This is a genomic window from Streptomyces sp. NPDC029292, from assembly GCF_055569295.1.
On the sequence record NZ_JBVHXR010000009.1, the window covers coordinates 277114 to 332306 of the forward strand.

53 protein-coding genes and 6 pseudogenes (2 of these 59 only partly in view) are annotated in these 55193 nt (G+C 71.3%); 23 read left to right on the forward strand and 36 right to left on the reverse strand.

All coding sequences use genetic code 11. The features are described from left to right. From ACZ4WS_RS21690 to ACZ4WS_RS21720, 7 genes are all read right to left on the reverse strand, one after another. On the reverse strand, positions 1 to 1340 hold the 5' portion of the coding sequence (locus ACZ4WS_RS21690; protein ID WP_467982636.1) for an MbnB/TglH/ChrH family RiPP precursor modification enzyme. The gene continues 58 nt to the left of window position 1, outside the view; the window shows 1340 of its 1398 coding nt (coding positions 1-1340); the start codon lies at positions 1338 to 1340; the stop codon falls past the left edge of the window. A 126-nt stretch (positions 1341 to 1466) separates the two neighbouring features. Beyond that, positions 1467 to 2261 (reverse strand): DUF4142 domain-containing protein, encoded by a 795-nt coding sequence (locus ACZ4WS_RS21695; protein WP_467982637.1) that lies wholly within the window; start codon positions 2259 to 2261, stop codon positions 1467 to 1469. A gap of 134 nt (positions 2262 to 2395) precedes the next feature. Continuing rightward, positions 2396 to 3004 carry a TIGR03086 family metal-binding protein gene (locus ACZ4WS_RS21700; RefSeq protein ID WP_467982639.1) on the reverse strand — a complete coding sequence of 203 codons (609 nt, stop codon included), beginning with the start codon at positions 3002 to 3004 and terminating at the stop codon, positions 2396 to 2398. Positions 3005 to 3026: 22 nt separating this feature from the next. Next, positions 3027 to 3440 carry a hypothetical protein gene (locus ACZ4WS_RS21705; RefSeq protein ID WP_467982640.1) on the reverse strand — a complete coding sequence of 138 codons (414 nt, stop codon included), beginning with the start codon at positions 3438 to 3440 and terminating at the stop codon, positions 3027 to 3029. 78 nt (positions 3441 to 3518) lie between these two features. Continuing rightward, positions 3519 to 4163 (reverse strand): TetR/AcrR family transcriptional regulator, encoded by a 645-nt coding sequence (locus ACZ4WS_RS21710; protein ID WP_467982642.1) that lies wholly within the window; start codon positions 4161 to 4163, stop codon positions 3519 to 3521. Between the two features lie 60 nt (positions 4164 to 4223). Continuing rightward, complete coding sequence (locus tag ACZ4WS_RS21715) at positions 4224 to 4715, reverse strand: cupin domain-containing protein (RefSeq protein ID WP_467982644.1); 492 nt, start codon at positions 4713 to 4715, stop codon at positions 4224 to 4226. A 37-nt stretch (positions 4716 to 4752) separates the two neighbouring features. Further along, entirely contained in the window at positions 4753 to 5124 is a 372-nt protein-coding gene (locus tag ACZ4WS_RS21720; protein WP_467982646.1) for a DUF4267 domain-containing protein, read from the reverse strand. Positions 5125 to 5211: 87 nt separating this feature from the next. Here ACZ4WS_RS21720 and ACZ4WS_RS21725 point away from each other — a divergent pair, with 87 nt between their 5' ends. Further along, positions 5212 to 5790, forward strand: coding sequence for a TetR/AcrR family transcriptional regulator (locus tag ACZ4WS_RS21725; RefSeq protein WP_467982648.1), 579 nt, complete (start codon positions 5212 to 5214; stop codon positions 5788 to 5790). A gap of 111 nt (positions 5791 to 5901) precedes the next feature. Here ACZ4WS_RS21725 and ACZ4WS_RS21730 read toward each other — a convergent pair whose 3' ends face one another. Then, positions 5902 to 6621: an aminoacyl-tRNA hydrolase gene (locus ACZ4WS_RS21730; protein WP_467982649.1), complete on the reverse strand. Its 720-nt coding sequence runs from the start codon at positions 6619 to 6621 to the stop codon at positions 5902 to 5904. A 71-nt stretch (positions 6622 to 6692) separates the two neighbouring features. Between ACZ4WS_RS21730 and ACZ4WS_RS21735 the strand changes: the two are divergent. Continuing rightward, positions 6693 to 6794, forward strand: a pseudogene (locus ACZ4WS_RS21735) (ABC transporter ATP-binding protein); the annotation flags it as partial. Positions 6795 to 6818: 24 nt separating this feature from the next. Here ACZ4WS_RS21735 and ACZ4WS_RS21740 read toward each other — a convergent pair. The 7 genes and pseudogenes from ACZ4WS_RS21740 to ACZ4WS_RS21770 all read right to left on the reverse strand — a co-directional run bounded on the left by ACZ4WS_RS21740 (position 6819) and on the right by ACZ4WS_RS21770 (position 12277). Next, entirely contained in the window at positions 6819 to 6995 is a 177-nt protein-coding gene (locus ACZ4WS_RS21740; RefSeq protein WP_467982650.1) for a hypothetical protein, read from the reverse strand. Positions 6996 to 7037: 42 nt separating this feature from the next. Further along, positions 7038 to 7886, reverse strand: a complete 849-nt coding sequence (locus ACZ4WS_RS21745) for a polysaccharide deacetylase family protein (RefSeq protein WP_467982652.1) — start codon at positions 7884 to 7886, stop codon at positions 7038 to 7040. Positions 7887 to 8009: 123 nt separating this feature from the next. Continuing rightward, the gene (locus tag ACZ4WS_RS21750; protein ID WP_467982653.1) at positions 8010 to 8834 is read right to left on the reverse strand and encodes a transglutaminase domain-containing protein; all 825 of its coding nucleotides are present in this window, start codon (positions 8832 to 8834) and stop codon (positions 8010 to 8012) included. Beyond that, positions 8831 to 9028 carry a DUF397 domain-containing protein gene (locus ACZ4WS_RS21755; protein ID WP_467982655.1) on the reverse strand — a complete coding sequence of 66 codons (198 nt, stop codon included), beginning with the start codon at positions 9026 to 9028 and terminating at the stop codon, positions 8831 to 8833. Before ACZ4WS_RS21755 ends, ACZ4WS_RS21750 begins: the two co-directional genes overlap by 4 nt. Further along, positions 9025 to 9487, reverse strand: a pseudogene (locus tag ACZ4WS_RS21760) (helix-turn-helix domain-containing protein). The gene ACZ4WS_RS21755 and the pseudogene ACZ4WS_RS21760 overlap by 4 nt, the downstream one beginning before the upstream one ends. Before the next feature lie 46 nt (positions 9488 to 9533). Next, positions 9534 to 10190 carry a response regulator gene (locus ACZ4WS_RS21765; RefSeq protein ID WP_467982657.1) on the reverse strand — a complete coding sequence of 219 codons (657 nt, stop codon included), beginning with the start codon at positions 10188 to 10190 and terminating at the stop codon, positions 9534 to 9536. Continuing rightward, entirely contained in the window at positions 10187 to 12277 is a 2091-nt protein-coding gene (locus tag ACZ4WS_RS21770; protein WP_467982659.1) for a sensor histidine kinase, read from the reverse strand. Before ACZ4WS_RS21770 ends, ACZ4WS_RS21765 begins: the two co-directional genes overlap by 4 nt. Positions 12278 to 12451: 174 nt before the next feature. Between ACZ4WS_RS21770 and ACZ4WS_RS21775 the strand changes: the two genes are divergently transcribed. Next, the gene (locus ACZ4WS_RS21775; RefSeq protein ID WP_467982661.1) at positions 12452 to 13144 is read left to right on the forward strand and encodes a hypothetical protein; all 693 of its coding nucleotides are present in this window, start codon (positions 12452 to 12454) and stop codon (positions 13142 to 13144) included. A 62-nt stretch (positions 13145 to 13206) separates the two neighbouring features. Here the strand turns inward: ACZ4WS_RS21775 and ACZ4WS_RS21780 are convergent. From ACZ4WS_RS21780 to zapE, 7 genes and pseudogenes are all read right to left on the reverse strand, one after another. Continuing rightward, positions 13207 to 13722: pseudogene (locus ACZ4WS_RS21780) on the reverse strand (His/Gly/Thr/Pro-type tRNA ligase C-terminal domain-containing protein); the annotation flags it as partial. 62 nt (positions 13723 to 13784) lie between these two features. After that, positions 13785 to 15167: a PhoX family protein gene (locus ACZ4WS_RS21785; RefSeq protein ID WP_467982662.1), complete on the reverse strand. Its 1383-nt coding sequence runs from the start codon at positions 15165 to 15167 to the stop codon at positions 13785 to 13787. A gap of 89 nt (positions 15168 to 15256) precedes the next feature. After that, complete coding sequence (locus ACZ4WS_RS21790; protein WP_467982664.1) at positions 15257 to 16237, reverse strand: slipin family protein; 981 nt, start codon at positions 16235 to 16237, stop codon at positions 15257 to 15259. A gap of 160 nt (positions 16238 to 16397) precedes the next feature. Further along, positions 16398 to 17852: a SulP family inorganic anion transporter gene (locus ACZ4WS_RS21795; RefSeq protein ID WP_467982665.1), complete on the reverse strand. Its 1455-nt coding sequence runs from the start codon at positions 17850 to 17852 to the stop codon at positions 16398 to 16400. Positions 17853 to 17860: 8 nt separating this feature from the next. Continuing rightward, positions 17861 to 18439 carry a carbonic anhydrase gene (locus tag ACZ4WS_RS21800; protein ID WP_467982667.1) on the reverse strand — a complete coding sequence of 193 codons (579 nt, stop codon included), beginning with the start codon at positions 18437 to 18439 and terminating at the stop codon, positions 17861 to 17863. Between the two features lie 73 nt (positions 18440 to 18512). Further along, positions 18513 to 18851, reverse strand: coding sequence for a hypothetical protein (locus ACZ4WS_RS21805; protein WP_467982669.1), 339 nt, complete (start codon positions 18849 to 18851; stop codon positions 18513 to 18515). Between the two features lie 153 nt (positions 18852 to 19004). Continuing rightward, the gene (gene zapE, locus ACZ4WS_RS21810; RefSeq protein WP_467982671.1) at positions 19005 to 20144 is read right to left on the reverse strand and encodes a cell division protein ZapE; all 1140 of its coding nucleotides are present in this window, start codon (positions 20142 to 20144) and stop codon (positions 19005 to 19007) included. Here zapE and ACZ4WS_RS21815 point away from each other — a divergent pair. From ACZ4WS_RS21815 to msrB, 4 genes are all read left to right on the forward strand, one after another. Beyond that, the gene (locus tag ACZ4WS_RS21815; protein ID WP_467982673.1) at positions 20143 to 20967 is read left to right on the forward strand and encodes a pyrimidine reductase family protein; all 825 of its coding nucleotides are present in this window, start codon (positions 20143 to 20145) and stop codon (positions 20965 to 20967) included. The two genes, zapE and ACZ4WS_RS21815, sit on opposite strands and share 2 nt — an antisense overlap. Positions 20968 to 21101: 134 nt before the next feature. Further along, complete coding sequence (locus ACZ4WS_RS21820) at positions 21102 to 21575, forward strand: indole-3-glycerol phosphate synthase (protein ID WP_467982674.1); 474 nt, start codon at positions 21102 to 21104, stop codon at positions 21573 to 21575. Positions 21576 to 21824: 249 nt separating this feature from the next. After that, positions 21825 to 23210: a UDP-N-acetylmuramate--L-alanine ligase gene (gene murC / locus ACZ4WS_RS21825; protein WP_467982676.1), complete on the forward strand. Its 1386-nt coding sequence runs from the start codon at positions 21825 to 21827 to the stop codon at positions 23208 to 23210. Positions 23211 to 23238: 28 nt separating this feature from the next. Next, entirely contained in the window at positions 23239 to 23646 is a 408-nt protein-coding gene (gene msrB / locus ACZ4WS_RS21830) for a peptide-methionine (R)-S-oxide reductase MsrB (RefSeq protein WP_467982678.1), read from the forward strand. A 35-nt stretch (positions 23647 to 23681) separates the two neighbouring features. On the opposite strand, the gene ACZ4WS_RS21835 is transcribed toward msrB, so the two are convergent. Next, positions 23682 to 24680: a lysylphosphatidylglycerol synthase transmembrane domain-containing protein gene (locus ACZ4WS_RS21835; protein ID WP_467982680.1), complete on the reverse strand. Its 999-nt coding sequence runs from the start codon at positions 24678 to 24680 to the stop codon at positions 23682 to 23684. Positions 24681 to 24821: 141 nt separating this feature from the next. On the opposite strand from ACZ4WS_RS21835, the pseudogene ACZ4WS_RS21840 reads away from it, so the two are divergent. Together ACZ4WS_RS21840 and ACZ4WS_RS21845 are read left to right on the forward strand one after the other, a co-directional pair. After that, positions 24822 to 25124: pseudogene (locus ACZ4WS_RS21840) on the forward strand (MarR family winged helix-turn-helix transcriptional regulator); the annotation flags it as partial. A gap of 180 nt (positions 25125 to 25304) precedes the next feature. Beyond that, positions 25305 to 26900, forward strand: a complete 1596-nt coding sequence (locus ACZ4WS_RS21845) for an MFS transporter (RefSeq protein WP_467982683.1) — start codon at positions 25305 to 25307, stop codon at positions 26898 to 26900. 100 nt (positions 26901 to 27000) lie between these two features. Here ACZ4WS_RS21845 and ACZ4WS_RS21850 read toward each other — a convergent pair whose 3' ends face one another. Next, complete coding sequence (locus ACZ4WS_RS21850; RefSeq protein WP_467982685.1) at positions 27001 to 27240, reverse strand: Lrp/AsnC ligand binding domain-containing protein; 240 nt, start codon at positions 27238 to 27240, stop codon at positions 27001 to 27003. 17 nt (positions 27241 to 27257) lie between these two features. Continuing rightward, the gene (locus ACZ4WS_RS21855; protein ID WP_467982687.1) at positions 27258 to 27638 is read right to left on the reverse strand and encodes an AsnC family protein; all 381 of its coding nucleotides are present in this window, start codon (positions 27636 to 27638) and stop codon (positions 27258 to 27260) included. Between the two features lie 675 nt (positions 27639 to 28313). Between ACZ4WS_RS21855 and ACZ4WS_RS21860 the strand changes: the two genes are divergently transcribed. After that, positions 28314 to 29453, forward strand: a complete 1140-nt coding sequence (locus ACZ4WS_RS21860; RefSeq protein ID WP_467982689.1) for an FAD-dependent monooxygenase — start codon at positions 28314 to 28316, stop codon at positions 29451 to 29453. A 156-nt stretch (positions 29454 to 29609) separates the two neighbouring features. After that, positions 29610 to 30566, forward strand: a complete 957-nt coding sequence (locus ACZ4WS_RS21865) for a sugar ABC transporter substrate-binding protein (protein ID WP_467982691.1) — start codon at positions 29610 to 29612, stop codon at positions 30564 to 30566. A gap of 75 nt (positions 30567 to 30641) precedes the next feature. On the opposite strand, the gene ACZ4WS_RS21870 is transcribed toward ACZ4WS_RS21865, so the two are convergent. Together ACZ4WS_RS21870 and ACZ4WS_RS21875 are read right to left on the reverse strand one after the other, a co-directional pair. Beyond that, positions 30642 to 30812, reverse strand: coding sequence for a hypothetical protein (locus ACZ4WS_RS21870; protein WP_467982785.1), 171 nt, complete (start codon positions 30810 to 30812; stop codon positions 30642 to 30644). Between the two features lie 220 nt (positions 30813 to 31032). Next, the gene (locus tag ACZ4WS_RS21875) at positions 31033 to 31809 is read right to left on the reverse strand and encodes an IclR family transcriptional regulator (RefSeq protein ID WP_467982774.1); all 777 of its coding nucleotides are present in this window, start codon (positions 31807 to 31809) and stop codon (positions 31033 to 31035) included. Positions 31810 to 31909: 100 nt separating this feature from the next. Between ACZ4WS_RS21875 and ACZ4WS_RS21880 the strand changes: the two genes are divergently transcribed. The 6 genes from ACZ4WS_RS21880 to ACZ4WS_RS21905 all read left to right on the forward strand — a co-directional run bounded on the left by ACZ4WS_RS21880 (position 31910) and on the right by ACZ4WS_RS21905 (position 39053). Further along, a complete protein-coding gene (locus tag ACZ4WS_RS21880) occupies positions 31910 to 33073 on the forward strand; it encodes a cupin domain-containing protein (RefSeq protein ID WP_467982776.1) in 1164 nt (387 codons plus the stop codon). Then, positions 33070 to 33918, forward strand: coding sequence for a fumarylacetoacetate hydrolase family protein (locus ACZ4WS_RS21885; RefSeq protein WP_467982693.1), 849 nt, complete (start codon positions 33070 to 33072; stop codon positions 33916 to 33918). The genes ACZ4WS_RS21880 and ACZ4WS_RS21885 overlap by 4 nt, the downstream gene beginning before the upstream one ends. Next, the gene (locus ACZ4WS_RS21890; RefSeq protein WP_467982695.1) at positions 33918 to 34643 is read left to right on the forward strand and encodes a maleylpyruvate isomerase family mycothiol-dependent enzyme; all 726 of its coding nucleotides are present in this window, start codon (positions 33918 to 33920) and stop codon (positions 34641 to 34643) included. Before ACZ4WS_RS21885 ends, ACZ4WS_RS21890 begins: the two co-directional genes overlap by 1 nt. A gap of 24 nt (positions 34644 to 34667) precedes the next feature. Beyond that, positions 34668 to 35981, forward strand: a complete 1314-nt coding sequence (locus tag ACZ4WS_RS21895) for an FAD-dependent oxidoreductase (protein WP_467982696.1) — start codon at positions 34668 to 34670, stop codon at positions 35979 to 35981. After that, positions 35978 to 36766, forward strand: a complete 789-nt coding sequence (locus ACZ4WS_RS21900; RefSeq protein WP_467982778.1) for a thiolase family protein — start codon at positions 35978 to 35980, stop codon at positions 36764 to 36766. The genes ACZ4WS_RS21895 and ACZ4WS_RS21900 overlap by 4 nt, the downstream gene beginning before the upstream one ends. Before the next feature lie 124 nt (positions 36767 to 36890). Further along, entirely contained in the window at positions 36891 to 39053 is a 2163-nt protein-coding gene (locus ACZ4WS_RS21905; protein WP_467982698.1) for an MMPL family transporter, read from the forward strand. 149 nt (positions 39054 to 39202) lie between these two features. Here the strand turns inward: ACZ4WS_RS21905 and ACZ4WS_RS21910 are convergent, their stop codons facing one another. From ACZ4WS_RS21910 to ACZ4WS_RS21920, 3 genes are all read right to left on the reverse strand, one after another. Next, complete coding sequence (locus ACZ4WS_RS21910; RefSeq protein WP_467982700.1) at positions 39203 to 39961, reverse strand: dienelactone hydrolase family protein; 759 nt, start codon at positions 39959 to 39961, stop codon at positions 39203 to 39205. Positions 39962 to 40044: 83 nt separating this feature from the next. Further along, positions 40045 to 40200, reverse strand: a complete 156-nt coding sequence (locus ACZ4WS_RS21915) for a hypothetical protein (RefSeq protein WP_467982702.1) — start codon at positions 40198 to 40200, stop codon at positions 40045 to 40047. A gap of 65 nt (positions 40201 to 40265) precedes the next feature. Then, positions 40266 to 40487: an NAD(P)-binding domain-containing protein gene (locus ACZ4WS_RS21920; RefSeq protein ID WP_467982703.1), complete on the reverse strand. Its 222-nt coding sequence runs from the start codon at positions 40485 to 40487 to the stop codon at positions 40266 to 40268. 101 nt (positions 40488 to 40588) lie between these two features. Here ACZ4WS_RS21920 and ACZ4WS_RS21925 point away from each other — a divergent pair, with 101 nt between their 5' ends. Then, complete coding sequence (locus ACZ4WS_RS21925) at positions 40589 to 41182, forward strand: TetR/AcrR family transcriptional regulator (RefSeq protein WP_467982705.1); 594 nt, start codon at positions 40589 to 40591, stop codon at positions 41180 to 41182. 152 nt (positions 41183 to 41334) lie between these two features. Then, positions 41335 to 41544, forward strand: a pseudogene (locus tag ACZ4WS_RS21930) (LysR family transcriptional regulator); the annotation flags it as partial. On the opposite strand, the gene ACZ4WS_RS21935 reads toward ACZ4WS_RS21930, so the two are convergent. The 4 genes from ACZ4WS_RS21935 to ACZ4WS_RS21950 all read right to left on the reverse strand — a co-directional run bounded on the left by ACZ4WS_RS21935 (position 41537) and on the right by ACZ4WS_RS21950 (position 47224). Then, on the reverse strand, positions 41537 to 43726 hold the full coding sequence (locus ACZ4WS_RS21935; RefSeq protein WP_467982707.1) for an ArnT family glycosyltransferase: 2190 nt from the start codon (positions 43724 to 43726) through the stop codon (positions 41537 to 41539). The pseudogene ACZ4WS_RS21930 and the gene ACZ4WS_RS21935 sit on opposite strands and share 8 nt — an antisense overlap. A 118-nt stretch (positions 43727 to 43844) precedes the next feature. Continuing rightward, complete coding sequence (locus tag ACZ4WS_RS21940) at positions 43845 to 44702, reverse strand: dolichyl-phosphate beta-glucosyltransferase (protein WP_467982709.1); 858 nt, start codon at positions 44700 to 44702, stop codon at positions 43845 to 43847. 252 nt (positions 44703 to 44954) lie between these two features. After that, positions 44955 to 46424: an aldehyde dehydrogenase family protein gene (locus ACZ4WS_RS21945; RefSeq protein WP_467982710.1), complete on the reverse strand. Its 1470-nt coding sequence runs from the start codon at positions 46422 to 46424 to the stop codon at positions 44955 to 44957. A 59-nt stretch (positions 46425 to 46483) separates the two neighbouring features. Continuing rightward, complete coding sequence (locus ACZ4WS_RS21950) at positions 46484 to 47224, reverse strand: aquaporin (protein ID WP_467982711.1); 741 nt, start codon at positions 47222 to 47224, stop codon at positions 46484 to 46486. Between the two features lie 234 nt (positions 47225 to 47458). Here ACZ4WS_RS21950 and ACZ4WS_RS21955 point away from each other — a divergent pair, with 234 nt between their 5' ends. Next, positions 47459 to 49315: an IclR family transcriptional regulator domain-containing protein gene (locus tag ACZ4WS_RS21955; RefSeq protein WP_467982713.1), complete on the forward strand. Its 1857-nt coding sequence runs from the start codon at positions 47459 to 47461 to the stop codon at positions 49313 to 49315. Between the two features lie 22 nt (positions 49316 to 49337). Here the strand turns inward: ACZ4WS_RS21955 and ACZ4WS_RS21960 are convergent. Both ACZ4WS_RS21960 and ACZ4WS_RS21965 read right to left on the reverse strand, forming a co-directional pair. Then, positions 49338 to 51724 (reverse strand): annotated as a pseudogene (locus ACZ4WS_RS21960) (SpoIIE family protein phosphatase). 192 nt (positions 51725 to 51916) lie between these two features. Continuing rightward, positions 51917 to 52621 carry a TetR/AcrR family transcriptional regulator C-terminal domain-containing protein gene (locus tag ACZ4WS_RS21965; RefSeq protein WP_467982715.1) on the reverse strand — a complete coding sequence of 235 codons (705 nt, stop codon included), beginning with the start codon at positions 52619 to 52621 and terminating at the stop codon, positions 51917 to 51919. A gap of 186 nt (positions 52622 to 52807) precedes the next feature. On the opposite strand from ACZ4WS_RS21965, the gene ACZ4WS_RS21970 reads away from it, so the two are divergent. From ACZ4WS_RS21970 to ACZ4WS_RS21980, 3 genes are all read left to right on the forward strand, one after another. Then, the gene (locus ACZ4WS_RS21970) at positions 52808 to 53035 is read left to right on the forward strand and encodes an alcohol dehydrogenase catalytic domain-containing protein (protein WP_467982716.1); all 228 of its coding nucleotides are present in this window, start codon (positions 52808 to 52810) and stop codon (positions 53033 to 53035) included. 357 nt (positions 53036 to 53392) lie between these two features. Next, positions 53393 to 54679: a YhgE/Pip domain-containing protein gene (locus ACZ4WS_RS21975; RefSeq protein WP_467982718.1), complete on the forward strand. Its 1287-nt coding sequence runs from the start codon at positions 53393 to 53395 to the stop codon at positions 54677 to 54679. 55 nt (positions 54680 to 54734) lie between these two features. Further along, on the forward strand, positions 54735 to 55193 hold the 5' portion of the coding sequence (locus ACZ4WS_RS21980; protein ID WP_467982720.1) for an NAD(P)-dependent oxidoreductase. The gene runs 84 nt beyond the window's last position; only the first 459 of its 543 coding nucleotides appear in the window; the start codon lies at positions 54735 to 54737; the stop codon falls past the right edge of the window.

A 55193-nucleotide genomic window follows, 5' to 3' on the forward strand; every position in this document is an offset into this window, starting at 1 on the left:
GACAGCGGGGCCGGGCCCGAGCGCGCCAGCCACCAGTCGCGCAGCCGCCGCCGCGTCTCCGCGTCCTCGGGGTGCCCCGCCAGGAGCAGATGCGCGGCGAAGTCAAGGGCGTCGCGCCGGTACCCGCCGGTCATCGGGTGGCCCTGCGCGTAGGCGAGAAACGCCGGCCGGTACGCCTCCGCCAGGATCTCCGGCAGCTCCGCCGCCACCTTCGCGACGACATCCGCCCGCTTGGCCGCGAGCGCCCGCGCCTGCACCCCGAGCCGCACCCGGTCGAACCCTTCGGGCACGGGGGTTCCCGCGACGAGCGCGGAGAGCAGCGCGGCCTGCGCGAGAGCGAGGCGCTGCCGGGCGGCGTCGATGGTGGCTCCGGCGTCGGGGGCGGATCCGGGTTCGGGGGCGGCTCCTGTCTCGGTGGTGGCTCCGGTATCGGTGGCGCATCCGGCGTCGGTGGTGGCTCCGGCTTCGCCGGACGACGCGGGCGCCGCACCCGCGCCCGCTACGGCGGCGCCGCCCCGCGCCTTGTCCAGCGTGCTCCGAATCGCCTCCAGCTCCCGCTCCAGCTCCCCCGGCTCGGGGAAGTTCTCGTCCCGCTCCAGGAGGACCCCCGGAGGGGTCACGCGGGAGGCGAGGTCCGCCAGGATGTCCAGGACCGGCTGCGGGACGGGGTGGGCGTGGCTGTCGTGCCAGACGCCGTCCCGTTCGAAGCCGCCGGCGACGTGGACGTAGGCGATGGCTTCGACGGGGAGTTCGCCGAGGGCCTTGGCGGGGTCCTCGCCGCGGTTGACGTGGTTCGTGTGGAGGTTGGCGACGTCGATGAGGAGGCGTACGCCGGTGCGGTCGACCAGGTCGTACAGGAACTGCCCCTCGGTCATCTCCTCGCCGGGCCAGGAGATCAGCGCGGCGATGTTCTCCACCGCGAGGGGGACGGGGAGGGCGTCCTGCGTGATACGGATGTTCGCGCACAGGACGTCGAGCGCGTCCCGGGTGCGGGGGACCGGCAGCAGGTGCCCGGCCTCCAGCAGGGGCGACGCGGTGAGGGGCCCGCCAGCTCGTACGAACGCGATGTGCTCGGTGACGAGCGGCGAGCCCAGCGCCTCGGCGCGCTCGGCGAGTGCGCCGAGCCGGTCCGCGTCGGGCCGGTCCGCGCCGCCGAGGCCGAGCGACACCCCGTGCGGCACCACCGTGACACCGCGCTCGCGCAGCCGCAGCAGCGACTCGGGGAGATGGCCGGGGCACAGGTTCTCCGCCACGGCCTCGACCCAGTCGATGCCGGGCATGCGCTCCACGGCCTCGGCGATCTCCGGCCGCCACCCGATTCCCGTACCCAGCTGCCTCATGTCCCCTCCTTCGTGCTGTGTTCCGGCGTGACGGAGTCATGGCCCCGGAACCCGGGGCCGAACCCGGCGGAGGGGACGTTCAGAGCAACATTTGAGGTTCGGACCCCCATGGCCCGTCCGTCTCGGTCACCCCACTTGACCACCGGCGTCGTCGCCCGTCGGGTCGGGTCGGCTGGTGTTGACCTCCCCGGGCGGCAGCGGCGACGGACTCGACGTGACGTTGACGTCACCGCTCGCCTGTGCGGGCGGAGCCGACGCGGGCGGCACGCCTGGGGCCGGCGCCGCGGGCCCGGTCGGACTGGCCGTCGTCGTGGCCGCCGCGGCGTTCGCGATGGCGTCGAAGTCCACGTCACCGGTGGCTTCGAGCATCGTGATGTGGTCGAGGACCGTCTGGTTGGCGTCGGTGGCGAGCTGCCGTACCAGCGAGTTGCGCGTGCTGTTCCGGATCGAACCGAGCACCGCGAAGATCTTGCCGTGCGCGGAGCGCAGCAGATTCGCGAACTTGATGTCGTAGTCCTTGCCCTGCGCCGCGGACAGCTCCTGCAACCAGCCCTGCTGCTGCGCGTTCGGCTGGTTCGGCAGCTCGATGCCGAGGTCGGCCGCGACGACGCGCACCCGCTTGTCGAGGTCGGTGTGCCCGACGATCAGATGGTCACCCGCCTCCTTGATCGCCTTCGTGGGCGCGCGCTCGATCGCCTGCTGTCCGGCGGGGATCTCCCACAGTCCGGCGAGCCGCACCCGGACGACGAAGTCACGGTCGGCGGCGGACAGCGGCCCCCAGCGTGTGTTCACCGTCCCGGCCGCCAGATTCGCCGCGCCCGTGCCCGAACGGTCGGCATACGACCACACAGGGAACGCGAGCGCGCCGACGGTGGCGACGAGTGCCGCGATGACAAGGGCCGTACCGTTGATACGCCGCAAAAGAGCCTCCCGGGGGAAACCAACTGGTCGTTGGAAACCTGTACTTGGCCAGTGCCACCAGGTACGTAGGGGACAGCAGTGATGTTCAACCCCGTCCGCGATCAGTCACGCGACTCCGGCTCGTCCGGTGCGGGTCAGCTCGACAGCGGCCACTTCTCCGGTGCGCGCCCCAGCAGCCGCAGGGCCTCGTCCAAGGGGTCCGACCCGGCCGGTACGTCGAGCGTCGGCGCGAACGCGAACCCTGGCCCGCGCCCGGCCGGATCCGTCGGCACGCGGCGGGCGACGGCCAGCGCCGCCTCGCGGACATGGTCCGGCAGGTCGAGCCCGACGCCGAGCGCGGCGGCCACGTCCCACGCGTGCACCACGTAGTCGATGAAGTGGAAAGCGACGGCCTGCCGTCCGGGGAACCCGCCCCCGAGCTCCGGCAGCACGAACTCCCGCTCCATGACGCCGGGTTCGGCGAAGGCGGCCAGCACCGTCGTCGCCGCTCCCCGATACGTCCGCCCCGGCTCGCTCATGTCCTCCGGCTCCCGCCAGTACGCCGCCGCGCTCCCCGCCCCGCGCGCGGCCGCCGCGAACCCATGGTGCTGCGCGGCCATGTGGGCCACCAGCCGCCGCACCGTCCACCCCGCGCAGGGCGTGTCCCGCTCCCAGTCCGTCTCCTCCGTCAGCCCCACGACCCTGAGCGACTCGTGCACGGCGATCCGGTCGAGCTCGACGATGTCCGGTCCGGTCGTTGTCATGTGCGGTGTCCTCCTGGCTTGATCAGACACTGTTGTCGACGGTGGCGTTCTTGATCAGACGACGCGCGTACGCCCATGTCTCCGCCGCGTCGAACCGCTCGGTCTCCCACCCCGCCGACCGCAGCACTCCCCGGCCGCGGTACGCGCGCACGATCCGTACGTGATCGGGGCGGCCGACGAACTCCCTGAGCCCCGCCGCGTCGGTCCAGACCGAGACCGAGCGCCGCCTCAGCGGATCGGCCCACAACCACATGCCGATCGCGCCGGGAGTGTCGGGCCAGGTGCCGCGCAGCCGCAGCCCCGCGAGGGCGACGGACCACGACTGCCGGAAGGTGTCGACGGTGAAGTCGGTGAGGCTCACCATTACCGGCCCGGTTCCGGAGCCCTCGTGGGGGCCGGGCTGCCAGCGGGAGCGAAGGATCGTTGGGCGGCTCATAACCCCGAGCTTAAAACTAAGCGAACGGTCGTGCTATTTGTTTGGCGAAACCGGGGAAAGGTGCAATTACCGTATGGATCAAGGGACTTCAGGCACCCGGGACGGATCCGTCGCCGCCGCCCGCAGCCGGGAGGCGATGGCGACGCGAGCCCTGCGGTAGGCGACCGTCTCGTCGTGCAGGACGGAGACGGCGTTGGCCGTCTCCATCAACGCGATGAGTTCGAAGGCGAGTTGGGGGACGTCCATGTCGGGACGGAGGTCGCCGAGGTCGCGGGCCTCCGCGATCGTGCGCTCCACATGGTCCGCCCAGTCCCGCTGCGCGCGTACGACCGCGTCGTGCACGGGGCCGGACCGGGCGTCGAACTCGGCGATGACCTCGTAGAAGAAGCAGCCCCCGGGGAAGACGCGGCCCTGGGAGTAGTCCAGCCAGAGTTCGCACAGCTGTCGGACCCGGGTGAGCCCGGCCGGGGTCTGGGCCGCGGGCCGGATCACCTGCTCGAGGTAGATGCGCGCCGCCTCCCGCACGGTCGCCAGCTGCAGCTCCTGCTTGGAGCCGAAGAGCGCGAAGACCCCGCTCTTGCTGAGCCGGAGCTCGGTGGCGAGGCGCCCGACGGACAGCGCCTCGAGTCCTTCGACCGAGGCGATGTCGACGGTGCGGCGGAGCACCAGCTGCCGCGTACGGTTACCGCGCTCGACCCTGCCGTCCAGCCGGGTCCCGGCCATCCCGACCCTCCCCACACATCGTGAACGTGCCGCAAGCCTAGCCGCGACGGCCCGCGGCGCTCAGTGCCGTTCGTCCCACACCGGGCTCTGCCGGAAGTAGGTGTCGTACAGCTCCTGCACCTCCAGCAGGCTCTCCGGGGGCACCTTGCCGTAGGCGATGCGCTCCAAGTGGCGGAAGTACTCGAAGCGTTCGACGCCGGGTGTGATGACGATGAGGATGTCGGCGTCGTGCCCCGGCGCGGCCGCGAAGGCGTGGGGGAGGCCGGGGGGTACGACGACCAGGTCGCCGCGCTCGAGGGTGACGACCTGCTCGCCGGAGAGGACCTGGGCGGTGCCGCCGAGCATGTAGAACAGCTCGGCGGAGCCCGCGTGATGGTGCGGCCTGGCGCCGTCGGCACCGGCTTTGAGCGTGGCCCGCACCGTGGACAGCGCGCCGCCGGCCGCGCTGCTGTCGGCCAGCAGCTGGATGGTGGTAGGGGCCTGGCCGATCACTTCGGCGTCCGCGGAGCGGACGATCACGGACTCGTCGAAGTCCGGCACGATGAGCGACATCTCATGACTCCTGTCGGTGCGGTCGGTGCATTCGGCGTCAGGCTGCGCAGAGTAGACCGGCGCTGATGAGCACAACTACGGCGGTGGCGAAGTGAATTCCGAAGGCGACGGCCTTGGTGCCGCCATGGCGCAGCACGATCAACGTGTCGCCGAGCGGGGCGAGGGCCACGATCAGCATGAACCACGCCTCGGCGGTGGCGCCGCTGAAGGCGAGCAGGACCAGGCCCATGACGCCGAAGGTGGCGTCGCGCAGGCCCTTGATGGCGAGGTAGGCGGCGTCGCCGTGCGGCCGGGCGGGAACGCCGTAACCGGTCGCGGCGGGTATCGGCTGGAACAGGAAGCGCACCCCGATGAACAGGACGAGGAGGTCGAGCACGATGGCAAGGCCGTAAGCGGTGGGAGTAAGCACGTCGGATCTCCTTGCTAGCGCTGCTAGGTCTGAGAGCGAAGCTAGCATAGCGACGGCAACAGTTCTAGCAGTGCTAGGATTATGGTCATGTCGATCCAGACGCGCCGAGAGCGCGAACGAGCGGAGCGCGAGCGGCTGATCGTCACGGCCGCCCGGGAGCTGGCCGAGACCGAGGGCTGGGATGCGGTGACCACACGCAGACTGGCCGCCGAGATCGAGTACAGCCAGCCCGTGCTCTACAGCCACTTCAAGGGCAAGGACGCCATCATGGCCGCCGTCGCCGTGCAGGGCTTCGCCGAGCTCGCGGACGAACTACGCGCGGCCCGTACGTCGGCGTCCGACCCGCGCGCGGCCCTCGCCGCCGTCGGCTCGGCCTACGCGGAGTTCGGTGAGCGGCGTCCCGCGCTGTACGACGTGATGTTCACGAAGGCCGTGGACCTGCCGTTCGCGACCCTCGAAGTGCCGGCCGCCCTGAGGGACGCCTTCGGTGAGCTGCACCGGGTCATCCAGCCGCTCGCCGGGGACGACGACCCGGACATCCTCACGGAAACCTTCTGGGCAGGCCTGCACGGCCTCGTCACCCTCATGCGCAGCGGCCGCCTGCTCCCCGAGGCCCACGACCGTCGCCTGGCCCTCCTGATCGGCCACTTCGTCCCGGCGGATTGAGGAGCGGATCGGGGGAGCGTCGGCTGCTTGAGGAGCGGGCTCAGGGGGTGTCGGCTGCTTGAGGAGCGGGCTCAGAGAGTGTCGGCTGCTTGAGGAGCGGCTCAGGCAGCGTCAGCGGTGCAGTGCGGGGTGGTCCGCGACCACCGTGCACGACCCCGGGGCGATCTCTGTGAAGCCCGCGTCGCGGACCAACGGGAGCCCGGAGGTGGTGAGTTCGGGCCAGTGCGCCGGGTTCGCGGTCCGGACGGCGAGCGGGAAGCCCGCGTCGCGCCAGGCCGCGCGCTCCTCGTCGGACAGCTCCCACCAGGCCAGTTGGGCGCCGTGGCCCGCCTGCGCCATCGTCTTGCCCGCCGACATGTCGAGGTCGGGGTTGAGCCACAGCACGGGTGCCGTCGGGTCGGCGTCCACCGGCGGCTCCGGGTCGTCGAGGTCCGTGCCGGAGACCTGGAGCTTGGCCAGATCCTTGGGCCAGCCGTCCAGCGGGACCGGCGGGAAGACGCGCACCTCTGCGGACTTCCCGGTCACCGTGATGCCGGGCAGCGCCTCGGCCCGCCGCCACTCGGCGCCGCGAGCCCGCCGTACGACCTTGCGGATCCGGGCGTCCTGCCAGTCCCGCATCGCCTGCGCCCATTCCCCGTCCCCGAGTGACCGCTCGTCGCCGAGGATGGTCAGCACGGCGCGCGCCGCGGTCTCCAGCGCGTCGGTGCGCGCCGGGGGAGCGGCCTTCTCGATGCGCACGACCAGGGGCAGCACGAACTGCGGTGCCTCGTCGCGGTCGGTGCGCTCGGAACGGAAGGGGCTGTCGCCTGCGGGGGTCGGGTCGCTGCTCACGCCCTCCAGTCTGCCAGGCGGAAGATCGGCTCTTCGGTGCGCACCCGTACGCCCGGGAGAGGATGCCCCCCATGCGAGATGATCTGCCGCTACGGCTGGACGGCGTCGGCCGCCGCTACGGGATCCGTGGCCCCTGGGTCCTGCGCGGCGTCGACCTCACCCTGACCCCCGGCGCCTGCGCGCTCACCGCACGCCGGTCAGCCTGAGCAGGCGGTGCGCTGTGCCTCCTGCCACTCGCAGACGGGGCACAGCGTGATCCCCTTGTACGACTCCGGGTACTCCGTCGGCTTCCGGCACAGCACGCACTCGGCGAACGGCGGCCCCTCCACGGTGGGGGCCGGGTTCGCACGGGTGCCGCAGCAGTCGTCGCTCATGGTTCCAGCGTAGGCCGGGACCGGAGCGGGACCGGAGCGTGCCTACCGACGGCCGCCGACCGTCTCCCCGATCAGCTCGGACACCTTCACGAAGCGGTAGCCCTGCTTCCGCAGCTTGGGAACGATCGTCCGCACCGCCTCCTCGGTCGCCGGAGCCGCACTGCGCGTGCAGTGCATGACGACGACGGACCCGGGCCGCACACCGTCGAGGACCTGCCGGGCCACGGCGTCGGCATCCGTCGCGAACGCGTCCCCGCTCACCACGTCCCACTGCACCGCGGTCACCCCGACCGCGCTCAGCGTCCGCAGCACCCGCTGGTCATAACACCCGCCGGGGAAACGGAAGTACGGCATCGCGTCCCGCACCCCCGCCTTCTTGAAAGCGGTGAACGCCCGCTCCACATCCGACCGCATGCCGCCCTCGGACACGGTCGGCAGCCCGTAGCAGTCGTCCGTGAAGGCGTAGTGGCTGTACGAGTGGTTGGCGATCTCGAAGAGGGGATCCCGGTCGATGTCCCGGGCCTCCTGCGGGTACTCGTCGGCCCACCGCCCGGTCATGAACACGGTCGCCGGGACCTTCAGCCCCCGCAGCGTCGCGATCAGCTGCGGATTGTCGAAGTGCTCCCCGGCCGCCGCCCGTGCCCCCTGATCCGCGGTCATGTCCGCGTCGAAGGTCAGCGCGACGGTCTTGTCCCGCGTGCGCGGGCCGTTCGTGAAGACGGGGGTCAGTCCGGCGGGGCCCGGGGCGAGCATGGGGGGCCGCGCCGACGTGGCGCTGGCAGGCGCGTGGTGCCCTTGGCGGGCGGCGTGCGGGGTGTCGGGGGCCCCGCAGGCGGCGAGCGCTGCGCCCAGGGCGCAGGCTGCGGCGATTCGTCGTACAGGAATGATCACCGGATGAAGATATCCGGGTAAATCAGACTATTTGCCTTATGTGGGCATGTGCCGGGTGATTACGGCACCGAAGTCACCCGCCTAGCCTGTCCAGCCAGGTCGCGAGTCAGGTCGAGAGTCAGGTCAGCGGACGAGTTCGGCGGGCACGCGGAGTTCGTCGTTCGCGTAGAGGGCCGCGATCGCCGCGGGGTCGTCGGCGGCGCATGTGGTGGCGATCGTGTCGAGGAGTTCGTCGTAGTCCGGGCCCGTCTCGCCCTTGTACGACGCGTCCATACGGCCCCACTCGTCCCAGGGGAGCGGCTCGACCTTGTTCAGCGAGGCCAGGTCCCTGATCGCGTTGCCGCGGATTTCGGCCGGGCCCCAGTTCTCGGTCCCGTACACGCCGAAGGCCTCGGCGTCGATACGGCCCTCCCGGAACGCGGCCCACGCCTCACCGCCGGTGAGGAACTCGCCCTCACGTAGCTCCGCCGGGTCCGCCACCAGCGACTTCTGCACGTGCTCGGTGTCCACCCGCACCCAACGGGCGTCGCCCTCGTGCCAGTACTCGGTGATCCAGTGATCGAGTCCATGCCCCGGCCGGAAGTACGTACCGAAACCGCAGCGCGCACGAGCCGCGAACCCGCGATACCGCAGGAACGCGCACGCCATCACGGCGAAGTGCCGACACGTGCCGATCGCCTTGCGGCGCGGGGGCCGGGCGACGTCCAGCGGTGCCGCGTCCAGAGCGAGGAGCGGGGGGAGCAGATCGGCGACCGGCCGTATCTCGTTCTCGGCGTACCGGGCGTCCGGCACGTCCAGCTCCTTGGCGTCGAGGGGGTGCAGGATCAGGCCGGGTATCAGGCGGCAGATCTCGACGGGGTCGTACGGGACGCACTCCAGCACCGCTGGGCTGACAGTGCCAAGTCCCGTGAACGGTCCGGGCGTTGCGTAGTCGATCGCCCCTGTCATGCGGCCGTGAAGGTGACGAAGGCCGACCAGGCGTCGGGGGAGAGGGTGAGTTGGGGGCCTTCGGTGTCCTTGGAGTCGCGGATGTGGATGGTGGAGGGGAGCAACTTGTCCCAGGTGAGGGCGACTTCGATGCAGCTGTCTCCTTGCGGGCTGCTGTAGCTGGTCTTGAACCAGGCCAGTTCAGGGGTGCTCATAGTGCTCCTCGGATTCGCTCCAACAGGCCCGCGGAGTCTGCAGGAGTGAGGGCCTGCGAGCGCAGTGTTGCATACCGCTGGCCAAGGATGACGACCTCTTTCACGTCGGCGATCAACCGGCCGTTCTGCTGGCCTTCGGAGTACGCGAATCGCTGTCCGTCCGCTGTTTCCAGCAGTTGGAGGGGCCCGGCGAGGCAGGCGTGGCGCTCGTAGTCCGTCCTCATGATTGGCGGCCCGCCGTAAAGCCCCCGTATTCCCCAATGCCACCTCCGCCCGGTCGATGAAGTCGACGTCCGGCATCCGGCGCCCCAGCTCGATCGACGCCACCGTATGCGCCGAGAACCCCACCAACGACGCGAACTCCTCCCGGCTGAACCCCGCATGCTCCCGCAGCCCCTGCACAAACGCGCCGAACGTCTTCAAGCTGTCGGACGGGTCCGGCTCCCAGTCGCCAGTCATATGTACGCTGACGGACCGTACACGCCGTATCCGATCGCAGCGGGCCTCACGGCTCCCCGAGGCCCGCCCGGCGGGCGCGCAGCATGGCGGCGGTGCGGTCCGGGGTCTGGAGCTTGGTGAGGATGTTCGAGACGTGGTTGGCGACCGTCTTCGGGGTGAGGGTCAGGTGGCGGGCGATCCGGCTGTTGGCCCAGCCGTTGGCCAGCAGGGCGAGGACCTCCCGTTCCCGCTCGGTGAGCTGGGGGAAGGGGACCGCGGCCGGCTGAGGGGCGCTGAGGGTGCCCAGCACACGGCGGGCGACGTCGGGCCCGAAGACCGCGTCGCCGCGCGCGACGGCGGCGACGGTGCGCACCACGTCCTCTTGCTGGGCGCCTTTGAGGAGATAGCCGTGGGCGCCGGCGCGCAGGGCGGAGAAGACGAACTCGTCCTCGCCGTACATCGTCAGCATCACCACGGCGACGCCCGGGTGCGCGGCGCTGATCCGGCGCGTGGCCTCCACACCGCCGATGCCGGGCATCTCGACGTCCATGAGCACCACGTCCGGCAGCAGCGTGCCGACGAGCGCGACGGCCTCCTCGCCCGAAGTGGCCTCGCCGACGACGTCGATGCCCTCCACCGAGTCGATGAGGACGGCCAACCCGTCCAGCACGATCCGGTGGTCGTCGACGATGACCACCCGCACGGGTCGATCGGGCTCGCTCATCGGTCGCTCCTGGTGAAGGCCGGGTCCGGGCTCCCGGGCAGGTCCTGAGGGGGAGGCCCGCCGGCCAGCGCGAGGGGCAGCTCGACAGCGACCCGGCCGCCGTCGGGTGTGGGGCCCGCTAGCCAGCTGCCGCCGAGCGCGGTGGCCCGCTCCCGCATCGAGGCCAGGCCGATCCCGGGAGACCAGGCGGCGCCGCTCGCGCCGTCGTCGCGTATGTCGATGGCCAGCCGGCCGTCGCAGGCGATCGTCACCGAGCAGTGGGCGGCGCCCGCGTGCCGGGTGACGTTGGTGAGGGCCTCGCTGACGATGCGGTACGCGGCGATTTCCACGGCCGGGGGGAGCGCCGGCAGCGAGGCGGGCGCGGCGAGGGAAACGGGGACCGCGCACTGCCGCAACTGCTCGCGCAGCGCGGCCAGCAGCCCCAGCTCGTCGAGGATCGGCGGCCGCAGTGCGTAGACCAGGCGGCGCAGGTCGGCGAGCGCGGCGGTCAGGTCGCCGCGGACGTCACCGAGGAGGCCGTCGGCGCGTGGCAGGTCCCGTTCGGCGAGGTTGCGGGCGGCGTCGACCTTGTTCGCGGCCGCGGTGAGCACCGGACCGAGGCCGTCGTGCAGGTCGCGGCGCAGCCGCCGCCGTTCCTCCTCCGCGGCGGCGACGATCCGCTCCCGGGAGAGCATCAGCGCCTCGGTGAGCAGTACGTTGCTGGCGGCCACGGCGATCTGCCGGGCGATGTCCTCCATCAGCCGCGCCTCCCGGGGGTCGAGGCTGTGCTGCCCGGCGCGCAGCCCGGCCACCAACTCGCCGATGGCGACGCCCTGGTGGACCAGCGGGAAGCGGGCGCCGGCCCCGTCGGGCGCGGGGGCACCGTGGGCGATGCGCCGGATCGTGCCGTCCTCGATGCGCATCTCCACGGCGGACCACGGCAGTTGCAGCGTCGCGGCGACCGACTCGAGCAGACTCGGCAGCAGTTGCTGGATGCTCCCGGCCGCTTCAAGCCGGGAGGCGATACGGCCGATCACGGTGTACGGCTCGTCGCGCTCGCCGTACAGGAAGCGGTTGACGATCCGCTGCACGCGCCCTCGGGCCGGAGTGAGCGCGAATGCGGCGCCGAGCGCGGCGACGGCTGTCCACGGCCCGCCGACCGAGGCGCCCAGCAGCGCCAGGACGCCGACACCGGCCGCGTAGACCCCGGCGACGAAGGCCGTGAGGAGGGTGTACACGAGGGTGCGATTGAGGACGACGTCGATGTCGTAGACCTGGTGGGCGAGCACGACCGCGGCGACGACGACGAGCTCGATCAGCATGCCCACGGTGGCGATCAGCTCACCGGCGGGCAGGGCGACCACGAACGGCGTCACCAGGATCCCGACGACGTTCGTCACCGCCAGCCAGCGCAGTACCTGCCGCTCCTCGCCTCGGGCGCGCAGCCAGCGGACGACCATCACGACCGAGCCGAGGAGCATCCCGCCGGCGAACAGCGCGACCGGCTGCCAGCTGGGCAGCAGACCGAAGTCCAGCGGGTTGCGCAGGTGCCGGTAGGGGGCCGTGATGTCCCCCGCATCGAAGGGGGACAGCAGCCCGTAGAGCCAGCCGCCCGCGCACATCGCGATGCTGGCGAGGGCCAGCCACCTGGTCCGTCCGCGCGGCAGTCTGCCGTACGGGAACGTGGCCCACACTACGACCATCACGGGGTTCTCCAGCGGCTCCCCCCACAGGGCGGCGACGGCCGCGGCCGTCGCCCCCGGCAGATGGTGGCCGGCGCCGACGGTGAACACCAGCCAGCCGAGGCCCGCGACCGCCAGCCCGTGGCCGATCGCGGCGGCGAGCGCCAGCCAGCCGAAGATCACGTCGGGGCGCCGGGAGGCCAGCAGCCGGCCCGCCGCGGCGAACGCCAGCGTCAGGAGGAGCTGGCCCCAGGCGTGCGAGCCGGTGGCGCTCTCGCCGTTCGGCGTCGGGGTGTGGCGGTTGAGGACGGCCAGCACCCCGCCGAGTACGGCCAGCGCCACCGCCAACAACGCCACGGTGTGCGCGATCCGTCGACGAGCCGGCCGCCCCGCTGCGGAAGAGCCGTCGCCGGCTGGGCGGTTCACGCCTCACATTGTGCCCGCGACCCGTTCCCGCGGGACCCGGGAGGAAATCCCGGCCCGACCGGGAACCCGCACTCATGCCGGCGGGACCCGGATGCCCGCACGATTCCCCTGCCGTTGTGGCCCGGTCGCAGGGGCCCGTTCGCTCAAGGATCCACGGAAGAAGGGGAGTTCCCCGTGTCCACATCACCCATCGCTCGCACCCTCGCCGCAGGCTGCCTGGTGGCTACCGGCATCGCCGCCGTCCTCTCGAGCGCCCTGACCCCCAACACCAGCAGCTCGTCCGGGGCCAGGATCGACGCCTTCGCCGCGCATTCGGGGAGCGTCGGTGGCGCGCTCACCGCCGACATCTTCATCGTGCTCCTCGGCGCGGCCACCGTGCTCGCCGCGCTGCTCGCCTGGCGGCACTCGCCGAAACTGGCCGGGGTCGCCGGGTGGCTGGGCATGATCTCCGGCAGCGCCATGATCTTCCTCGTCACGCTCGACTTCGCCACGCACGCGGCCGTCGGTGTCGACCGCAAGGCCGCGAGCGAGCTGCTGGACAACATCACCGGCACTGCGCAGTTCGTGCCCTTCCTGGTCCTCGGGCTGCTCGGCGGCGTTGTGGCCATGGTGTGCCTCGGCATCGCCCTGTGGCGCAGCCGTGCCGTCCCGCGCTGGGCGGCGGTGGCACTCATCGCCTACGAGCCCGCCAACGTCCTGACCGCGGACGCCGGCTCCGTCCCCTTCGCCGTGGCCAACGCGCTGCTGCTGGCGGGCTTCGCGGCCTGCGCCGTGGCCGTCGTCCGTGACGGACTTCCGAGCTTCACCGCGGACACCTCGGCGTCCGGTCCGATGGCGCAGGCGGTGAACGAGACTCCCGCGCTCTGACCGAGTGCGCAGTGACCGGCCGGGGTGTTGCGGGTGGTGGGGGGATCCGCAACACCCCGGTCTTACGCGTTACTTGGATCGCCATGGTCGAGCAGGCGGGTGCTGTGGGCCTCGATCAGCTTCCCGATGCGGCGCAGGATCTCGGCCGCGGGCCGGGCGTCCAGACGGCGGCCGTCGCGCAGGCGCAGACTGATGTGGTCGGCGGCGGCTTCTCTGGGGCCGATCACCGCCTGGTACGGGACGAGGCGGGCGGCACGGATGCGCGCGCCCAGGGTGCCCTGGTCCGGGGCGGCGAGTTCGGCCCGGAGCCCCTGGTCGCGGCAGCGGCGTACGAGGTCCGCGGCCCGGTCGACCTCAGCGTCGGAGACCGGCAGGGCCACCAGCTGGGTGGGGGCGAGCCAGGCCGGGAAGGCCCCGCCGTGTACCTCGATGAGGTGGGCGACAGCCCGTTCCAGGCTGCCGATGACGCTGCGGTGGACCATAACCGGACGGTGTTTCGCGCCGTCGGCGCCGATGTAGTGCAGGTCGAAGCGTTCGGGCTGGTGGAAGTCGACCTGGACGGTGGAGAGGGTGGACTCGCCCCGCTGGCGGCGCTGCTCGTCACCGCCGCCGCTCCCTTCCTGGCCCGGCGCCGCAAGCGCTAGCCGCGCCAGGGCCCCGTCACCGCGAACGTCGTCCCCGGCGTATAGCAGTTCACATACATCGTCCCGCCGTCCGGCGAGAAGGTGACGCCCGCGAACTCGCCCCACTCGGGGGCCTCGGGCGTCCCGATGTTCTGGGCGCCGCGCGCCATCGCGTACACCTCGCCGCGCCGCGTCACACCGAAGACGTGCTGCGCGCCGTTGCCGTCCTCGCAGACCATCAGGCCGCCGCTGGGGGCGAGGCAGATGTTGTCGGGGGACTCGCCGGGGAGCTGTACGTCGGTGCCGGGGCCGAAGACGATCACAAGGGTGAGGCGGCGCGCCGACGGGTCGTACCGCCAGATCTGGCCGTAGTGGTCGGCGGCCGAGCCGTCCGCACTGTGCGCGAAGGACGACACGAAGTACACGTACGTCCCGCCCCAGTAGCAGCCCTCCAGCTTCTGGGCGTGCGTGATGCCCTTCGGGCCGAAGTCCTGGAGGCGGACCGGGGTTTGGGCGGCGAGCGGGTCCGGTACGTCGACCCACTCGATGCCGTCGAAGGTCGCGCCCGTCTCCTGGACGGAGGACAGGTCCGGTACGCCGGGGACGCGCATCGCCTGGAGCCGGCCGCCCGCACGCAGTGAACCGGTCCCGCCCCCGGGCTTGTTGGGCAGGAAGCGGTAGAAGAGGCCGAAGGGCTTGAGGAAGGCGTCCTCGGTCTCGTAGACGATGCCGCGCTTCGGGTCGACGGCGATCGCCTCGTGCTGGAAGCGGCCCATGGCCGTGAGCGGTACCGCTCCGGTGCGGTGCGGGTCCTCCGGGTCGACCTCGAAGACGAAGCCGTGGTCCTTGGTGTAGCCGTTGGTGCCCGCCTTGTCCTCGGTCTCCTCGCAGGTGAGCCAGGTTCCCCAAGGCGTGGGCCCGCCCGCGCAGTTGACGGCGGTACCGGCGATCGCGACGCGCTCCGAGAGGACGTTCCCGAGCCGGTCCAGCGTCAAGGACGTACAGCCGCCCTTGCCCGCCGGGTCGTACGTCAGGCCCTCGACCGTCGGGACCGGGATCTTCGCGGTGACGCGGTTCTCGTGGTTGCGGACCAGGTGGACGCGGCCGTGTCCGCCCGCGAAGGCCGACATGCCGTCGTGATTACTGGGCACCGGGCCCTCGCCGGAACGGAGTTGGTCGCCCTCGCGGGACAGGACGCGGTAGCGGAATCCTTCCGGCAGGTCGAGGAGGCCGTTCGGGTCCGGGACCAGGGGGCCGTATCCGGTGTGGCCCAGGGCCTGCGCGGCGGCGGTGCCCGCGAAGAGTTCGGAGAGATTTCCGGCGAAGGCGATCGAGGTGCTCAACACGGCTGTGTGGGCGATCGCCTGACGGCGCGTCATGGAGCGGCCGTTTTCGGGCATGGGGCAACCTTCCTGTTGGCGGACAGGACTGTGACCCGCTTGTGTGTATCACGCGGCAGGGGTCGCCGGAACCACGCGCGTAGCACGTGTCACTCGTCGCCCTTGAGTTCATCGAGCTCATCGAGCCGGCCGGGCTCCTGGACCTGGACGGCCTCATCGAGCAGGCCGGGCTCTTGGAGCTGGACAGGCTCATCGAGCGGGACCGGCTCATCGGGCATGTCCAGCTGGACGTGCTCATCGGGCTTGTCGAGCTGGACGTGCTCATGGGGCCGCGGGGGCGCGGACCGCTCGGCGGCGGGCGGCGCCTGCCCGCTCTGTGCCCGCTCCAGGAACCGCAGCAGCTCCACCGGGAAGGGCAGCACGAGCGTCGAGTTCTTCTCGGCCGCGACCGCCACCACCGTCTGCAGCAGCCGCAGTTGGAGTGCGGCGGGCTGCTCGGACATCACTCCGGCGGCCTCCGCGAGCTTCTTGGAGGCCTGCAGTTCCGCGTCCGCGTTGATGATCCGGGCGCGCCGCTCGCGGTCGGCCTCGGCCTGCCGCGCCATCGACCGCTTCATCGTCTCCGGCAGCGATACGTCCTTGATCTCGACGCGGTCGATCTGTACGCCCCAGCCGATCGCCGGGCTGTCGATCATCAGCTCCAGGCCCTGGTTGAGCTTCTCGCGGTTGGAGAGGAGATCGTCGAGGTCGCTCTTGCCGATGATCGAGCGGAGCGAGGTCTGCGCCATCTGCGAGACCGCGAAGCGGTAGTCCTCGACCGCGACGATCGCGTTTGCCGCGTCGATCACCTTGAAGTAGACGACCGCGTCCACGCGCACCGTGACGTTGTCCCGTGTGATGCCCTCCTGGGCAGGGATGGGCAGCGTCACGATCTGCATGTTGACCTTACGTATCCGGTCCACGAAAGGCACGATCATGGTGAAACCCGGGGCGCGCACGTGTCCCGCGAGCCGCCCGAGCCGGAAGACCACCCCTCGCTCGTACTGCTTGACGACCCGGGCCGCCGCTGCGACGTAGACCAGGCCGGCCGAACCGACTGCCGCGCCCGCCACGACGAGTTCCTGGAGCATGACGACCGCCTTCCGAGCCGCCCACTATGTCTAATATGTACAACTTTACGATAGGTGCAACGGTACGACGCAGGGCTGGGCTCGCGCAGGGCTGGGCTCGCGCAGGGCTGGGCCCGCGCAAGGCTGGACTCGCCGCGCGGCGAGCCCAGCCCCCTGGGGGTCAGGACCCCGACGTGACCCTCACCGGCGCGGTTCCCGCCGCGCTGTGCCGGGCCGACCAGTTCTCCAGCGCGGTCCGGCAGGCGTGGTCCAGGTGGTGCAGGCCGGAGAGGTCCAGCTCGACGGGCCGGTCCTGCGGCAGCGCCTCCAGGCTGTCGAGGATCTTCGGCAGCCGCAGGAAGGTCGCGTTGCCCGACAGATACGCCTGGACGGGCCCGGCCCCCTTGTCTATGACGTCGAGGCGCACATGCGAGGCCTCCCACGCCGTCTTGGCGACCGCGAGCGCGAGCCCGATCAGCACGCCCTCGAACATGCTCACGGCGACGATGGACACGGCGGTGACGACGAGGATCAGCGCCTCGCCCCGGTGCTCACGCCACAGCGACGCGATCTCGCGCAGCGGAATCAGCTTCCACCCCGCGTGCACCAGGATGCCCGCGAGCGCGGGTAGCGGAATGACACCGAGCGCGGCGGGCAGCAGCGCCGCGAACAGCAGCAGCCACACGCCGTGCAGCACCCGGGACGCCTTCGTCCGCGCGCCCGCCTGGACGTTCGCCGCGCTGCGTACGATCACGGCGGTCATCGGCAGTGCGCCGAGCAGCCCGCAGACCGCGTTGCCCGCGCCCTGCGCCATCAGCTCCTTGTCGTACTCGGTCCGCGGCCCGTCGTGCAGCCGGTCCACGGCCGCCGCGCTGAACAGCGACTCGGCGGAGGCGATCAGGGTGAACGCGAGGACCGTGCCGAGCACGCCGACGCTCGCCAGCTCACCGAAGGCGTCGAGGGTGGGCAGCTGGATCGAGCCGACCAGCCCCCGCACCTCGACCTTGGCCACCGGCAGCCCGAACGCCCACACGGTGAGAGTGGCCAGCGCGACCGCGCCGAGCGCCCCCGGCACCGTACGCACCCGGCGCGGCAGCCGCCGCCACAGGACGAGCACGGCGACAGTGCCCGCGCCGAGCCCGACCGAGGCCAGTGCCTCGGTGCTGCGGGCCGTGTCGACGAGCGCCTCCGGCAGCCCGGCGAGCTTGTCGAGTCCGGACGCCGGTGCCTTGAGGCCCGCCATCGAGTAGAGCTGGCCCGCGATCAGCACCAGCCCGATCCCGGCCAGCATGCCCTCGACGACGGCCACCGAGATCGCCCGGAAGTAGCGCCCCAACTTCAGGGCGCCCATGAGGAGTTGAAGTGCACCCGTGGCGAGTACGACGACTCCGAGGACGGCGAGCCCGTACTCCCGTACCGCCTCGAAGACCAGCACGGTCAGCCCGGCGGCGGGTCCCGACACTTGGAGACTGCTGCCGCGCATCAGCCCGGTGACGAGACCGCCCACGATGCCGGTGACCAGGCCGAGTTCGGCCGGTACCCCGGAGGCGACGGCGACACCCACGCACAGCGGCAGAGCGACCAGGAACACGACGATCGACGCGGCGAAGTCCTGCCGCAGGGAAGGGAGTTTCATCGCGCGGCTCACAGTGCCTCGAAGCGGTCGGTGTCCGGCCTGTGCTCCCGCACGGCACCGGTGTGCACCTCGTAGTACCAGCCGTGCAGGCGTAGCCGACCGGCTGTCAGGGCCCGTTCCACGCAGGGGTATGCGCGGAGCCGGAGCAGCTGCGCGAGGACGTGGTTCTGCACCGCGTCGGCGACGGCCGGGTCGTCGTCCGGCGCGTCCGACGGGGGCTCGGCCTGGGCGAGCCAGTCGCGTACGGCGGGTACGGCGGTCAGGTCCTCGCCGCGCACCAGCGCGCCGACGGCGCCGCAGTGCGAGTGGCCGCAGACCACGATCTCGGAGACCCCGAGTACCTCCACCGCGTACTCGACGGTGGCGGCCTCGGCGGTCGGCCGCCCGGGGACGTACGGCGGGACGATGTTGCCCGCGGTGCGCAGCTCGAAGAGCTCGCCGGGACGGGCGCCGGTGATCAGTGCGGGGACGACCCGGGAGTCCGAGCAGGTGATGAACAGGGCCTGCGGCGACTGGCCCCGGGCCAGTTCGGCGAACTGCTCGGGGCGCTGTCCGTGCGCGCGGGCATGATCGATGAGGGGCTGCATGTGTCAGTTCCTCCTGGCGCGCCTCGATGGCGCGTCGGCTTACTAGAACGGAGCGTGGGGGGAAGCGCTCGGCTCAGCAGCGGAAGACCTGAAGTACCGCGGGGGAATGGGCGGTTGAGGATCTCGACGTGGGGTGGTGCGAGACGGTGGGCGGGGCCGACGGGTACGAGGCCGCGGGGTCGCTCTCCAGCAGGGCGCGCGAGGGTGCCTCGGGTACGAGGTCCTCGTCACGGATCCGCTGACGGGCACCCAGCGGTGGCGCCACCTTCTGCGGGTGCTCGGCCTCGCCGCAGGAGACGACCTCGCCCCTGTGCGCGGTCGCGAACGCCTCGGTGGGAGCGAAGAGTTGCAGGCTCATCAGGACGGCGGCGAGTACCAGGAACAGGGTCCGGGCCGTCGTACCTCGGATCATGCGCCCCCTCCCGGCTGCTCACCCGCGTCAACAGTCAGCGTCAACACCTACGTTAACGCGGCGAGTTGTTTGCAGGGTTAACTCAACGTTTCGTCGTGAAGAGAGCCCGAAACGGGAGGGGTGCGTGGCGCGAATCAGCCCTCGACGAGCCGCTCAGCCCTCCACGAGCCGCTTCGCGTCCCGGGCCAGCGCCGTGAGCCGGGATATCGCGCGGAAGTACTTCTTGCGGTAGCCGCCGTTCAGCATCTCCTCGCTGAACAGCTGGTCGAAGGGCATCCCGGAGGCGAGGACCGGCACTTCGCGGTCGTAGAGCCGGTCGGCGAGCACGACGAGCCGCAGCGCCGTCGACTGGTCCGGAATCGGCTGGACATCGGTGAGGCAGACGGCCTTGAGCCCGTCGGTCAGGGCGCCGTACCGGCTGGGGTGGACCCGTGCGAGGTGGTCGAGCAGGTGCGGGAAGTCGTCGAGCGACGCTCCGTCCGTGGCGTACGCCGCCTTCGTGACCTGTTCCTCGGAGAACGGCGCCGGGGCCTCGGGCAGCCCGCGGTGGCGGTAGTCCTCGCCGTCGATGCGCAGCGGGCGGAAGTGCGCGGACAGGCCCTGGATCTCGCGCAGGAAGTCGGCCGACGCGAACCGGCCCTCGCCCAGCTTGCCCGGCAGTGTGTTCGAGGTGGCCGCAAGCGCGACGCCCGCGTCGACCAGCTTGCCGAGCAGCGTCGAGACGAGGACGGTGTCGCCCGGGTCGTCCAGCTCGAACTCGTCGATGCACAGGAGCCGGTGTCCGGAGAGCGTCTGCACGGTCTTCTGGAAGCCGAGCGCGCCGACCAGGTTCGTCAGCTCCACGAAGGTGCCGAACGCCTTGAGCGCGGGCTCGGCCGGGGTCGCGTGCCACAGGGAGGCCAGCAGGTGGGTCTTGCCGACGCCGTAGCCGCCGTCGAGGTAGACGCCGCGGGGGCCGGCCGGGGTCTTCTTCGGGGCCTTGCCGAAGCCGAACAGCTTCCGCTTGCCACCCCCGACGGCGTGCGCCCCGCCGAGCCCGCCCGCGAAGCCGCTGAGGACGCCTACGGCCTCGGTCTGGCTGGGCTGGTTCGGGTCCGGGATGTACGTGGCGAAGCGGACCGAGTCGAAGCGCGGCGGCGGCACCATCTCGGCGACCAGTCGGTCGGCGGGGACGTGCGGCTCGCGGGCGCACAGGGACAGGGGGACCGCTTCGGCTATCGGGTCGATCCCGGAGGCGGTGGTGGAGGACGACACGGTTCCCCACTCTAAGGGCCGTGCCACACTGCACGACATGCGACGCCTGTTCCCTGTGACGTACGAAACAGCAGCCCAGGCCTCGGGTGGGGCCCCGGAAACGCCCGGTACGGAGGTGACGGACCGCGCGAGGGAGCTCCAGGACCGCGAGTGGGGGCTCCGGGAGCTGGCGGAGGCGTACGCCTACCCCGACGTCCGTGAGCCCTGGCTGCGCGCCAACATGGTGTCCACGCTCGACGGCGCGGGGCAGCACGACGGGCGGTCCCAGCCCATCTCCAGCGCCACCGACATGCGCGTCTTCGGGGTGCTGAGGGCCCTCGCTGACGTCGTGGTCGTCGGCGCGGAAACGGTGCGCCAGGAGGGTTATCGCCCGGCACGCGCGCGTGCGGAGTTCGCGGAGCTCCGGGAGGCGGCCGGACAGGGCCCCGCCCCCGCCATCGCCGTGGTGACCGCGAGCCTGGACCTCGACTTCTCGCTTCCGCTGTTCACCTCGCCCCTGGTGCCCACGCTGGTGCTGACGGGGGCCGCGGCGGCCCCCGACCGGATCGCGGCCGCCGAGAAGGCGGGCGCCCAGGTGGTGATCGCCGGGGACGGCATGGGTGTGGACCCCGCCCGCGTCGTACGGGCTCTCGGCGACCTCGGTCTGACCCGGCTGCTGACCGAGGGCGGGCCCCGTCTGCTGGGCCAGCTGGTCGCGGCCGGAGTGCTCGACGAGCTCTGCCTGACCGTCTCCCCGATGCTGACCGCGGGAGAGGCGCAGCGCATCGCCGGAGGGCCCTCGGTGGCGGTCCCGAAGCGGTTCGAACTCGTGTCCCTGCTGGAGGAGGCCGGGTTCCTGTACACCCGATACCGTCGGTCCTGACAAGTCGGCGGAAATACACCATTCCGTTTATCTTGCGCCGGGCACACTAAATCTCGCAGCCCCCGTGCGGTCACGGGGCAGGATGGTTTCCGCAGGGGCCTGGGAACGGCCCACGGAGGAGAAGGACGCCTGTCGTGTTCACAAGCGTATTGATGATCGAGAAGGCCCTGACGTCCGCCGACGTGGAGTTCGTCACCACCTTGCACGGCGACGAGGCGGTCGCCTTCCACGTGCTGCTCCAGCCCCGTGGCGACCAGGCGGACCGGCTGCTGCGGGCCATCGACGACGTCGCGCTCGGCGAGCTGGACGAGGCGGCCCGCGAGGGTGAGACGCCGGAGGGCGAGGCGGCGGCCGGGCAGGGCCGGCAAGCCCTCGAGGTGTCGCTGCTGGCCCTGCGCGCGTCCGGCAGCCAGGCCGAGGGCCGGCTCATCGAGGACCACCCGCTGGACGCGCTGAAGGCCCTGGTCGACGAGATCGACGCCGACGAGGTCATCGTGCTGACCGACCCGCACTACGTGGAGGAGTTCTTCCACCGCGACTGGGCCTCCCGGGCCCGCCACAAGGTGGGCGTGCCGGTGCTGAAACTGTTCTCGCACAGCAAGGCGTAGTCGCTGCCGCTGTGGCTTGGCCGTGGAGCGCCGTGGAGCGCCGTGGGGGCTGGTGGGTTTCGTCGGGTACGGGTTGTGTGGGGTTGCTCGCGGCCGCGCAATGTCACAGCCCCGCGCCCCTTGCGGGGCGCAGTGACCGTACGCAATGCGCGCCCATTACGGGGCGCCTATTGCGTACGCAATAGGCTGGGGGGTGCGTGCTTTCACTCGGGCGCGCTCATCGTCGTACGGATCTTGGGAGAAACGCGCATGGCACCCGGCCTTCCTACCGCCATGGACCGACCGCACTTCATCGGCATTGGCGGCGCCGGAATGTCGGGCATCGCGAAGATCCTCGCGCAGCGCGGGGCCAAGGTGGCCGGCAGCGACGCCAAGGAGTCCGCGACCGCCGAGGCGCTGCGCGCGCTGGGCGCGACGGTGCACATCGGCCACGCGGCCGACCACCTCGCCGCCGACGCCACCTGTGTCGTGGTCTCCTCCGCGATCCGCGCCGACAACCCGGAGCTCGCCCGCGCCGCGGAACTCGGCATCCCGGTGGTCCACCGCTCGGACGCCCTCGCCCGCCTGATGGACGGCCTGCGCCCGATCGCGGTCGCGGGCACCCACGGCAAGACGACGACGACGTCGATGCTGGCGGTGTCGCTGAGCACCCTGGGCCTGAACCCCTCCTACGCGATCGGCGGCGACCTCGACGCCCCCGGCTCGAACGCCCTGCACGGCGAGGGCGACATCTTCGTCGCCGAGGCCGACGAATCGGACCGCAGCTTCCACAAGTACGCGCCCGAGGTGGCGATCGTGCTGAACGTGGAACTGGACCACCACGCCAACTACGCGTCCATGGACGAGATCTATGAGTCCTTCGAGACGTTCGTGGGCAAGATCGTGCCCGGCGGCACGCTGGTGATCACGGCGGACCACGAGGGCGCGCGCGAACTGACACGGCGGCTGTCGGGCGACGTACGCGTGGTGACGTACGGCGACTCGGCGGACGCGGACGTCCGTGTCCTCGCTGTCGTCCCCCACGGCCTCACGAGCGAGGTCACGGTCGAGCTGGACGGCGCGCCGCTCACCTTCACGGTCTCCGTCCCCGGCCGCCACTACGCGCACAACGCGGTGGCGGCGCTCGCGGCGGGCGTGGCGCTGGGCATCCCGGCGGCCGAGCTGGCCCCCGCGCTCGCCTCCTACACGGGCGTCAAGCGCCGCCTTCAGCTGAAGGGCGAGGAGGCCGGCGTCCAGGTCGTCGACTCCTACGCGCACCACCCGACGGAGATGACGGCCGACCTGGAGGCCATGCGCGCGGGCGCCTCCGGCCGCATCCTGGTGGTCTTCCAGCCGCACCTGTTCTCCCGGACCCAGGAGCTGGGCAAGGAGATGGGCGAGGCCCTGTCCCTGGCGGACGCCTCGATCGTCCTGGACATCTACCCGGCCCGCGAGGACCCGATCCCGGGCATCACGAGCGAGCTGATCATCCAGGCGGCGCGCGCGGCCGGCGCGGATGTGACGCCGGTCCACGACAAGGCGGACGTCCCCTCCGTCGTCGCGGGAATGGCCAAGCCCGGTGATCTGGTTCTCACCATGGGCGCGGGCGACGTCACGGACCTCGGCCCCGAGATCCTGACCCGCCTGTCGAAGTAGCCGTACCTTTCGTGAGGGGTTGAGCTTCATGTCGTACGACATCGAAAAGCCGGACGAGCAGTGGCGCGCGGAGCTGACCCCGGCCGAGTACACCGTCCTGCGCCGGGCCGGCACGGAACCGGCGTTCACCGGCCAGTACACCGACACCAAGACCAAGGGTGTCTACTCCTGCCGGGCCTGCGGCGCCGAACTCTTCACGTCCACCGAGAAGTTCGAGTCGCACTGCGGATGGCCGTCCTTCTACGACCCGAAGGACACCGACGCGGTCGAGCTGATCCAGGACCGGTCGCACGGGATGGTGCGGACGGAGGTGCGGTGTGCGCGGTGCGGGTCGCATCTTGGGCATGTGTTCGAGGGGGAGGGGTATTCCACCCCCACTGACCAGCGGTACTGCATCAACAGCATCTCGCTGCGGCTGACGCCGGACGAGGGCTGAGAAGGCGGGGAGCTTCGTCGCGCTGAGCGGCGGGCTCACAGCACCTTGCGGTGCACGAGGGCCGAGAGTACGAGCACGCCGGGCAGCAGGGGCAGCCAGACCGTCAGGACGCGGTAGCCGATGACGGTCGCTGTCGCCAGGCCCATCGGCGTGCCGTACGCGACCAGGGTGAACACCAGCGCCGCGTCCACGGGGCCGATCCCGCCCGGCGCGGGCACGGCCCCGACCGCGGTGCTGGCGGCGAGGAACGCGAAGACCACCTGCGCCCAGGACAGCGGCAGACCGAGCGAGGCCCCGACCGAGGCGATGACGCTCGCCTGGAGCACCGGGGCGAGGGCCGCCCCGCCCCAGAGAGCGAGGACGCGGTGGGGCCGGGTGTGCAGCAGTCGCGCGTCGGTCAGGGCAGTGCGGACGACGTCGAGGGCGGGGCGACGCAGCGGACGTACCACCATCAGGAGCAGGGTGGCCGCGGCGAGACCGGTCGCCACGCTCCCGACGGCCAGGAGCAACGTCCATCCGTCCGGGGCGAGTTGACCGAGCCGCAGCGTGTCCGGGAAGGCGACGAGGAAGACGAGGAGCATCAGCGTCTTCGCGAGCGGCTTGACCAGCGAGTACAGGGCCAGCGAGGCGGTGGCCCGCGCGAGGGGTATGCCACGCCGCTGCAGGAAGCGCAGGGTGACGGCATGGGCGCCGATGCTCGCCGGAAGCACGTGGTTCGCGGCGCCGGCGGCGAACTGTGATGCGAGGAGCAGCCCCGGCGGAAGCCGTTCCAGCAGAGCACCCTGCCGGACGCACGCGGCGGCCACCCAGCCCAGACAGGTGAAGAACACTGCGGCCAGCAGCCACCAGGGGTCGGCGGAGGCCAGCCGGGCGGCGCCGTCGTGCACGGCGCGCCAGTCGACCGCCGCCCACACCCCGATCAGCAGGAGCGGGAGCACGCTGAGCGTCCGACGGGCGAGGCGTGCGGCGAAAGGGGAGCGGACGGGGGCGGGGAACGGTTTTCCGGGGAGATCGTCGAGCGGGAGCAGGGACACGGCGCACGCCGTCCTTCCGCGTCACGCCCGCGCGGCGCGGGGCGGACGGTTGCAAGGCGAGGCAGGAGAGAGGGGACGACGGAAACCTTCCCGTCCGGTGTGACGCGGTGGTGTCCGGGAGCCGACGGGGTGCGGAATACGACGGTGAGCGAAGCCGCCGACGCGCTGCTGATGCGGCCGAACAACGTCAGCGTCCTGGTCTCCCAACTCGCCGAGCAGAGGCTGCTGGAGCGTCGGCGGGACGCCGGTGACAAGCGGATCGCCCGGCTGTATCCGACCTCCAGGGCCCGCCGGGAACTGGCCGAGGTTCAGCGTCTTGAGGGCGCCCACATCGCCCGCGCCCTGCAGCACCTCACCGAAGGCGAGCGGGGTGCTCTGGGCTCGGCCGCCGACGCACTGATGTCGCTGACGCGGCACCTGCACCCGGCGCCCGCGGCCGAGTAGACCCGAGACCCCACGGGGTCCGTCGACCGCGCGCACGGCTGTCTCTCCGTGCCCGCGGGCTCTTCGCATGCCTGGGTTCGCATGCCTGGGTTCGTATGCCTGGGTCCGTATGCCTGGGTCCGTATGCCCGGGTTCGCATGCAGCGCGTTCTTCGCCCTCGTTCCCGTTTCCTTTCCCGTCATGCCGTCCACCCCCGTGGATCACTCCTCCCTGCCCGCTTCATCCCCGCCGGAGGCAGAGCGGCCGGCACAGGCCAGACGTTCCAACCCCTGGCTGACCCTCATCGCGGTCGCCTTCGGTCTCTTCATGGTCCAGCTCGACGCCTCCGTCGTGGCGATCGCCAACCCCGAGATCGGCCGTGCCCTCAAGGCGTCCACCGCGGACCTGCAGTGGGTGACCAACGCCTACCTGCTCGCCCTGGCGGCCTCCCTCATCCTGGGCGGCAAGCTCGGCGACCGCTTCGGGCGGCGCACCTACTACATGGCCGGCGTCCTCGGGTTCACCCTGGCCTCGGTCGCCATCGGCCTGTCGGACTCGGTCGGCGGCGTCATCGTCTTCCGGGCGGCGCAGGGCTTCTTCGGAGGCCTGCTGATGCCCAACACCCTGGGCCTGCTGCGCGCCGCGTTCCCGCCGCGCAAGTTCGGCATGGCCGTGGGCATCTGGGCCATGGTCTCGGCGGTGTCGACGGCACTCGGGCCGATCGTCGGCGGCCTGCTGGTCGAGAACGTCTCCTGGGAGTCCGTGTTCTACATCAACGCCCCCGTCGGAGTGATCGCGCTGCTGGTCAGCGCCGCCGTGCTGCCGCAGAGCAAGAACTCCACCGGCCACCACCGCTTCGACGTCCCCGGTGTCGTCCTGCTGGCGCTGGCTCTGCTGTGTGTGGTCTTCGGCGTCGTCAAGGGCGAGACCTGGGGCTGGTCCTCGGCCGGCACGCTGGGGTGCGTCGGCGCCGGCCTTCTGGTCCTGGCCGTCTTCGGCTGGTACGAGACCCGGGTGGAGCACCCGCTGCTGCCCATGCGGCTGTTCCGCAGCCGCGCGCTGACCACCGGCACCGTCATCACCGCGCTGAACTTCTTTGTGATGCTCGGCGTGATCTTCTTCGTGATGCTCTACCTGCAGAACGTACGCGGCTTCACCCCCGTCGAGGCCGGTGTGCGCACGCTGCCCCTCAGTCTCGCCTCCCTGGTGGCTTCCCCTCTGGGAGCGGCGCTGACCGCGCGCTTCGGGCCCCGGTTCTCCATGCCTCTGGGCATGCTGCTCCAGGCCGCGGCCGCCTTCGGCATGCTCGCCTGGGACACCGACTCCTCCTACGCCACGATGTGGCCGCCGTTCGTCGCGCTCGGCCTCGGCGTCGGCATGGTCCTGTCCGCCTCCTCCGCCGCCGTCGTCGGCCAGGCCCCCGTCGAAGACGGCGGCGTGGCAGGCGGTCTGCAGGCCACCGCCCTGCAGATCGGCGGCGCGCTGGGAACGTCCGTACTCATCTCGGTGATCAGCGGCAGGGTCGGCTCGGCGCTCACCGGGGAACTGACCGGGGCGGGCGTCCCGGCGGGTGTGGCAGGAGGGTTCCAGGAGGCCAGGGACGCGGTGGCGATGGGGCTCGCCCCGGTGTCACCGGACATGTCGGTCCAGCTCAGGGCCGCGGTTGTGGAGGGCAGCGGCCGGGCGTTCATGAACGGCGTGCACACCGCCGTGGTGGTCACCGGAGTCCTCTGCCTGCTCGGAGCCGTCATCGCGGCGGCCGGTCTGCGGCGCACCTCGACGGCCGTGCAGCACTGAGCTTCGGCGACGGTGCCCCGCCCTCCGGCGGGGCACCCTCCGCGCTCCGTTCCGCCGCCCCACCGGTCAGCGGGGCGGCTCCGGTCAGCGACGATGTGGATCAGGCGAGGCCGCCGGTACGGGGTGGGCGTTCGTTGGTGAGGGTCTTGACTCGTCGGAGCGTGAGGACGATCTCCGCTGTGCGGACGTTGCTCAGGGCGCCGATCTTCTCGCTCAGGAAGTTGTAGAGGTCATCGGTGGTGCGGCAGAGCACTGAGATGACGAGATTGGTCCGCCCGGTCACTGCCGCGGCGAAACGTACTTCGGGGTGGGCTGCTACTGCCCGTCCCGCCTCAGCCACAGCGTGCGGAGCGACGGTCAGCCAGCACAGCGCTTCGACCCCGTGTCCAAGGGGCTCGTGATCGTATTCGACGGCGAGATACCGCCCGTGGCACGCAGCCGCCCCAGCCGCCCTTTGACTTGTGCCAGTGCGGAGGCCAGTTGTGTCGCTGTGTCGTGGGTGCAGCCGAGCCGGACGATCCAGCTGGTCCGGCCCAGGCGGCTGTCGTCGGTCATACCGGTCACCCGCAGGCGTGCCGTGGTGCGCAGCCGCCGGAACCGGCGCGCGATGGTCTGGTCGGAGACGCCCAGCACATGGGCGATCCGGCTGAAGGGCGCCCGCCCGTCGAGTTCCAGCGCCTGCAGCAGCTTCAGGTCGAGCGCATCGAGCATTGGGGGCGCCACAAGGTTCTCCTGCATGAGCCGAAGGGGCACAGCGCGCCGTCCGGCGACGTGGATGGGCGGTGTCATCGTAAGGGCCGCGGGCAGCCCGGCCCACAACACCTCGACAGGCCGCATCGATCCTCACCGCGGGCCTGTTCGGTGATGTGCAGGGGGCAATAAGGGCCAGGGCAAACACGGTGCCGGCCCGTACTCAGCCGTCATCACCTTACTCGAAACGTCAAGGAATGCTCCCGTGCAGTGCTGCGAACTGCGGTTGATTGCATGCGCCCCACACCTGGGTCATATCTATCCTGCGGGCCAGTCGGCGTATGCCGCATTGAGGTAATCCGACATCGGCGTCCGAAAAATTCTGGATTTCCATCGCGCAACCCCTTCCATCCGGGCCTTCAACGGGCAAATGGCCAGGTCAAGACCACTCTCGTGCGTGACTGAATCCGGCTGGCCGGCAACATCCGAAGGGCTGACGCCGACCTTTGCTCCCCTCGTACCCGCCGATCTCAGGTGAAAAGGAATTGATGTAGCCACTGTTTCCGAGAGAGCACTTTCTCGGATTGGGCAAGTGCATGGGGGTGCAAGTTAACTGTGCGTTTCCAACCGGTTCCCACACCGCGAGATGGTCACTAAGTTCGCCTCGCATCAGGCCTCGTGCACTCCTGCGTCGGGGTCAAGCGGACAAACAAGGTGGTTGAAGTGAGCCGAGGCAGTGTTCTCATCGTCGGCGGCGGGATCGGTGGACTGTCCACCGCCATCGCGCTGCGGAACGCGGGGTATGACGTCAACGTCGTGGAGATCCAGGAGGACCTCCACTCGTCGGTCTACGGCGTGGGGATCATCCAGCCGGTGAACGCGCTGCGGGCGCTGGATGCAATCGGCTGCGCCGAGGCATGCATGGAGGTCGGGTACTCGACCACCGCCTGGGGGCAGATGCTCGACGTGGACGGCAACCTGATCCGCGAGATGCCCGGAGCAAGGGTCCCTGGGTCCGACCTGCCGCCCATGAACGGCCTCACCCGGCCGCAGCTGCACAAAATCCTGACCGACAAGGCCCTCGAGGTCGGCGTCACCATCGAATACAACAAGACCTTCACCACGCTCACCGACGGGCTCAAGGGCGTCGAGGTCACCTACACCGACGGCGCCGCGAACGTCGTGGATTTCGTCGTCGGTGCCGACGGCGTCTACTCCAAGGTCCGCCCCTACGTCCTGGCCGAGGACCTCAAGCCGGTCTATCTCGGTCAGTCGGCCTTCCGGCTCAACATCCCCCGGGAACCGGAGATCGACCGGATCATCCTGCAACACGGCCCGGAGGGCTTGGCAGGGTTCGTGCCCATTGGTCCAGACCTGGCCTACATCTTCTACAACACCACGTGGGAAGAGGGCCGTTGGCTGGACCAGGACAAGATGGCCGATGAGCTGCGGGAGCGCCTCGCCCCGTTCGGCGGCCTGACCGGGCGGGTCCGCGACAAGTACGTCAACGACCCCTCCCAGATCGTGTTCCGGCCCGAGGAATGGCTGATCGCGCCGGCGCCGTGGCACAACGGCCGGATCGTGCTGATCGGCGACGCCGTCCACGCCGTCACCCCGCACCTGGGCCAGGGAGCGGCCCAGGCGATCGAAGACGGTGTCGTGCTCGCCGAATGCCTGTCCTCCCACAGCAGCCATGACGAGGCGTTGACCGCGTACAGCGAGCGACGCTACGAGCGCTGCAAGCTCATCGTGGAGTCCTCGGTCGCGATCGGCGAATACGAGATGGATCCGGCCGGCCACCCGGACTTCGACCACGCCGGCCTGACTCAGCACGTCCTGGAGACGATGGTCCAGCCGATCTGATTCCTGTGCGGGTCCTGATCACTCCGGCAGGTCTCCGTCGGCGTCCGCCTGCGGCCTGTTGCTGCCACGCATGCGTTCGAAGAAGGCCAAGTCCGCGCAGCACTGATGTCCTGACGGGGCGACCGTCACCTCACCTGCAGTCAAAGGCGGTACACCATGAGATTCCCCGCCCGTTTTCGCCAAGCTCTGGCCGCTGTGGTGGCCGTCGGCACGACAGTGGTGCTGAGCGGCTGTAGTGCCGGCTCCCGTGACGGGAGCGACGGCTCCGTCATCCTCGGGTTCGTCAACGGCGACACCAGCGAGTTCGCCACATGCCTGCAAAAGGCCGTCGAACAGACGGCGAAAGCGGAAGGGGCAGAGCTCTATACGGCCAACTCCCAGCAGGACCCCGGCAAGGAGCTGTCCAACGTCGAGGACATGATGTCCCGCAACGTCGATGCGCTGGTCGTGCAGACCGTCAACGTCGACGCGCTCGAAGGCGACATCTCCAAGGCCAAGGCTGCGAACGTACCCATCTTCCTGACGTCGGTCGCCACCGACGACGTCTCCGACATCCTCGGCGCAGCCGTCGTCGACCTCGAAAAGCTCGGCGCCCTGGACGCCGACTGGATTGCGAAGGACGCCGATGGACAGCAGGTGAAGGTGGGCGTCGTAGCAGGTTCGCCCGGAGCCGCCTCCGACCTGATGGTTTCCGGCTTCACCCGAGCCCTGCCCGAAAACGCGAAGGTGGTGGCGAACCAGCCCGGGATGTTCAACCCCGTCAAGGCGCAGGACGTTGCCGAGAACATGATCCAGGCCCACCCCGACCTGGACTACGCCTTCGTCGCCAACGAGGAAATGGCCTTCGCGGTGCGCAAGACCTTTGACGCGGCCGGCGCCAAGGACATCAAGATCGTGACCGAGAACGGTACCGACAAGGGGCTGGCCGCCATCAAGGACGGGCGGTTCTCCGCCACCGTGGCCAATTCACCGCAGGTGATCGGCGAGACGGCGGTGACGAACACTCTTGCCCTGCTCGACGGCAAGAAAAAAGTCAGTAAGACCGCCAAAATCCCTCTCGCCTTGATCACCAAGGACAATCTGGACGAAGCCCCACGGTACTGCCCCGCGTAGCTTCCGCCGAAGCGGCTCCAAACTGCGCGGGGGACCCTCACCCGAAGCACTCGACGCATGGCGGCATGGGGTCATCTACCAGGCATTGTCGAGGAGTTGGGTGAGCGCGCCGATCTCCGGCGGACGGGGGTTCGGGTAGGGCTGAGCGGTGACCCGCCCGGCGCTGGCGCGCAGGCCGTCGCGTGGAACTCCCAGCGCTCCGAGCGTGGTCGGCCCGTCGTGACTGCGGGCGAGTCGGCCGACCACCCGCGCGTCGTGATGATCCCGGTCTTCACACCCTTGCGCTCGATGAGCGCGTTGGTCGCCACCGTGGTGCCGAGGCCGAAGTGGTGGATCCGGTCGGAACTGGACGCCGGGCCGTTGGGGCGCGGAGCGCGAGCAGTGGATCGACGTGCCGGCGGAGAGCTGGGTGGGGCTGCTCAGCGGCGGAAGGGGACGGGCGTGAGCGGTCGGTCCACGCCCGGGATCAGTACGTCAGGGCCAGATCCGCCTCCAGGCCACGCGCCGCCGCGTTGAGGGTCGCGACCAGCGACTGAAGGCGCGCCGGGTCGTAGCGCACGCCGGGCATGGACACCGACAGGCCCGCCTGTGCGGTGCCGTCCTTGCCGCGCACCAGGACTCCCACGGCGACGAGCCCGCGTTCGGAGCGTTCCTGGTTCACGGCGAACCCGCTGCGGCGCATGCGCGCGAGTTCTTTGCGCAGCGGCGCGAGGTCCGGACGGTCCCCGGGGCGGTCGCGGTAGCGCTCGGGGGCGTACACGTCGTCCAGCTCGGGCTCGGTGAGTTCGGCGAGGAGCAGCAGGCCGGCGGTGGTGCGGTGGGCGGGGAAGACCATTCCCTCCCGGGAGCCGACGCGCAGCGCCTGCGCGCACTCGACGCTGGCGATGAACCGGGCCGTGTCACCCGTACGAATGATCAGGCTCGCGGTCTCGCCCAGGACATCGACCAGCCTGCGCAGGTGGGGGAGGGCAGCGGCCCGCAACAGGGACACCTCTGACTGGGAGTGCGCGGCGAGTTCGAGTACCGGACCCGCGCGGTAGATCCGGTTCTCGTCCTGCACCGCGAAGTCCCGGTAGACGAGCATCGCCAGCAGCCGGTGTGCGGTCGATCGGGCCACGCCGAGCCGTTCGGCGACCTGCGCGACGGTCAGCCCGCCCTCCAGCTGCAACATGGTCGCCGCCCTGAGGGCGTGGTCGACGCTGGCGATCGCGTACGGCGGCGGTGTCTTGAACGGCTTGTCCATCAGGCCATCAGTGCTCCTCATTCTGCCCTCCAGAATCTACATGTCTTCCTGGCAGACGCGACGCACGCTGAGCGCTGTGACTCCCTCAATCGCTACAGACATCGCCAAGGGTTCCACCGACACCGCTACGGGCTCCCCCGTCCGGCTGCGGGCCGTTTCGGCGGAGGGCCAACCCGAGGTCACCCCGGCGCTCGAGGAGCTGTACCGGGGCTTCGAGCAGGAGCTGCTCGTGCCGCTGTGGACCGAGATCGGCGGCCTGATGCCCGCCCATCCGCACTCGCAGGCCGTGCCGCATCTGTGGCGCTGGGAGCAGCTGAGGGCGCTGGCGGCACAGGCCGGGGAAATCGTCCCGGTCGGCCGTGGCGGTGAGCGCCGCGCCATCGCTCTGGCCAACCCCGGACTGGGCGGCCGGCCGTTCGCCACGCCGACGCTGTGGGCCGCCATCCAGTACCTCATGCCGGGGGAGGACGCCCCGGAGCACCGGCACACCCAGCACGCGTTCCGGTTCGTCGTCGAGGGCGAGGGCGTGTGGACGGTCGTCGGCGGTGACCCGGTGGCGATGCGACGCGGTGACTTCCTCCCGCAGGCGGGGTGGAACTGGCACGCCCACCACAACGCCACCGCCGAGCCGATGGCGTGGATCGACGGCCTCGACATCCCGTTCCAGTACGTCACCGAGACCCAGTTCTTCGAGTTCGGCCGCGACGCGATCAGCGACGCCGAGCGGATCACCCCGGAGCGGTCGCGCGCCGAGCGTCTCTGGGGCCACCCGGGGCTGCGGCCAGTCTCGGCCGGCACGACGGCCCCCGGCTCACCCCTGCCGGCGTACCGCTGGGAGCACACCGACCGGGCGCTGGCCGACCAACTCGCCGTCGAGGCGGAGGGGTTCGGCGGCACCGTCGAGCCCGGCCACGCGGCCGTCCGGTTCACCGACCCGGCGACCGGCGCCGACGCACTGCCCACCATCCGGGCCGAGATGCACCGCGTCGTGCGCGGCGCCGAGACCGCGCCGGTACGCGAGACGGGTTCGTCGGTCTACCAGGTCTTCGACGGCTCCGGCACCGTCACCGTCGGCGACACCTCGTGGTCCGTGACGCGCGGCGACCTGTTCGTCGTCCCGTCCTGGCAGCCGTTCTCCGTCCGCTCCGAGGCCGGTGCCACCGACTCCGACTCCGGCGCCCTCGACCTGTTCCGCTTCAGCGACTCTCCGGTCTTCGAAGCACTCAAGCTCAACCGCACCCATGTGGAAGGAACCACCCGATGAAGCTCGCCACCATCAGGATCAACGGCACGACCAGGGCCGTGAAGCTCGACGGCGACGTCCTGGTCGACCTCGGATTCCCCGACGTGGGCGCTCTCCTGAGCCAGGACAGCTGGGCCGAGCTGGCCGCGTCGGCGACCGCGGCGACCGCGGCGACGTATGCGGCGGCGGACGCCGAGTTCGCACCCGTGGTGCCCACCCCGTCGAAGGTGGTGTGCGTCGGGCTCAACTACCGCAACCACATCCAGGAGATGGGCCGGGACCTGCCCGAACACCCCACTCTGTTCGCCAAGTTCGCCGACGCGCTCATCGGTGCAGGCGACGACATCGTCCGGCCGGACGAGACGGACCAGTTCGACTGGGAGGTCGAGCTCGCGGTGGTCGTCGGCAAGCGCGTGCGCCGCGCCCGGGGGACGGAGGCCGAGCAGGCGATCGCCGGGTTCACCGTCCTGAACGACATCACCTGCCGGGACTGGCAGTTCCGCACCCGCGAGTGGCTCCAGGGCAAGACATGGGACTCCAGCACCCCGGTCGGCCCGTACCTGGTGACCCCCGACGAACTGCCGGGCGGCGTCCGCCCCGCCCTCGACGTCCGCCTGCTCGTCGACGGCGAGGTCATGCAGTCCGACACCACCGCGGACCTGCTTTTCGACCCGGTCGCCCTGGTCGAGTACGTCTCGACGATCACGCGCCTCAACCCGGGCGACATCATCGCCACCGGCACTCCCGGCGGGGTCGGCCACGCGCGCAAGCCGCAGCGCTTCCTCGTGGGCGGCGAGACGGTCGTCGCGGAGATCGACGGCATCGGGCGTCTGGAGAACCGGGTCGCCAAGGAGAAGTCCGCCTGATGTCCGGCGTGATGCCCCGATCGATGCCGCGCACCTTCGATGACGCCCGCCGCTGGGCGCGGCTCGGCACCGCTCTGTTCCTCAAGGCTGCGGGCGACGACGGACTCGACGCGCCGAGCGGGATGCCCGGCTGGACCCGCAAGCACGTGGTCGCCCACGTCGCGGCCAACGCCGACGCCCTCGGCAACCTCGTCCACTGGGCCGCCACCGGCGAGCGGACACCGATGTACTCCTCGCCCGGGGAGCGTGCCGCCGGCATCGAGCACGGCGGCCGACTGCCGGCCGCCGAACTGACGGCGTGGCTGCGGCTCTCCGCGGACACCCTCGAATCGGCGATGGCCTCGCTCAGCGACGAGCAGTGGCAGGCGCCGGTCGTGACCGCGCAGGGCAGGACGGTGCCCGCGACCGAGCTGCCGTGGATGCGGTCCCGCGAGGTGTGCGTCCACGCGATCGATCTGGCGACGGGGTTGTCCTTCGCCGACCTGCCGACCGACTTCCTCGCCGCACTCTGCGACGACGTGATCGGCAAGCGCGGCGGCGGCCCCGGTCCGGCGCTGGTCCTGCGGGCGGCGGACACGGGTGCCCTCTGGGAGCTCCCCGGCGAGGGCGAGGCGGTCGAACTCGCCGGTCCACTGCACGAGATCACGGCCTACCTCACCGGACGGGACAGCGACCTCATGACCGTCCACCGCGAACCCGCACCGACTCTGGCCGCCTGGCTCTGACACGATCGACTCAAGGAAGAGACGATGAACCCAGCAACACCCTCCACCGGCGGCAAGCCCGACGTGATCATCGTCGGTGGCGGCATCGGTGGCCTCAGCACCGCGTTCGCCCTCATCCACGAGGGCCTGCGCGTACGCGTCCTCGAACGGGCCAAGGAGTTCGGCGAGGTCGGCGCCGGCATTCAGCTCGCGCTCAACTGCACCCGCATCCTCGACGAGTACGGCCTGCTCGACGAGGCGAAGAGCCTGGGCGTGCTCCCGGAGAACATGGTGATGCGCGACGCGCTCGACGCCCGCGAGCTCACCCGGATCGACCTGGGGGATCTGGAACGCCGGTACGGCTACCCGTACATGGTCATCCACCGCAGCGACCTGCACGGCATGTTCCTGCGTGCCTGCCGGCAAGCCGGCGTGGACCTGCTGACCGACCAGAAGGTCGTCGACTACGAGAACACCGCCACCGGGGCCCGGGTCCGCATGGAGGACGGCGGGGTCCACGAAGCCGGTCTCGTCATCGCCGCCGACGGCTTGCACTCGGTGGCCCGGCGGAAGCTCGTCGGCGACGACGTCGTCAGCTCCCGCTACGTCGCCTACCGCGCAGCCGTCCCGACCGAGCAGGTACGGACGAACGGCGTCGCGGAGAAGGACGTCGTCCTCTACGTCGGGCCGCACTGCCACTTCGTCCAGTACTCGCTCCGCGGCGGCGAGATGTTCAACCAGGTCGCCGTGTTCGAGTCCCCGAAGGCACGGGCCGGGCAGGAGGACTGGGGCACGCCCGACGAGCTCGACGCCGCCTTCGAAGGCACCTGCGACTCCGTGCGCCTCGGCATCCCGCTGATGTGGCGGGACCGCTGGTGGCAGATGCTCGACCGCGACCCGATCTCGACGTGGGTGTACGGCCGTATCGCCCTGCTCGGCGACGCCGCGCATCCGCCGCTGCAGTACATGGCGCAGGGCGCGATCATGGCGATCGAGGACGGCTGGGTGCTCGCGAAGCACATCGCCCGGCAGATCGCCGCCGTCGAGGGCGACACCCCGCCGGACTGGGACGCCGCCCTGGCCGCGTACGAGGCGGTCCGCGTCGAGCACTGCCGGCGGGTGCTGACGACGGCGCGCGCGTGGGGCGAGCTGTGGCATCTCGACGGAGATGATCGGCTGCGGCGCAACGCGATCATGCGCGGGCGGGACACGTACGACTACGGCTTCACCGACTGGGTGTACGGCCCCACGGCGCTGACCCCGGACGAGGAGCCCGCCATGTTCACTCCCATTCCGCTGGCTTCGGCCCCGGCGGAGAACAGCATGGACGGTGCGGCGCTGGTGGGAGGCCGCGGCTGACGGCCGATGCCTTCCTGTACGCGGCCACCCGGACGCCGTTCGGCCGTTTCAACGGCTCGTTGGCCGGTGTCCGTCCCGACGACCTGGCCGCCACCGCCCATTCGGGGGTGCTGGCCAAGGCCCCCGACCTCGACCCGGCCGCGATCGGCGACGTGGTGTGGGGCAACGCGAACGGCGCGGGTGAGGACAACCGGAACGTGGGCCGGATGGCGGTGTTGCTGGCCGGACTCCCGGTGAGCGTGCCCGCCACGACGGTGAACCGGCTGTGCGGGTCGAGCCTGGACGCGGCGATCACCGCGTCGCGCGCACTCGAATCCGGTGACGCCGACGTCGTCGTTGCGGGCGGCGTCGAGTCGATGACCCGTGCTCCGTGGGTGCTGCCCAAGCCGGACCGCGCGTTCCCGGCGGGCCATGTGACGGCCGTGTCAACGACGCTGGGCTGGCGGCTGGTCAACCCGGCGATGCCGTCCGAGTGGACCGTGTCGCTCGGCCTCGCGAACGGGCACACCGGTGCCCCCGATGCCGTCCCCGCCGTCGGCGGCGCGATGGACCTGGCGATCGGCGCCAAGCAGGTCTACGTGATGATGACGCTGTTCACCCGGGACAACACCCCCAAGCTCGTCCCCAGTTGCACATACCCGCTCACCGGAACGGCCTGCGTCGCCCGCGTCTACACGGACCACGGCGTCTTCGCCACCGGCCCCGACGGGGTCCGCGTACTGGAGACGTACGGCATCACGCTCGCCGATCTCCGCGAGCGTCTGGACGTCCTGCTGCTCGGCTGAGCCGGTCGCGGCGACGGCCGGCACCGCCGCCGGAGTGGATCAAAAGGTACCCATCTGTCCGATAGCGGAGGAAGGGGACGCAGGACTAAACTCGCGCAACCTACGGCGTGGGGGAGGTCCGGGCATGCGACGGTGGGCCGAGTTCGTTCTGCGGCATCGCAGGGTGGTGGTGGGGTTCTGGGGCCTGGTGCTGGTGGCCGGGGTGCTGCTCGCCGGACGGACGACGGATCGGCTGACGATCGACTTCTCGCTGCCGGGCCAGCCCGGCACCGTGACGGCGCACAAGATCGAGCAGGCTTTCGGCAGCGGCGGCGACACGAATCCGTATCTGGTCTCGGTCACGCTTCCGTCAGGACAGACGGTCACCGGGCACGAGGCCGCTGTCGGCCGGGTGTTCGCGGCAGTGGGCGGCGCGGTTCCGGGCGTGCGGGTGATCGACGAGGCGAACACCGGCGACAAGGCCTTCCGGACGAAAGACGACCGCACCGCCTATGCGTTGGTGTTCTACCGGTTCAACCCGTCGCCGCGCGCCCAGCTGTTGACCGATCCGATCCACTTGGCGGCGGAGAAGGTCAAGCCCTCCGGCGCGACGGTCGGGGTGACGGGCGAGGACACGCTGGCCTCCGGGGGCGACAACGGCGGCGGGCCGGGAGTGCTCGGGGAGACGCTCCTCGGTGCCGTCGGCGCCCTCTCCGTGCTCGCCTTCGTGTTCGCGTCCTTCCTCGCCCTGCTGCCGCTGGTGGTGGCCGCGGTGTCGATCCTCGCGACCTTCGTGATGCTGCTGCCGCTCACCTACGCGACCGATATGTCGTTCATCGTGCAATTCCTGGTCGCCCTCATCGGCCTGGGCGTGGCGATCGACTACTCGCTGCTGTTCGTCACCCGCTGGCGCGAGGAGCGCGACCATGGGCGGGACAACCACGAAGCGGTCGTGGTCGCGATGGAACGGGCCGGTCATGCGGTGGTGTTCAGCGGCGTGACGGTGGCCATAGGTCTGCTCGCCCTCGTCGTCCTGCCCGTCCCGTTCATGCGCAGCATGGGATACGGCGGGGCGCTCATCCCCCTGGCCAGCGTGCTGACGACGCTCACCCTCACACCGGCGATCCTGGGCGGCATCGGGCCACGGGTCGACTGGCCCAAGATCCGCCACGAGAACCGGGCGAGCCGCGCCTGGAGCCGGTGGACCACTGCCGTGGTGCGCCACCGCTGGCTCGCGGCCGGTACCGCCCTGGCCGCGCTCGCGACCCTGATCGGCGTATTCATGGGCATCAAGATCGGCCTTGCCTCCTCGGAATCGCTGGCCAGGAGCGGCCCGGCCTACGAGACCCTCAAGACGCTGGAGCGCGGCGGCGTCCCGACCGGCGCGCTGACCCCGATGGAGGTCCTGGTCCGCACCGACCGGGCGGGGCCGGTCGCCGCCGAGCTGGCCAAGGTCGACGGAGTGAGCCGGGCGTTCGTGCCCTCGGGCGCGGCCGGCAGCCGGGACGGACAGAGCATCGTCGTCGTCATCCCGGACGAGGAGACGGTGAACTCCAAGAGCGTCGGCGTGGTCAAGCGGGTCAAGAGCGCCACAGCGCATCTCCCCGGGGTCATCGGCGTCGCCGGCATCGGGGCCGCGCAGATCGACTTCATGCACGCCGTGTACGGCAACTTCCCGCTGATGCTCGCGATCATCGCGCTGCTGACGTACGTGCTGCTCGTCCGCGCCTTCCGCTCTCTGCTCCTCCCGCTCAAGGCGGTGCTGCTCAACCTTGTCTCGCTCGCGGCCACGCTCGGGCTGATGGTGATCATCTGGCAGGACGGTCACGGCTCCGAGGCGATCTTCGGCATCGCGGCCACCGGGGCCGTCACGTTCTGGATCCCGCTGATGATCTTCGCGTTCCTGTTCGGACTGTCGATGGACTACGAGGTGTTCATTCTGTCCCGCATCCGCGAGGAGTACGACGCCGGACGCTCGACCGACGCCGCGGTCATCGAGGGCGTCGCCCGCACGGGCCGGCTCGTCACCAGCGCCGCGCTGATCCTCTTCCTCGCCTTCGCCGCGCTCGCCTCGGGCCCCGGCACCGACCTCAAGACCCTGGCGACCGGCCTCGGCATCGGCATCCTCCTGGACGCAACCGTCGTACGCATGCTGCTCGTTCCGTCCCTCGTGTCCCTGTTCGGCTCGTGGAACTGGTACCTGCCCCGCTGGGCAGCCCGCCCGCTGCGCGTGGAGCCGTCCTACCCGCACGCGGAGCGGACGGAGTGGACGGAGCCGGAGCCTGATCCGAAGGCATCCGTCAGCTGACGATCGGCCGGCGCCGCCAGGACGAGGCGCGCGGTGCGCACGCGCCAGGCGGCGCCGCCCGCGGGACGGGGCGGCGACCGCGAAGAGCGGGCGGTCGGCAGACCGCGTGGATGGCTCCTAGGACTTGGCTCCGAGACCTCCGCGGGCCGTCAGAGAGTGCGGCCCAGGAGATCCAGCAGGGCCGTCCAATGGCGCTCCGTCGCTTCGGCGTTGTACATGGCGGTGTCGGCCTGGGTGAAGCCGTGGTGGGCGCCGGTGTAGACCTCGGCGCGGTGACGGACACCCGCTGCGGCGAGGGCCTTGTCGAGGCGGTCGATCTGCTCCGGGGGCAGGACCATGTCCTGGTCGGCGTGGCCGAAGTAGAGCTCGGCGGTGACGCGGTCGGCAAGCAGGTGGGGGCTGTTCGGCGCGTCGGTCGCGAGGTGCGCGCCGTGGAAACCCGCCGCGGCGGCCACCCGGTCCGGATGGGTGCCGGCGGTGCGCAGGGCCAGGCCCGCGCCCATGCAGTAGCCGGTGACGCCTGCCGGGCCGTCGGTGGTCAGGGGGGAGGCGGCCAGCCAGTCGAGGTAGGTGCCGGCGTCCCGCACGGCCGCCTCGGGGGTGAGTGTCTGCGCGGCCGGACGGAGGAGCTGGAAGATCTCCGGGCGCTCGGCCGGGTTGATGAAGTCGGGCAGCTCCACCAGGGGCGCCCGCCCGTGGCGGTAGAAGACGTTGGGGACCAGGACCGTGTAGCCGGCCGAGGCGAGGCGGTCCGCCATCGTCTTCAGGTGCGGCCGCAGTCCGAAGGCGTCCATGTAGAAGAGGACGGCGGGGTGCGGGGTGCCGTCGTCGGGGTGGGCCAGGTAGGCGTCGGCGGTTCCGTCCTGGGTGGGGATGTCTACGGACGATCCGTGCACGGCGGCGGTCATGGGTGTCCCTCTTGGTGGTGGGGGTGGATAGGGAGAGCGCGTACGAGCCCGTACGAATCGGTATGAGCTGGCACGAGTCGGTCTCACTTCCCGGAGATGGCCGCGCGGGAGTCACCCGCGGGGCATCGGGCAGCCGTGTCGGTCAGTTCCGCGCGGACGACCGGGACCGGGACTCCGGGTGTCTCGAAGAACCAGCGCTGTGCCTCGTCCTGGCCCAGCCCCTTGGGCCTTTCCGCCATGTACGGGTGGACGTAGCCCGGGGGGGCCGGGCTCGCTGCGCCAGCTGTCGGCGAGCGTGCCGATGTCAGGGGGATGGTCGCCACCACCAGGTCGCCCGCGCCGCTTCGGCGGGTGTGGCCGCTCGTGCACGCTCGCCGAGTGCGGTGACGAGTTCGGCGAGGGTCTCGGGGCCGCGGGAGTTGCTCACGACGACGTCCAGGCCGGCGGCCACGGCGAGGCGGGCGAGTGCGCCGCCGATCATGCCGCTGCCTATGAGTCCGAGGGCCTGAGGCCGAGTCCCGGTCACGGTGTCAGTGTCTCCGTTTCAGCAGGAGTGAAACTCAGTGTCACGTTAGTTACTCAGGTGCACTCCTGCAAGTCGGCTTCACAGGGAGCTAGGATCATGGGGTGAGCGGAACAGGACGTACGAACACGAGAGACATCGCGCGGGCCGCCGTACGGGCCGAACTGGCCCAGGTGGCCTTCGACCTGTTCCGCCGCGAAGGCTTCGAGAAGGTCACCCTCGACGACCTGGCCGCGGCCGCCGGGGTGTCCCGCAGCACCTTCCTGCGCTACTTCGGCACCAAGGAGGACGCCGTCCTCGGCGCCTTCGACGCGCATGGCAAGCAGGCCGCCGACGCCCTGCGCGCCCGCCCTGCCGCCGAGGACGACTGGACGGCGCTGCGGCGCGCGCTGGACACCGTCATCGAGCGCTACCGCCAGGACCCGGCCGGCGCCCTGGCGACGACCCGTCTCGTCCGGGAGACACCCGCCCTGTCCGCCCGGCAGTTGGAGAAGCAGCACGGCTGGCGCCCCGCCCTGGCCCAGGCCCTCGCCGAGCGCGGCGGCTCGTCGGGGCCCCCGGCGATCGGCCACACGGTGCGCGCGGCCGCCGCCCTGGACTGTCTGCATGTCGCCCTCGACCACTGGTCCGCCTGCGACGGCCGGCTCGACCTCGTCGACCTTCTGGACGAGGCCTTCGCCGCGCTCGCGCCCCGGTAGCGGAGCGCACGCGACGGTCCGGGGGAGGCCGTCCCATTGGTGCAGCGGGCCGCACCATGGATTCGGGAGACAGCTCCCTCGTGGCGGCGAGCGGGCGACGGGATCGTAGTCGGCAGGGATCGCAACAGATCCACTGCCGTCTCGACGATCTCGCCGACCGCCGATGCCTCCAGTCCGTCCTGTGGAACGGAACGGTGGGTCTGGCACCGCTCGCCCACACCCTGCCCGGGGGACTCGTCGCAGTCCCCTTGACCGACATGCCACCCAGTCGGCTCGTCATCGCCTGGAACGGCGCCCACACCACTCCGCTCGTGCGCTCGTTCGTGCGCATCGCCACGCAGCACCGAGGCTGGTTCAGCTGACGTCGGCGGCGTCCAGCCGGTACAGGCCACTGCTGCTCGACGTGGAGGTCGTAGAAGACGTGGACGACGAGGAACTGGAGCTGTACGCCGAGGACTTGACGGCCGCGCCGTGCGCCTTGACCCAGGTGGCGATCTCGGAGTTCGTGCCCTGCCCGCCGTCGCTGCTGATCACGATGTAGTGCAGCTTGCCGGACTTCACCAGGCTCTTGAGCTTGGCGAGGGTCATGGCGTTGTCGCTGCCGGACCAGCCGCCCATGGAGATGACGGGCTGACCGGACTCCAGGATGATCGATGACGCGGTCTGGTCGGTGGCCACCGCCACCAGCCAACTGGCCCCGTCCTGGTGCTTCTTGAGGTACGTGATCATCTCGGAGGAGACCTGGCTGCCGCCGCCGCCCATCTGACCGCCGCTCGGCCGGGTGCCGGACTCGGCCGAGGACGACGAGCCGGTGGACGACGAGCCGGTGGACGACGAGTCATTGGACGACGAGCCGCTGCCGGACGGAGGCTGCCCCATGGACTGGCCGCCGGTGCCACTGCCAGGGGCGCCCATGCCGCCCTTGCCGCTCCCGCTCGGGCCGCCGCCCGTCCCGCCCATGCCGCCACCGGTGCTGGGGCCGGCCGTCGGGTTGGTGCCATTGGTGGTGGAGGTGGCCGCCGAGGCCGAGTACGCGGCGGGCCCGGCCAGCAGGGCGACGATCGCCGCCAGCGCGGCGAAGCCCATGAGCCGCTGTCGCTTCATGAAGCGCCCGGCGAGCAGGCCGATTACGGAGATCGCGCCCGCGGCGCCGACCACGATCTCGGCGACGGTGTAGAGCGTCCCGGAGCCCGAGACTCGCTGGAGCAGGACGATCGCCCAGGCCGCGCTCGCCGCGACGGCCGCCGGGAGGACCCAGACCCGCCCCCACTCTCGGCTTCGCTCGAGCGGGGAGCCTCCCGTCGCCGCCGAGCCCTCACGGAACGCCTGGAACAGGGTCACGCCGCCGGCACCGGCCAGGGCCGCGATGCCGGGGGCCATGGCGGTGACGTAGTACGGGTGGAAGGTGCCCTCCGCGAGAGCGAAGGTCAGGTAGTGCAGGACGAACCAGCCGCCCCAGAGCATGAGTGCCGCGCGCTGGGCGTCCGTGCGGGGGGCCCGGCCGCGCAGGATCAGCCCGGCGACCAGCGCGATGGCCGCGAAGGGGATGAGCCAGGAGATCTGACCGCCCATGATCTCGTTGAACAGCCGGTAGACGCCCGCGCTGCCGCCGAAACTGGCGCCGTTGCCCGCCGAGCCCACCGAGGAACTGGCGCCGAAGATACGGCCGAAGCCGTTGTAGCCGATGACCAGGTCCCAGACCGTGTTGTCGGTCGAGCCGCCGATGTAGGGGCGGGAGGAGGCCGGGATCAGGTCGACGACCACCATCCACCAGGCGCTGGAGACGACCAGGGCCACCGTGCCGACGGCGAGGTTGCGGATCCGCTTGCCCAGGGAGCCCTTGGCGGCCCAGAGGTAGACCAGGAAGAAGGCCGGCAGGACGACGTACGCCTGCATCATCTTGGTGTTGAACGCGAAGCCGATCGCGACCGCCGACCACACCAGCGGCATCAGCCGGCCGGTGCGCACGGCCTTCATGAGCGCGGCCGCGCCGAGCAGCATCAGGAAGACCAGGACCGGGTCCGGGTTGGTGTCACGGGTGATGGCGACGGTGATCGGGGTGAGGGTCAGCGTCAGCGCGGCGATCGTCGCCGCCACCGGGCCGAAGTCACGTTTGACCATGCGGAACAGCAGGGCCACGGACCCCGTGCCCACCGCGACCATCGGCAGCGCCAACTGCCAGGTGCCGTAGCCGAAGACGCGGGCCGACAGGCCCATCACCCACAGGGCGAACGGCGGTTTGTCGACGGTGATGAAGCTTCCGGAGTCCAGAGCGCCGAAGAAGAACGCCTTCCAGCTCTTGGTGCCGCTGTACACGGCGGCGTTGTAGAAGGTGTTGCCGGTGACGGAGGTGAGGTTCCAGGCGTACAGAACCGTGGCCAGCAGCAGGATCGCCCACAGGGCGGGGCGGGTCCATCGCGGGTCCTCGGGCGAGCCGGTGAAGAGCCTTCGGGCGCCCGCGGCGAAGCCGCCGTCGGCGGGCGGGGCCGCCCGGTGCGCGTTCCGGACCCCGTCGTTGCGGGGCGGAGGGGCGAGGGTCGTCATGACACGTACTCCTAGCGGGGAGAGGGACTGCGACGCGGGCCGAGGAATCCAGGCCGCTTGAGGGCGAGGCGGGTTGTGGTGACGTACGCGGCTCCTGCGGCACCGGAGACGAAGGGGGCTATCTGGTGCCCGCTCCGGTGAGCGTGGTCGGGGCGGTGCGGTGGCGGACCGCGGTCTCCCGAGCGGCCGGGACCTGCGGAACGCCGACGCGGCGCGGTACGGCGGCGACCTTGGCGCGGCCGGTGAGCGTCCGCCGCAGCATCCGGCCCACGCCCTTGAGGTCGTCGACGGCCGTACGCACGAGGTCGACCCGGCTGTCGGGATCGTCGACCCAGTCGACCGGGACCTCGTGGACACGCAGGCGGTTGCGCTCGGCCAGCACCAGCAGTTCGGTGTCGAAGAACCAGGCGTTGTCCTCGATGTGCGGGGCGAGCGCCCGGAAGACCTCGGTGCGCACCGCCTTGAAACCGCACTGTGCGTCCGAGAAGCGGGCCGCGAGCCCCACCTTCAGCAGCAGGTTGTAGGAGCGGGAGATGAACTCGCGCTTCGGGCCGCGCACCACCGCCGCCTGACGGTGCAGCCGGCTGCCGATGGCCACGTCGCTGTGGCCGGACAGCAGGGGCGCGACCAGCGGAAGGAAACCTTCCAGGCCGGTGGACAGGTCGACGTCCATGTACGCGACCACGTCCGCCGACGACTGGCTCCACACGTGCTTCAGGGCGCGGCCCCGGCCCTTGGAGTCCAGGTGGACGGCGTGCACGTGGGGGAGTTGGTGGGTCAGCGCGGTCGCCGTCTGCCAGGTGGTGTCCGTGCTCGCGTTGTCCGCGATGGTGATGCGGAACGGGAACGGGAAGGAGGCTTCGAGGTATGCGTGGAGACGGCCGACGCTGTCAGCGAGGACATGAGCCTCGTTGTAGACCGGCACCACGATGTCCACCGAGCGCTGCCGGACGCCTCCTGCGTTCATTTCGTTCATGGCAGCGACCATCCGGGCCGCATCTGGGGCAGCGGTGAGCCCGCGCTGAGGGGAGGATGAGAATCAGGGAACTCACAGCTTGCCCACAGTCGGCTCACGCCGGGCCGCAAGGTGGCGCCGCGCGACGGCAGTTGCGTACGCCGGCACTGCCACGGGTCATACCGGCCATACCGGGCACGCCGGGCGCGGGGTTCGTGCCCGGACGGACGGCCGGTGAGCTGGTCGGTCGGCCGTCCGTCCGGGCCGGGTCTGTCAGATCGGGTAGTGCGCGTGGCCGACGGCCTGCGCGGTGACCCACCGGGTGTCGGTGAACGCCTCGGCGCCCGCCTGCCCGCCGAAACGGCCGTAGCCGGAGCTCTTCACGCCGCCGAACGGGGCCTGCGGTTCGTCCGCGATCGACTGGTCGTTGACGTGGACGATGCCGGTACGGAGGCGCGCGGCGACCTCTAGGCCCCTCGCCAGGTTCTCGGTGATGACGCCCGCGGTCAGCCCGTACGGGGTGTCGTTGGCGAGCGCGACGGCCTCGTCGGCGCTGTCGACCACGTGCACGACGGTCGCCGGGCCGAAGATCTCGTCGTAGTAGACCTTCATCTTCTTGGTGACGTCGGTGAGGACGACGGGGCGGATCAGTGTGCCCGGCTCCTCGATCTCGCCGGTGCCCGCGGTCAGTTGGGCGCCCTGGGCGACGGCGTCCGCGACGAGCGCGGCGACCCGGCGCGCCGCACCGGCGTTGACGACCGGCCCGACCGCGGTGGCCGGGTCGCTCGGGTCGCCGTACGGCAGGGCCCGGACGCGGGCCGCGAACTTGGCCGTGAACTCCTCGGCCACCGCGCGGTGGACGACGACCCGGTCCACGCACATGCAGATCTGCCCCGCGTTCATGAAGGAGCCGAAGACCGCGGCGTCCACCGCGTAGTCGACGTCCGCGTCCTCAAGGACCAACAGGGCGTTCTTGCCGCCGAGTTCGAGCACGGCGGGCTTGAGGTGCTGGGCGGCCTGGACGCCGATGGTGCGGCCGACCTCCGTGGAACCGGTGAAGTTGACCATCCGCACGCGGGGGTCGGAGATCAGCGCGGAGACCACCTCGGCGGCGTCGGCGCGGTCGTTGGTGACGACGTTGAGCACGCCCGCGGGCAGCCCGGCCTCGTGCAGGACGTCCGAGATCAGCAGGCCGCAGGCGATCGGCGCGTCCTCGCTGGGCTTCATCACCACGGTGTTGCCCATCGCGATCGGCATCGCGACCGCGCGCACCCCGAGGATGACCGGCGCGTTCCACGGCGAGATCGCGGCGATCACCCCCTTGGGCACCCGCACCTGCGCGGAGTAGACGCCGTCGGCGTCGGTGGCGAGCGTCTGGCCGGTGGGCCGGGTGACCTCGGCAGCCGCCTCCAGCAGGATGTCCGCGGCCAGGTGGGCGTTGAAACCGGCCCAGGGTGCGACGCCGCCGACCTCCGCCGCCATCAGCCGTACGACTTCTTCCGTGCGCTCGGTCATCAGCTGCGCGGCCCGGAGGAAGATCCGGCGGCGTTCGGCCGGCTTGGTCGCGGCCCATGCCTCGAACGCGGCGTCGGCGGCGTCGACGGCACGGCGTACGTCGTCCGGGGTACCGGCGGCGACCTCCGCGCACACGGCGCCGGTCCAGGGATTGATGTCGGATGCGGTACGGCCGGAGGAGGCGGGGACCTCCTGGCCGTTGATGATCAGTCCTCGGGTGGTGGACACGGGGGCTCCTGGGGTCGGGAGGGGAATGGGTTCACGTCTCGGAGGGCACGTCCCTGCGGTCACGCCTCGGAGGGTTCGGCGGTCGGGGCGCGGCGGGCGCTCAGGGCGCGGTGCGCGAGGCCGACGAGTGCCGGGGCGACCACCGGCGCGATCATGTAGTTCCAGAAGTGCTCGTGGTGGCCGGAGAGCAGGGCCGGACCGAAGGCACGCGCCGGGTTGATGCTCGCGCCGGTCACGGTGCCCAGGGTCGCGATGACCACGCCCACGCCGACACCGATGACCGCCGGGATCAGATCCCGCAAGGCGGGTCTGGTCATCACCAGCGTCACCGCGACGAACACCGCGGCGAGCGCGGCGCCCTCGATGACGAACAGCTCGACCGCGCCGGTGCCGGGTGCCGGCCGTACGGCGCCGTACCCGACCTGGCGCACGGTCTCGCCCCACACCACCCCGGCCAGCGCGGTACCGGCCGCGGACCCGGCGAGCTGCGCGGCGATGTAGGGGAGGACCGCGCGGCCCGGGAAGAGACCGCCCGTCCACAGGAAGACGGTGACGCCGGGGTGGAGATGGCCCCCGGACGCGCGGCCCGGCGGCGAGTACATCAACGCCGCGATCAGCGCGGCGACCGCGATGCCCGCGACGGCGAACAGGGTGTGCGGGTCGCTGATCGCCAGCGACGAACCGGGGAAGGCCAGCCAGCGGACCAGGCTCACCACGGCGAAGAGAAGCACCGTGGTCAGCGCGAATTCATAGGCGCTGTGCCGGACGAGGTCCGCGCGGCTCTGGGCGGAAGTGCTCATAGGAGTCCTCAGGGCAGGGCAGGGCGAGGAAGAGAGGGGCAGGGCCCGGTGCGGTGCGGCCCGCAGCATGCCGGAGTAGCATTTTTTCGCTGAGTGAACTTGAGTTCATTGAGTGAGTGCGGCGAGTCTGCGGGATCGTCGTGACGGCTGTCAATGGCCCGACGCCCGGTAGCGTTCTCCGGACGACGGGTACGGCCTCAAGCGCCGGGGAGCGGAAGTACGGGAGGAGATGCCATGGCGCCGGGCGTTCCAGGGGCGGCATCGAAGGCATCGAAGGCATCGCCGGGATCGGCACGATCGGCGGCGTCGCCGGACGGATCGCTGACGGGCACCGGGACGGAGGCCGCCGGGGTGGAAGCCGGTGGGCCGGAAGCCGCCGGGGCAGAAGTCGCCGGGGCAGAAGTCGCCGGGGTGGAAGCCGGTGGGCCGGAAGAAGCCGCCCGACCAGAAGCCACCGGGCCAGAAGCCACCGGCCCGCTGGAGCGAGGCCTCGCCGTGTTGCGGATCATGGCCGACGCCCCGCACCCGATGCGCCCGGGCGACCTCGCCCGCGCCACCGGCCTGGCCCGTTCGGCCGTCGACCGGATCACCGCGACCCTGACCCACCTCGGCCATCTGCGAGCCGAGGGGCGCGAACTCGTGCTCGCCCCGCGCGTGATGGAATTCGGCAACGCCTATCTGGACGCGAGCGGCCTGTCGCGCGCGCTGCGGCCGAGCCTGGAGAGGCTGGCCCGTGCCTTGGACGAGTCGGTCTCGGCGATCGTCCTCGACGGCCCCGACGCTCGCATCGTCGGCAAGGCCGTCCCGCCCGGCCGAGTGATCCCGCTCGGCTTCCGCGTCGGCGACCTGTTGCCCGCCGAGCGCTGCGCGGCCGGTGCCGTACTCGCCACGGGGTGGCAGCCGGAGACGTACGACGCCTGGCGGGCCCGCCGTGCCGCCGACCCCCTCGACGCCGGTTTTCCGGCCATTCCCACGCGCCGAGAGGCTCCCCGCCCCGAGCGGACGGAGGCCGACTTCGCCGCGTGGACCGCGGCGGCGGCCGCGAACGGCTGGGCGCTGGACGACCAGCTGGTCGCGCCGGGCCTGGTCGCGCTGGCGGTTCCCGTGCGCGACCCCGACGGCCGGCCCGTGTGCGCCATCAGCGTGCTCGCGCACACCAGCCGCCACGGCGGCGACGACCTGCGCGAGCACGCCCTGACCGCGCTGACGGAGGCGGCCCGGGCCATCGCGGACGAGCTGTACGGCACCTCGACGGCAGCCGTGCCGCCGCCCGCCGCGCCCGCCTACACCGATGCCAAGCCCGAACTGGGCCCGTCCTTCCTGCAGGCGCTGGCCAGAGGCCTGGCCGTACTGACCGCGCTCGGCCGGCAGCGCGGCGGACTCACCCTCGCCGAGGCCGCCGAGGCCGCCGGGCTCTCGTACCCCAGCACCCGGCGCAATCTGCTGACGCTGCGTCAACTCGGTTACGTGGAGCAGCACGGCCGCCGTTTCCTGCCGGCCCCGCGCGTCCTGGAGCTCGGATACGCGCGGCTGTCCACCCTCACCCTCGCCGACATCGCCCAGCCCCATCTCGCCGAACTGGCCGGACAGGTACGGGAGTCGACCTCGCTCGCGGTCCTCGACGGCGCCGAGGTCCGCTATGTGGCGCGCGTGGCCACCGAACAGATCACCAGCGCCCGGATCGCGCTCGGCACCCGGCTGCCCGCCTACGCCACCTCCATGGGACGGGTCCTGCTCGCGGACCTGCCCGAGGCGGACCGGCTGGAGCGGATCGGCGCCCTTCGCCCGCAGGCCCTGACCCCGTACACGCTCACCTCGCCCGAGGCGCTCGGCGCCGCACTCGAACGGGCTGCCCGTGATGAATTCGCCCTGGTCGAGCAGGAGTTGGAGGCGGGGCTGCGCTCGCTGGCCGTCCCGGTCAGAGACCGGCGCGGGCGGGCCGTCGGGGCGCTGAACGTCGCGCTGCACGCCGGCCCGGAGTCGCCCGAGGACACCCGGGACACCGTGCTGCCCGCGCTGCGCGCCTGCGCGGCCCGCATCGAGGCCGACCTGGCCGTCGCGTTCGCCGACGCTCCGGTACAGACCGGCTGACCGCCACGACCTGACGGTGTGACTACTGGACGGGAAGCGCCTGCTCGGCCCAGATCGTCTTTCCGGTGCCGGTCGGGCGGGTGCCCCAGCGGTCGGTGAGCTGGGCGACGAGGAGGAGGCCGCGGCCGCCCTCGTCGTAGGTGCGGGCCCGGCGCAGGTGGGGCGAGGTGCTGCTGGCGTCGGAGACCTCGCAGATGAGCGCGCGGTCGCGGATGAGCCGGAGCTGGATGGGGGCGCCGCCATAGCGGATGGCGTTGGTGACCAGTTCGCTGACGACGAGTTCGGTGACGAAGGCGGCCTCGTCGAGCCCCCATGCGGTGAGCTGCTCGGTGGCGTGCTGCCGGGCGGTGGCCACCACCTCCGGGTCGGCGGGCAGGTCCCAGACGGCGACCTGCGCGGTGTCCAGGCCGCGGGTGCGGGCCAGCAGCAGGGCCACGTCGTCGGCGGGCGCTCCGGGAGCAGGGCCTTGAGTACGTTGTCGCAGACGTCCTCCAGGCTCCCGGCCGGAGCCGCCAGGGCGGCGCACAGCGCGGCGGTGCCCGCGTCCACGTCGAGGTCGCGGGCCTCGACGAGACCATCCGTGTAGAGGGCGAGTACGGCACCTTCGGGCGTGTCCAGCTCGGTGGACTCGAACGGGAGGCCGCCGACCCCGAGCATCGGCCCCGCGCTCACCCCGACGACCTCGACGGTTCCGTCCGGGTACAGCACCGCGGGCGGCGGGTGTCCGGCGGAGGCGATCGTGCAGTGCCGGGACACCGGGTCGTACACCGCGTACAGACAGGTCGCGCCGATCTCGCTGCCCACCCCGCTCTCGTCGGCCCCCAAGTGCCCGACCAGATCGTCCAGGTGGGTCAGCAGCTCGTCCGGCGGCAGGTCGACATCGGCCAGCGTCCACACCGCCGTACGCAGCCGTCCCATCGTGACGGAGGCGTGGATGCCGTGTCCGACGACGTCTCCGACGACCAGCGCCACCCGGGTGCCGGACAGCGGGATCACGTCGAACCAGTCGCCGCCCACGCCCGCCTGCGACAGCGCCGGAAGGTAGCGGGAGGCGAACTCGACCGCCGCCTGCCCCACCACGACCTGCGGCAGCAGACTGCGCTGCAGGGCCAGCGCGGTCGTGTGCTCCCGGGTGTACCGGCGGGCGTTGTCCACACAGACGGCGGCGCGGCTGGCCAGCTCCCGCGCCAGTGACACGTCGTCCTGGTCGAAGGGATCGGGACTCCGCGCGGTGAGCAGCCGTACGAAGACCGCCACCCCGAGGGTGGCACCGCGCGCCACCAGCGGTGCGGCCATCAGTGAGAAGTCCCTGTCGTCGCTCTCCCGCAGTTTGGTGGACCGGTCGTCGTGCAGTGCGAGCCATGTGTCGAGGTCCGCCTCGCCGGTTCTGGTGAGCAGCACGTTGCCGGTGGCCAGCGCACGGGCCGGCGGTGAGGCGGGCGGATAGGCATCCGCGGCGCCCAAGTCGATCGCCGCCTCGGGCACTCCGGTGGTGCGGGAGTGGTGTGCGACGCGGCGCAGCAGCAGATCGCCGGCCACCGGGCCGGCGGCGGGTTCCTCGCCCTGGAGCACCGAGTCCAAGAGGTCCACGCTGGCGAAGTCCGCCAGCCGGGGCACCGCCAGTTCGGCCAGTTCCCGGGCGGTGTGGATCACGTCCAGCCGCGTACCGATGCTGGTGGCGGCCTTGTTCAGCAGTGCGAGCCGCTGCCTGGCCCAGTGCTGCTCGCTGCTGTCGAACGCGGCCAGCGCGACCCCGAGCAACTGCCCGGAGGCGTCCCGCAGCGGCCACATCTCGGTGTTCCAGGCGTGCATCCGCTTCCCCGAGGGCGCGCGGGTCCAGCTCTCGTAGTGCACCGGCCGGCCCGTCTCGACGACCTTCCGCAGATGGCGCAGGAACCCGCGGCTGTGCTCCGCGCTCTCCACGGTGTCCGGGTAGAAGCGGCCGAGGTACTCCGCCTCCGGCCTCCCCATGATCCGGCACGTCGTGTCGTTCATCCGCAGATACCGCTGTTCGGTGTCGAAGACGGACATCGACATCGACGACTGCCGGAACGCCAGCTCTCCCAGTGCCTGGCTCGCGTCGCCGGGCGCCGCGGTGAGCACGTACCCCCGCTCTTCGCCCTCCGCGCCCCGCAGCGGGCACGCCCGCACGGCCAGCTCCATCCGCTGCCCGTCCCGGCGCCGTACGGCCACCACCGCGCCGCCGCTCGTGCGCAGGTCCCGCCGGGCCGCCTCCGTGTGCCCGTCCACCAGCTCGGACACCGGCCGTCCGGTGATCTGCTGTGCGGTGTATCCCGTCAGCAGATGCGCGCCCTCGCTCCAGCCCGTGACGACTCCGCGTACGTCGACTACCGCCATGGCGTCACCGGCCGTGGTCGCAGGCCCCGAATCGCCCGGCAATATCACCATATATACAAGGATGATCCGGTCGGGCAGTCGCATCAACCCAGGGCCGGACGCGGCCTACGGGGGCTGCCGTCCGCATGGCCGGTCCGCCAGGCCCGGGCGGCGAACTGCGCACCGGACCGCGCCCCGACGACGGCGGGGAGGTCGTGGCCCTGCTGCCCACGGCCGGGGCGGGCGTGCACGCCCTCGGCCGAGTTACGACGAGGTCTTCACCCCTGTCCCGGGACCCCGGTCGTACGGCACTCCCACCCGGGCCGCCATCCCGGCGATCAACAGCTCGATGCCGTACGCGAACTCGGCGTCGTGGTCGCTGACGGCCAAGTAGGGCGCGACGCTGGCCAGCAGGGGATCGCCCGTCGCCGTGATCTCCTCGATCCGCTGCTGCGCGTGGCCGGGGTCCCAGGTGCCCAGGGAGATGGCGTGGCCCAGTTCCCGCATGATCGTGCCGACGATGTAGGCGGCGTTGCTGCGCAGCGCGTGGACCAGTTCCTCGGGGGGAAGGCCGAGTTCGGCGAACCCGGCCAGCGCGGAACGGATGGTCTCCAGGGCCGCCGGTGACTTCGTGGGCCTGGTCAGGACCAGGGGGAACGATTTGGGGTGCCGGAGCGCGGCGGCACGGAAGGCGGCCGCGTGCGCCCGGACGCGGTCCTGCCAGGTCCCGCTCTTCGTGCCGGAGAAGTCGACCTCGGCGAGCAGCGCCTCGGCGACGCCGTCCAGCAGCGCCTCCTTGTTCGGCACGTGGTTGTAGAGCGACATCGCCTCGACGCCGAGCTCGGTGGCCAGCCGCCGCAGCGAGAAGGAGTCGGGTCCCTCCCGGTCGATCATCGTCACCGCCGCGGCGATCACCTTGTCGCGCGTCAGGCCGAGCCGTCTGCCGCGGCCGGTGCCTCGGGCGTTCATCCGGTCACTCTCCCTGTGCGTGCGCCGTGGTCATGGCGAACTGTGCGTGCCGTGACCACGGCGATCCGCGCGTGCCGTGGTCACGGCGATCCTGTCAGACGCTTGACATGACTTACAGCGCAAGTCCAGCTTCCCGAGAAGAGAGGCTTACAGTGCAAGTGTTCTGCCGATGAAGGGCGAGTACCGATGGCCGGCACCATGCGCGCACTGCTCGGAGGTGCCGGACCCGACTGGGAGGTCCGTGAGGTCGACGTGCCCACGCCGGGACCGGGCCAGGTGCTCGTCCGGGTCCGCGCCGCCGGCCTCGACCGGGCGGACCTGTACATGCTTCAGGGCACGTACAACCCCAATGCCAGGACCAGCGAGCCGGCCGGCGAGGTCGCGGCCGTCGGCGCCGACTGCACGGTCGCCTGAAGAGGGTCCGCGACAATCACGCGCGCCTCGCCGAGTTGTATCGCCGCGGAGACTCCGACCTGGCGATGTTCTCGCTCACGATCCGGTGCTGTACGAGCGGATGCGCGCCGGCGTGCAGCACATCACCGGACCGTAGGGCGCGGAGCGGCTCCAGGGGCGGGTTGGTATGCCGGAGAGCGACTGGTTCTCCGATGGCCGGTGCGATGTGCGTGCGGAAGTATGCGGCAGGAGGCCCGGCGAGTCGCTGGGCGGCCTCGGCGTCGCACCGCCGTCCTGACGTGGCGGGCGGCCCACGGAGCTTCGGCGCGGAGGTACGCCCACGTCGGCCCCGTGCCGCCCCGGAACCTAGGGAGAACCATGGCCGACGACAGCGAGAACCGCGACGACGCCCCCTTCCAGGCGCGCGCTTCCGCGCTCCTGCGCCGCCCCATGCTGTGGCTGGTGCCCACCGTCCTGACCGGGCTGCTCGCGCTGCTGCTGTCGCTGCTCTACATGGGCGGCATCGTCAACCCGAACCGCGAGCTGCACGACCTGCCCATCGGCATCGTCAACGCGGACCGGGGCGCGCCGCTGACCGGGCAGACGGAGAACCTGGGAACGCAGGTCACCCAGGCCATCACCGCGGACACCTCGGGCAAGACCGACTGGCGCCGGCTCACCAGCGCCCAGGCCCAGCACCAGCTGGCCTCCGGGAAGATCTACGGGGCCCTGGAGATTCCCGCCGACTTCACCACCTCCGTCGCCGCGCTCACCACGGCGAACGCCACGGCCCGGCCGACGATGACGGTGCTGACCAACCCCGGTACGGGCAGCCTCGGTTCCTCCTTGGCCAGCAGGATCACCACGCAGGCCGCACAGCAGGCCTCCCAGAGCATCGGCAAGCAGTTGACGGCGGCGCCCGCCACGGCGAAGGCCGATTCCACCACGCGCCTGCTGCTGGCCGACCCGGTCGCCGTCACCACCAAGGTCGGCCACGCCATCGGCGAGAACAGCGGCCTGGGGCTGAGCGCGTTCTACTACACCCTGCTGCTCGTGCTGGCCGGCTTCATGGGCGGCAACCTCATCAGCGCCGGCGTGGACACCGCCCTCGGCTACGCGGACAACGAGATCGGCCCCTGGCACACCCGCCGCCCCACCGTGCCGATCAGCCGCACCCAGACGCTGCTGCTGAAGATGGTCATGACCGCCGGCATCACGGTCCTGACCACCACCCTGGTCATGGTGGCCACCATCGCGATCCTCGGCATGGACGCCACCCACCTGCCGCTGCTGTGGGTCTACTCCTACTGCGCGAGCCTCGCGGTCGGCCTGGGCGTCCAGGCCATCAACGCCGCGTTCGGCGGGATCGGGCAGCTCGTCTCCATGTTCGTCTTCATCGTCCTGGGCCTGCCGTCCTCGGGAGCCACCATCCCTCTGCAGGCGGTCCCCGGCTTCTACCGCTTCCTGTCGATCTTCGAGCCCATGCGCCAGCTCAGCGACGGAGTACGCGCGATCCTCTTCTTCGACGCGCGCGCCGACGCCGGCCTTACCCGCGCCTGGACCATGATCGCGATCGGCGCCGCCCTCGCCCTGCTCTTCGGCTTCGCGATGACCCGCTACTACGACCGCAAGGGCCTGCACCGCATGACCCCGCAGCCTGTCTGACCCCGCAGTCCGCGTGACCCTGTAGTCCGCATGACCCCGCAGTCCGCCTGAGGCGGTGTCGGCCGTCGGTCAGACGGATCCGTCGGCGGGCGATGCGGGCGATGCGGGCGATGCGGGCGATGCGGCCGACGGCAGCGAAGACCTCCGCCGCGCGCTGAGCGACAGCGACGCCGTGGTGTCCGCACTCGGACCCGGCAAGGACTTCAAGTCCACCCTCGCGGGGCGTGCCACCCGGGCCCTGATTCCCGCCGCGCGCGCCGCCGGTGTGGACCGTGTCGTGGTGCTGTCCGCCCTCGGCGTGGGAGACACCATGCGCTACACCGGGACGGTGCCGAAGATCGCCATCAACCTGCTGATGAAGAAGCTCTTCGCGGACAAGGCGGAAGCCGACGCGATGCTGCGTTCCAGCGGCCTCGACTGGACGCTGGTCCACCCGGCGATCCTCACCAACGGCCCCCGCACCGGCGCGTACACCGCCGCGGAGGCCCCGCCCCGCAAGGTGAGCAGCCGCATC

Coding starts and splice junctions, on each gene's coding strand:
- ACZ4WS_RS21905 (WP_467982698.1), top strand. CDS start 36,891: ATGCGACGGTGGGCCGAGTTCGTTCTGCGGCATCGCAGGGTGGTGGTG.
- ACZ4WS_RS21895 (WP_467982696.1), top strand. CDS start 34,668: ATGAACCCAGCAACACCCTCCACCGGCGGCAAGCCCGACGTGATCATC.
- ACZ4WS_RS21915 (WP_467982702.1), bottom strand. CDS start 40,200: ATGGCGGAAAGGCCCAAGGGGCTGGGCCAGGACGAGGCACAGCGCTGG.
- msrB (WP_467982678.1), top strand. CDS start 23,239: ATGTCGTACGACATCGAAAAGCCGGACGAGCAGTGGCGCGCGGAGCTG.
- ACZ4WS_RS21800 (WP_467982667.1), bottom strand. CDS start 18,439: ATGCAGCCCCTCATCGATCATGCCCGCGCGCACGGACAGCGCCCCGAG.
- ACZ4WS_RS21845 (WP_467982683.1), top strand. CDS start 25,305: ATGCCGTCCACCCCCGTGGATCACTCCTCCCTGCCCGCTTCATCCCCG.
- zapE (WP_467982671.1), bottom strand. CDS start 20,144: ATGTCGTGCAGTGTGGCACGGCCCTTAGAGTGGGGAACCGTGTCGTCC.
- murC (WP_467982676.1), top strand. CDS start 21,825: ATGGCACCCGGCCTTCCTACCGCCATGGACCGACCGCACTTCATCGGC.
- ACZ4WS_RS21805 (WP_467982669.1), bottom strand. CDS start 18,851: ATGATCCGAGGTACGACGGCCCGGACCCTGTTCCTGGTACTCGCCGCC.
- ACZ4WS_RS21700 (WP_467982639.1), bottom strand. CDS start 3,004: ATGACAACGACCGGACCGGACATCGTCGAGCTCGACCGGATCGCCGTG.
- ACZ4WS_RS21795 (WP_467982665.1), bottom strand. CDS start 17,852: ATGAAACTCCCTTCCCTGCGGCAGGACTTCGCCGCGTCGATCGTCGTG.
- ACZ4WS_RS21740 (WP_467982650.1), bottom strand. CDS start 6,995: ATGAGCGACGACTGCTGCGGCACCCGTGCGAACCCGGCCCCCACCGTG.
- ACZ4WS_RS21715 (WP_467982644.1), bottom strand. CDS start 4,715: ATGTCGCTCATCGTGCCGGACTTCGACGAGTCCGTGATCGTCCGCTCC.
- ACZ4WS_RS21755 (WP_467982655.1), bottom strand. CDS start 9,028: ATGAGCACCCCTGAACTGGCCTGGTTCAAGACCAGCTACAGCAGCCCG.
- ACZ4WS_RS21950 (WP_467982711.1), bottom strand. CDS start 47,224: ATGAGCACTTCCGCCCAGAGCCGCGCGGACCTCGTCCGGCACAGCGCC.
- ACZ4WS_RS21750 (WP_467982653.1), bottom strand. CDS start 8,834: ATGACAGGGGCGATCGACTACGCAACGCCCGGACCGTTCACGGGACTT.
- ACZ4WS_RS21890 (WP_467982695.1), top strand. CDS start 33,918: ATGTCCGGCGTGATGCCCCGATCGATGCCGCGCACCTTCGATGACGCC.
- ACZ4WS_RS21705 (WP_467982640.1), bottom strand. CDS start 3,440: ATGAGCCGCCCAACGATCCTTCGCTCCCGCTGGCAGCCCGGCCCCCAC.
- ACZ4WS_RS21940 (WP_467982709.1), bottom strand. CDS start 44,702: ATGAACGAAATGAACGCAGGAGGCGTCCGGCAGCGCTCGGTGGACATC.
- ACZ4WS_RS21970 (WP_467982716.1), top strand. CDS start 52,808: ATGGCCGGCACCATGCGCGCACTGCTCGGAGGTGCCGGACCCGACTGG.
- ACZ4WS_RS21710 (WP_467982642.1), bottom strand. CDS start 4,163: ATGGCCGGGACCCGGCTGGACGGCAGGGTCGAGCGCGGTAACCGTACG.
- ACZ4WS_RS21815 (WP_467982673.1), top strand. CDS start 20,143: ATGCGACGCCTGTTCCCTGTGACGTACGAAACAGCAGCCCAGGCCTCG.
- ACZ4WS_RS21935 (WP_467982707.1), bottom strand. CDS start 43,726: ATGACGACCCTCGCCCCTCCGCCCCGCAACGACGGGGTCCGGAACGCG.
- ACZ4WS_RS21965 (WP_467982715.1), bottom strand. CDS start 52,621: ATGAACGCCCGAGGCACCGGCCGCGGCAGACGGCTCGGCCTGACGCGC.
- ACZ4WS_RS21885 (WP_467982693.1), top strand. CDS start 33,070: ATGAAGCTCGCCACCATCAGGATCAACGGCACGACCAGGGCCGTGAAG.
- ACZ4WS_RS21875 (WP_467982774.1), bottom strand. CDS start 31,809: ATGGACAAGCCGTTCAAGACACCGCCGCCGTACGCGATCGCCAGCGTC.
- ACZ4WS_RS21910 (WP_467982700.1), bottom strand. CDS start 39,961: ATGACCGCCGCCGTGCACGGATCGTCCGTAGACATCCCCACCCAGGAC.
- ACZ4WS_RS21725 (WP_467982648.1), top strand. CDS start 5,212: ATGTCGATCCAGACGCGCCGAGAGCGCGAACGAGCGGAGCGCGAGCGG.
- ACZ4WS_RS21865 (WP_467982691.1), top strand. CDS start 29,610: ATGAGATTCCCCGCCCGTTTTCGCCAAGCTCTGGCCGCTGTGGTGGCC.
- ACZ4WS_RS21855 (WP_467982687.1), bottom strand. CDS start 27,638: ATGCAGGAGAACCTTGTGGCGCCCCCAATGCTCGATGCGCTCGACCTG.
- ACZ4WS_RS21790 (WP_467982664.1), bottom strand. CDS start 16,237: ATGCTCCAGGAACTCGTCGTGGCGGGCGCGGCAGTCGGTTCGGCCGGC.
- ACZ4WS_RS21955 (WP_467982713.1), top strand. CDS start 47,459: ATGGCGCCGGGCGTTCCAGGGGCGGCATCGAAGGCATCGAAGGCATCG.
- ACZ4WS_RS21765 (WP_467982657.1), bottom strand. CDS start 10,190: ATGAGCGAGCCCGATCGACCCGTGCGGGTGGTCATCGTCGACGACCAC.
- ACZ4WS_RS21975 (WP_467982718.1), top strand. CDS start 53,393: ATGGCCGACGACAGCGAGAACCGCGACGACGCCCCCTTCCAGGCGCGC.
- ACZ4WS_RS21785 (WP_467982662.1), bottom strand. CDS start 15,167: ATGCCCGAAAACGGCCGCTCCATGACGCGCCGTCAGGCGATCGCCCAC.